This window comes from Luteitalea sp., from assembly GCA_009377605.1.
Classification (GTDB): Bacteria; Acidobacteriota; Vicinamibacteria; order Vicinamibacterales; family Vicinamibacteraceae; genus WHTT01.
In genome coordinates, this window is record WHTT01000040.1 from 1 (window position 1) to 57,671 (window position 57,671).

At 65.0% G+C, this 57,671-nt stretch carries 45 protein-coding genes and 2 pseudogenes (1 of these 47 running past the window's edge); 19 read left to right on the forward strand and 28 right to left on the reverse strand.

What is annotated here, in order from left to right; translation table 11 throughout:
- On the forward strand, positions 1 to 2,117 hold a 2,117-nt coding region (locus GEV06_14620), incomplete at its 5' end, for an FtsX-like permease family protein (GenBank protein ID MPZ19129.1).
- 95 nt (positions 2,118 to 2,212) lie between these two features.
- On the opposite strand, the gene GEV06_14625 is transcribed toward GEV06_14620, so the two are convergent.
- From GEV06_14625 to GEV06_14635, 3 genes are all read right to left on the reverse strand, one after another.
- Positions 2,213 to 2,776, reverse strand: a complete 564-nt coding sequence (locus GEV06_14625; GenBank protein ID MPZ19130.1) for a hypothetical protein — start codon at positions 2,774 to 2,776, stop codon at positions 2,213 to 2,215.
- A 126-nt stretch (positions 2,777 to 2,902) separates the two neighbouring features.
- Entirely contained in the window at positions 2,903 to 3,931 is a 1,029-nt protein-coding gene (locus tag GEV06_14630) for a response regulator (GenBank protein ID MPZ19131.1), read from the reverse strand.
- Positions 3,900 to 4,988 carry a hypothetical protein gene (locus tag GEV06_14635; protein MPZ19132.1) on the reverse strand — a complete coding sequence of 363 codons (1,089 nt, stop codon included), beginning with the start codon at positions 4,986 to 4,988 and terminating at the stop codon, positions 3,900 to 3,902. Before GEV06_14635 ends, GEV06_14630 begins: the two co-directional genes overlap by 32 nt.
- A 602-nt stretch (positions 4,989 to 5,590) precedes the next feature.
- Between GEV06_14635 and GEV06_14640 the strand changes: the two genes are divergently transcribed.
- Positions 5,591 to 6,886 carry an amidohydrolase family protein gene (locus tag GEV06_14640; GenBank protein MPZ19133.1) on the forward strand — a complete coding sequence of 432 codons (1,296 nt, stop codon included), beginning with the start codon at positions 5,591 to 5,593 and terminating at the stop codon, positions 6,884 to 6,886.
- Positions 6,887 to 6,947: 61 nt separating this feature from the next.
- On the opposite strand, the gene GEV06_14645 is transcribed toward GEV06_14640, so the two are convergent.
- Both GEV06_14645 and GEV06_14650 read right to left on the reverse strand, forming a co-directional pair.
- The gene (locus GEV06_14645) at positions 6,948 to 8,177 is read right to left on the reverse strand and encodes an acetylxylan esterase (GenBank protein MPZ19134.1); all 1,230 of its coding nucleotides are present in this window, start codon (positions 8,175 to 8,177) and stop codon (positions 6,948 to 6,950) included.
- 6 nt (positions 8,178 to 8,183) lie between these two features.
- Positions 8,184 to 8,678: a hypothetical protein gene (locus tag GEV06_14650; protein MPZ19135.1), complete on the reverse strand. Its 495-nt coding sequence runs from the start codon at positions 8,676 to 8,678 to the stop codon at positions 8,184 to 8,186.
- Between the two features lie 98 nt (positions 8,679 to 8,776).
- Between GEV06_14650 and GEV06_14655 the strand changes: the two genes are divergently transcribed.
- Positions 8,777 to 10,249 carry an aminotransferase class I/II-fold pyridoxal phosphate-dependent enzyme gene (locus GEV06_14655; protein ID MPZ19136.1) on the forward strand — a complete coding sequence of 491 codons (1,473 nt, stop codon included), beginning with the start codon at positions 8,777 to 8,779 and terminating at the stop codon, positions 10,247 to 10,249.
- Between the two features lie 21 nt (positions 10,250 to 10,270).
- Here GEV06_14655 and GEV06_14660 read toward each other — a convergent pair whose 3' ends face one another.
- The 3 genes and pseudogenes from GEV06_14660 to GEV06_14670 all read right to left on the reverse strand — a co-directional run bounded on the left by GEV06_14660 (position 10,271) and on the right by GEV06_14670 (position 13,291).
- A complete protein-coding gene (locus GEV06_14660) occupies positions 10,271 to 11,956 on the reverse strand; it encodes a sulfatase-like hydrolase/transferase (protein MPZ19137.1) in 1,686 nt (561 codons plus the stop codon).
- A 138-nt stretch (positions 11,957 to 12,094) separates the two neighbouring features.
- Positions 12,095 to 12,727: a methyltransferase domain-containing protein gene (locus GEV06_14665; GenBank protein ID MPZ19138.1), complete on the reverse strand. Its 633-nt coding sequence runs from the start codon at positions 12,725 to 12,727 to the stop codon at positions 12,095 to 12,097.
- A 227-nt stretch (positions 12,728 to 12,954) separates the two neighbouring features.
- Positions 12,955 to 13,291, reverse strand: a pseudogene (locus GEV06_14670) (PadR family transcriptional regulator).
- 234 nt (positions 13,292 to 13,525) lie between these two features.
- Between GEV06_14670 and GEV06_14675 the strand changes: the two are divergent.
- From GEV06_14675 to GEV06_14690, 4 genes are all read left to right on the forward strand, one after another.
- The gene (locus GEV06_14675) at positions 13,526 to 14,053 is read left to right on the forward strand and encodes a hypothetical protein (protein MPZ19139.1); all 528 of its coding nucleotides are present in this window, start codon (positions 13,526 to 13,528) and stop codon (positions 14,051 to 14,053) included.
- A 145-nt stretch (positions 14,054 to 14,198) separates the two neighbouring features.
- Positions 14,199 to 15,704, forward strand: coding sequence for a hypothetical protein (locus tag GEV06_14680; protein MPZ19140.1), 1,506 nt, complete (start codon positions 14,199 to 14,201; stop codon positions 15,702 to 15,704).
- Positions 15,705 to 15,793: 89 nt separating this feature from the next.
- Positions 15,794 to 16,126, forward strand: a complete 333-nt coding sequence (locus GEV06_14685) for a PadR family transcriptional regulator (GenBank protein MPZ19141.1) — start codon at positions 15,794 to 15,796, stop codon at positions 16,124 to 16,126.
- A 10-nt stretch (positions 16,127 to 16,136) separates the two neighbouring features.
- Positions 16,137 to 18,812 (forward strand): FtsX-like permease family protein, encoded by a 2,676-nt coding sequence (locus tag GEV06_14690; protein MPZ19142.1) that lies wholly within the window; start codon positions 16,137 to 16,139, stop codon positions 18,810 to 18,812.
- Positions 18,813 to 18,853: 41 nt separating this feature from the next.
- On the opposite strand, the gene GEV06_14695 is transcribed toward GEV06_14690, so the two are convergent.
- Positions 18,854 to 21,457 carry an FtsX-like permease family protein gene (locus tag GEV06_14695; GenBank protein MPZ19143.1) on the reverse strand — a complete coding sequence of 868 codons (2,604 nt, stop codon included), beginning with the start codon at positions 21,455 to 21,457 and terminating at the stop codon, positions 18,854 to 18,856.
- Between the two features lie 469 nt (positions 21,458 to 21,926).
- Positions 21,927 to 23,126, reverse strand: coding sequence for a hypothetical protein (locus GEV06_14700; GenBank protein MPZ19144.1), 1,200 nt, complete (start codon positions 23,124 to 23,126; stop codon positions 21,927 to 21,929).
- Between the two features lie 185 nt (positions 23,127 to 23,311).
- Between GEV06_14700 and GEV06_14705 the strand changes: the two genes are divergently transcribed.
- Positions 23,312 to 25,438 carry a hypothetical protein gene (locus tag GEV06_14705; GenBank protein MPZ19145.1) on the forward strand — a complete coding sequence of 709 codons (2,127 nt, stop codon included), beginning with the start codon at positions 23,312 to 23,314 and terminating at the stop codon, positions 25,436 to 25,438.
- A gap of 32 nt (positions 25,439 to 25,470) precedes the next feature.
- On the opposite strand, the gene GEV06_14710 is transcribed toward GEV06_14705, so the two are convergent.
- Genes GEV06_14710 through GEV06_14720 form a run of 3 tightly spaced genes read right to left on the reverse strand, consistent with a single transcriptional unit; the run spans position 25,471 to position 31,267 of the window.
- Positions 25,471 to 28,143 carry an FtsX-like permease family protein gene (locus GEV06_14710; protein ID MPZ19146.1) on the reverse strand — a complete coding sequence of 891 codons (2,673 nt, stop codon included), beginning with the start codon at positions 28,141 to 28,143 and terminating at the stop codon, positions 25,471 to 25,473.
- A 38-nt stretch (positions 28,144 to 28,181) separates the two neighbouring features.
- Entirely contained in the window at positions 28,182 to 30,908 is a 2,727-nt protein-coding gene (locus tag GEV06_14715; GenBank protein MPZ19147.1) for an FtsX-like permease family protein, read from the reverse strand.
- Positions 30,905 to 31,267: a PadR family transcriptional regulator gene (locus GEV06_14720; protein ID MPZ19148.1), complete on the reverse strand. Its 363-nt coding sequence runs from the start codon at positions 31,265 to 31,267 to the stop codon at positions 30,905 to 30,907. The genes GEV06_14715 and GEV06_14720 overlap by 4 nt, the downstream gene beginning before the upstream one ends.
- Positions 31,268 to 31,314: 47 nt before the next feature.
- Here GEV06_14720 and GEV06_14725 point away from each other — a divergent pair, with 47 nt between their 5' ends.
- Genes GEV06_14725 through GEV06_14735 form a run of 3 tightly spaced genes read left to right on the forward strand, consistent with a single transcriptional unit; the run spans position 31,315 to position 33,077 of the window.
- Positions 31,315 to 31,908 (forward strand): PspC domain-containing protein, encoded by a 594-nt coding sequence (locus tag GEV06_14725; GenBank protein ID MPZ19149.1) that lies wholly within the window; start codon positions 31,315 to 31,317, stop codon positions 31,906 to 31,908.
- A complete protein-coding gene (locus GEV06_14730) occupies positions 31,892 to 32,278 on the forward strand; it encodes a hypothetical protein (protein MPZ19150.1) in 387 nt (128 codons plus the stop codon). Before GEV06_14725 ends, GEV06_14730 begins: the two co-directional genes overlap by 17 nt.
- A 19-nt stretch (positions 32,279 to 32,297) precedes the next feature.
- The gene (locus tag GEV06_14735) at positions 32,298 to 33,077 is read left to right on the forward strand and encodes a peptidoglycan DD-metalloendopeptidase family protein (GenBank protein ID MPZ19151.1); all 780 of its coding nucleotides are present in this window, start codon (positions 32,298 to 32,300) and stop codon (positions 33,075 to 33,077) included.
- Here GEV06_14735 and GEV06_14740 read toward each other — a convergent pair.
- The 3 genes from GEV06_14740 to GEV06_14750 form a co-directional block, all read right to left on the reverse strand.
- Positions 33,071 to 34,375 (reverse strand): hypothetical protein, encoded by a 1,305-nt coding sequence (locus GEV06_14740; protein MPZ19152.1) that lies wholly within the window; start codon positions 34,373 to 34,375, stop codon positions 33,071 to 33,073. The two genes, GEV06_14735 and GEV06_14740, sit on opposite strands and share 7 nt — an antisense overlap.
- A gap of 31 nt (positions 34,376 to 34,406) precedes the next feature.
- The gene (locus tag GEV06_14745) at positions 34,407 to 35,399 is read right to left on the reverse strand and encodes a D-2-hydroxyacid dehydrogenase (GenBank protein MPZ19153.1); all 993 of its coding nucleotides are present in this window, start codon (positions 35,397 to 35,399) and stop codon (positions 34,407 to 34,409) included.
- A gap of 188 nt (positions 35,400 to 35,587) precedes the next feature.
- Complete coding sequence (locus GEV06_14750) at positions 35,588 to 35,788, reverse strand: hypothetical protein (GenBank protein MPZ19154.1); 201 nt, start codon at positions 35,786 to 35,788, stop codon at positions 35,588 to 35,590.
- Positions 35,789 to 35,989: 201 nt separating this feature from the next.
- On the opposite strand from GEV06_14750, the pseudogene GEV06_14755 reads away from it, so the two are divergent.
- The 3 genes and pseudogenes from GEV06_14755 to GEV06_14765 all read left to right on the forward strand — a co-directional run bounded on the left by GEV06_14755 (position 35,990) and on the right by GEV06_14765 (position 38,791).
- Positions 35,990 to 36,454: pseudogene (locus tag GEV06_14755) on the forward strand (2Fe-2S iron-sulfur cluster binding domain-containing protein).
- The gene (locus GEV06_14760) at positions 36,451 to 38,226 is read left to right on the forward strand and encodes a molybdopterin-dependent oxidoreductase (protein ID MPZ19155.1); all 1,776 of its coding nucleotides are present in this window, start codon (positions 36,451 to 36,453) and stop codon (positions 38,224 to 38,226) included. Before GEV06_14755 ends, GEV06_14760 begins: the two are co-directional and overlap by 4 nt.
- Positions 38,009 to 38,791: a molybdopterin-dependent oxidoreductase gene (locus GEV06_14765; protein MPZ19156.1), complete on the forward strand. Its 783-nt coding sequence runs from the start codon at positions 38,009 to 38,011 to the stop codon at positions 38,789 to 38,791. Before GEV06_14760 ends, GEV06_14765 begins: the two co-directional genes overlap by 218 nt.
- Positions 38,792 to 38,847: 56 nt before the next feature.
- Here the strand turns inward: GEV06_14765 and GEV06_14770 are convergent, their stop codons facing one another.
- The gene (locus GEV06_14770) at positions 38,848 to 39,810 is read right to left on the reverse strand and encodes a VWA domain-containing protein (protein MPZ19157.1); all 963 of its coding nucleotides are present in this window, start codon (positions 39,808 to 39,810) and stop codon (positions 38,848 to 38,850) included.
- A 131-nt stretch (positions 39,811 to 39,941) separates the two neighbouring features.
- Positions 39,942 to 40,427: a VOC family protein gene (locus GEV06_14775; protein ID MPZ19158.1), complete on the reverse strand. Its 486-nt coding sequence runs from the start codon at positions 40,425 to 40,427 to the stop codon at positions 39,942 to 39,944.
- A 344-nt stretch (positions 40,428 to 40,771) separates the two neighbouring features.
- Between GEV06_14775 and GEV06_14780 the strand changes: the two genes are divergently transcribed.
- From GEV06_14780 to GEV06_14795, 4 genes are all read left to right on the forward strand, one after another.
- The gene (locus GEV06_14780) at positions 40,772 to 41,593 is read left to right on the forward strand and encodes a DUF222 domain-containing protein (protein ID MPZ19159.1); all 822 of its coding nucleotides are present in this window, start codon (positions 40,772 to 40,774) and stop codon (positions 41,591 to 41,593) included.
- 124 nt (positions 41,594 to 41,717) lie between these two features.
- Complete coding sequence (locus GEV06_14785; protein MPZ19160.1) at positions 41,718 to 41,951, forward strand: hypothetical protein; 234 nt, start codon at positions 41,718 to 41,720, stop codon at positions 41,949 to 41,951.
- Between the two features lie 181 nt (positions 41,952 to 42,132).
- A complete protein-coding gene (locus GEV06_14790) occupies positions 42,133 to 42,420 on the forward strand; it encodes a hypothetical protein (GenBank protein ID MPZ19161.1) in 288 nt (95 codons plus the stop codon).
- Positions 42,421 to 42,521: 101 nt separating this feature from the next.
- Positions 42,522 to 45,254, forward strand: coding sequence for an FtsX-like permease family protein (locus GEV06_14795; protein ID MPZ19162.1), 2,733 nt, complete (start codon positions 42,522 to 42,524; stop codon positions 45,252 to 45,254).
- A gap of 15 nt (positions 45,255 to 45,269) precedes the next feature.
- Here GEV06_14795 and GEV06_14800 read toward each other — a convergent pair whose 3' ends face one another.
- The 3 genes from GEV06_14800 to GEV06_14810 form a co-directional block, all read right to left on the reverse strand.
- Positions 45,270 to 45,683 (reverse strand): GNAT family N-acetyltransferase, encoded by a 414-nt coding sequence (locus GEV06_14800; GenBank protein MPZ19163.1) that lies wholly within the window; start codon positions 45,681 to 45,683, stop codon positions 45,270 to 45,272.
- Between the two features lie 25 nt (positions 45,684 to 45,708).
- Entirely contained in the window at positions 45,709 to 46,689 is a 981-nt protein-coding gene (locus GEV06_14805; GenBank protein ID MPZ19164.1) for an NADPH:quinone reductase, read from the reverse strand.
- Between the two features lie 147 nt (positions 46,690 to 46,836).
- The gene (locus tag GEV06_14810) at positions 46,837 to 48,093 is read right to left on the reverse strand and encodes a hypothetical protein (GenBank protein ID MPZ19165.1); all 1,257 of its coding nucleotides are present in this window, start codon (positions 48,091 to 48,093) and stop codon (positions 46,837 to 46,839) included.
- 2,201 nt (positions 48,094 to 50,294) lie between these two features.
- On the opposite strand from GEV06_14810, the gene GEV06_14815 reads away from it, so the two are divergent.
- On the forward strand, positions 50,295 to 51,704 hold the full coding sequence (locus GEV06_14815; GenBank protein ID MPZ19166.1) for a DNA primase: 1,410 nt from the start codon (positions 50,295 to 50,297) through the stop codon (positions 51,702 to 51,704).
- Here the strand turns inward: GEV06_14815 and GEV06_14820 are convergent.
- The 7 genes from GEV06_14820 to GEV06_14850 form a co-directional block, all read right to left on the reverse strand.
- Complete coding sequence (locus tag GEV06_14820; protein ID MPZ19167.1) at positions 51,649 to 52,797, reverse strand: ATP-dependent DNA ligase; 1,149 nt, start codon at positions 52,795 to 52,797, stop codon at positions 51,649 to 51,651. The two genes, GEV06_14815 and GEV06_14820, sit on opposite strands and share 56 nt — an antisense overlap.
- 82 nt (positions 52,798 to 52,879) lie before the next feature.
- Positions 52,880 to 53,473, reverse strand: coding sequence for a hypothetical protein (locus GEV06_14825; GenBank protein ID MPZ19168.1), 594 nt, complete (start codon positions 53,471 to 53,473; stop codon positions 52,880 to 52,882).
- 31 nt (positions 53,474 to 53,504) lie between these two features.
- Positions 53,505 to 54,146: a DUF4276 family protein gene (locus GEV06_14830; protein MPZ19169.1), complete on the reverse strand. Its 642-nt coding sequence runs from the start codon at positions 54,144 to 54,146 to the stop codon at positions 53,505 to 53,507.
- Positions 54,143 to 55,291, reverse strand: a complete 1,149-nt coding sequence (locus GEV06_14835; GenBank protein ID MPZ19170.1) for an AAA family ATPase — start codon at positions 55,289 to 55,291, stop codon at positions 54,143 to 54,145. Before GEV06_14835 ends, GEV06_14830 begins: the two co-directional genes overlap by 4 nt.
- 214 nt (positions 55,292 to 55,505) lie before the next feature.
- Positions 55,506 to 56,432, reverse strand: a complete 927-nt coding sequence (locus GEV06_14840; protein ID MPZ19171.1) for a TIGR03435 family protein — start codon at positions 56,430 to 56,432, stop codon at positions 55,506 to 55,508.
- Between the two features lie 20 nt (positions 56,433 to 56,452).
- Positions 56,453 to 57,370: a slipin family protein gene (locus GEV06_14845; GenBank protein ID MPZ19172.1), complete on the reverse strand. Its 918-nt coding sequence runs from the start codon at positions 57,368 to 57,370 to the stop codon at positions 56,453 to 56,455.
- Positions 57,371 to 57,386: 16 nt separating this feature from the next.
- Positions 57,387 to 57,671 carry the 3' portion of a GntR family transcriptional regulator gene (locus tag GEV06_14850; protein MPZ19173.1) on the reverse strand. Its footprint extends 171 nt past the window's final position, so only the last 285 of its 456 coding nucleotides appear in the window; the start codon falls outside the window, past its right edge; the stop codon is at positions 57,387 to 57,389.

Below are 57,671 nucleotides of genomic sequence, written 5' to 3' on the forward strand. Positions count from 1 at the left end.
AAGGCCGCCGGCGCGTAGGCGCGCACTTCGGCCGTGGTCTCTGGCTCGACACCGCCGCTTGCCGGGAGTGGGTTGCGCACCAGCCGGGTCTCGGCGCGGAGCGCCGCATCTTGGGTGAACAGATGCGCGATCGCTTCGGCGCCGATCCTGACATCATCGGGCGTGACATCCGCATGGATGGGACGCCGTACACGGTCATCGGCGTGCTGCGGCCTGGCGTCAACGATCGTCTGCCGGCCGATGTGTGGATCCCGCTCTCGTTGACGCCGGACCAGATCGCGAACCGCCGGTTCCGCCCATTGCTGATGGTGGGGCGGCTCGCGCCAGGCGTGACCATCGCACAGGCGCAACAGGAGATGAACGCCATTGCGGAGGACGTGGCGCAACGGTTCCCAGACTCCAACACGGGCCGGACGGTGAGCGTGGAGCCGCTCCAGAACAACTTCCTGAGCGCGGACGCCGTGACGAACTTGTGGCTGCTTTTGGCGGCGGTCAGCTTCGTGGTGTTGATTGGGTGCGTCAACGTCGCGAACCTGCTCCTCTCACGCGGCGCGGCACGCGAGCGCGAGACCGCCATCCGCGCCGCGCTCGGGGCGACGCGCGGACGTCTGGCCCGGCGCGTCTTGACCGAGAGCCTGGTGCTGGCCACGGCCGGCGGCACGTTGGGCGCGCTGTCGAGCATCTGGATTCTCCAGGGCATTCTCGCGATGCTGCCACCCGGCGCACTGCCCGCCGAAGCGGATCCTCGACTGAATCTGCCCGTGTTGCTGTTCACGCTCCTGGCAGCCATGCTGTGTGGCCTGCTGTGTGGTGCGGCGCAGGCCTGGCAGGCAAGCCGCATGGACTTCAACGACACGCTGAAACAGGCGGGGCGCAGCGCGACCGGGAGCGGTCGCCGGCGCCTGCGTCACACACTCGTCGTGGTCGAGTTCGCGCTGGCGGTCACCTTGCTCACGGGCGCGGGACTGACGATCCTGAGCTTCTGGCACCGCACGCAGGTCGACCTTGGCGTGCGCACCGATCACATCCTCACCTTTGGGTTGCCGGTGAACGAAGGGCGGCTTTCCTCGCCGGCTGAGATCGACGGCTTCTACCGGCACCTGATCGAGCAGCTCCAGGCGCTTCCTGGCGTCGTCCACGCCAGCGTCAGCGCTCCCGGGCTTCCGCTGCTCGGTACCGGGTTTTCTACGGAGCTCAGCATTGTCGGACGGCCCGATGACGTGCCGTCGTTACGGCCGAGCGCGGGCGTCCAGATGGTCACGCCAGAGTACTTCGAAACGTTTGGGATCGGTGTCGTGCGCGGGCGCGCGTTGACCGCGGGCGATGGTCCGAGCACGCAGCGCGTGGCCCTGGTCAACGAGCGCTTCGTCGAGCGCTTTCTGGAAGGCCGGGATCCCGTGGGCCAACGTGTGGCGATGGACGAGCTCGTCCCGGGAACCCCTGGATTCGTGCCTGGCGTCCCGGGTGCTCCCGTCGAGTGGCACATCGTGGGGGTGTTCCGGGATGTGAGCAATGTCGCGCGGTTCGGTGATCCCGAGGCGCCGCAGATCTACGTGCCGTTCGCGCAGAGCCCATGGCCGCAGGCGATGGCGGCGGTCCGTTCGGCGACCAACCCCGACGCGTTGCGCCAAAGCGTCGCGGCGGCGGTTGAGGCCGTCGACCCGGAGCTGCCGCTGACAGACGTCCCAACGATGGACGAGATCGTGAGTGCGAGCTTCGCGTCCGATCGATTGAACATGGCACTCTACGGTGGACTGGCAGCGCTGGCGCTGGTGCTGGCGGCGCTCGGCATCTATGGGGTCATGGCCTACACGGTCACGCAGCGGACGTCGGAGATCGGGCTCCGCATGGCGCTCGGTGCCGGACAACTTCACGTGCGGCTCCAGATCCTCCGCGAAGGCCTGACGCTCGCCGCAGGCGGTTTGGTGTTGGGGCTTCTGGGTGCGTATGGTCTCGGTCGTGCCATGCAAAGCACGCTCTACGGTACGAGCGCGCTCAGTGTGCCCGTGCTGCTGGCTGTTGGGACCGTCTTGCTCGCCGCCGCGGTGGTCGCCTGCTACGTGCCAGCTCGCCGGGCCAGCGCGGTGGATCCGATGATTGCTCTGCGCCAGGAATAGCGTCTAGGAAGGGCCGCCTCGCCGAGGCGGCCGTCATCTCGCCAAGGGTCCTGCCGGGTCGCGGGTAGGGACGCCTCGCCGAGGCGTCCGTTACATCATTGGCTCCCCGCAGACGAGGGCGGCACGAGCTCGTTCATCCGCAGATAGGTCACCAGGTTGCCGTAGTGCTGACTGCCGTGCGCGACGGTCATCAGGAGTGCGTTGATCCTGGCCGCGTCGCGGCCGAACAATTTGATCTGCTCGCCAACCGACGCGTCGGTGGCCTTGGTGAACGCTTCATCACAGTACGCGATGGACGCTTTTACGGCTTCGACGAGCGCAGCCTTCTCTGTGGTCTTCTCGAAGTCCTCCTTGTTCGGGTTCTCGTCACCACGAGCCGCGGAGCAAAACATGTAGTTGCTGTTGGCGACATGGCCAATGATTCCGCCGAAGCTTCGAACGTCCGGAGTGGGCTTGAACGCGTATTTATCCTCCGGCATGAGCTCGGCACTGCCGGCGACCATCGCCTTGACGTTGTCCCAGCTCTGGCGAAGCGCGTCGGCCGCCGGCTGTTTCTGGTCGCCGCCAGCCTGGGCGAACGCAGTCCCGGCCGTAGCCAGGCAAACCATTACGACGGATGAATAGAGTTTCATCACTCGTCCTCCTATTCGACAGGACATGCCTCGATTGCTCGCGACACGTCGTTTGCAAACACCGTAACGGCAGTCGGCGTATAGCAGGCCTGTAATGTGATGAGCGCCGGTGGCGGCTGATGAGCGGTGGCGGGAGCGGATGAACCGTGAGTATCAGAGCCCCTGGCCCAGTCGATGTTGCAGTCTGGCCCGATAGCGTCGACCGAGGCGGATCTCCGTGCGATCCTTCAGCACCACGATGTAGTCACCGTGGGCGTCGGGCTGCAGCTCGTCGATCAGATCGATGTTGACGATGGCCGATCGATGAACGCGTATGAACCGTTGTTTGTCGAGCACCGCGTCCAACTGGCCCAGGAGACTGCGATGCAAGTGCGCAGCGCCGTCGCGCGTGTGAAGCTTCACGTACATGCCGGCGGCTTCAATCCAGGTGATCTGTTGAACCGGCAGCAGGCGAACGCGACCAACGCCTTTGAGCACGATGCGATCGAGCGGTGCGCTCCCATGCGCCGACGAGGGTGACACACCGTCGGGCTCCTGCGGCTGTCCAATGGTCTCGAGCAACGCCTGCATCTGCGACAGCAACGCCTCCGCATGGCCTGCGCGCACGTGGCGGAGGGCCCGGTCGAGCGATGCCTCGAAGCGCTCGTCGCTGAACGGCTTCAGAAGGTAGTCAACGGCGTGCGCGTCGAACGCTTGAAGGGCGTACTCATCGTAGGCCGTCACGAATACGACAGCCGGCACCTGCTGGTTCTCCAAGCGATGGACGAGCGTGGAGATGACGCCAAAGCCATCCAGCTCTGGCATCTGCACATCGAGGAATAACAGATGCACGGGCTCCCCGGCGCGCGCCGCTTCCTCGACTGCCCGGATGGCGTCAGCGCCGCTAACAGAGCAGCCAACGAACTGAACTCGCGCGTCCCTCTGCAGCAAACGCCGAAGACGATCCCGAGCAGGTTTCTCGTCGTCGACCACGAGCGCGCGAACAGTCGTCATGGGTTCATCATCCGGGCGCCTGCCTTCGAACCCGGTAGGGCGCAATCGCCGACTCGTCCGCCGTAGCGCGGAGCGCGAAGGCGTGAACGCGCCGGCCGGACGCCTCGGCGAGGCGCCGGGGTCCCCAGCGCGGCAGCCGCGCTGGGGTGGCCCGTCCCTACCTAGGCCAGGGCAGATCGAGCTGCACATCCACTCCACCGGATCCGCCTGGTGTCACAAGAAATCTGTGGCGCTGTGGATACAATTGTTCCAGCCTTGCCGCAATGTTCCGCAGCCCAACGCCCGCGTCCCGGCGCTGCAACCAGTCGGGCGAGAGCCCCAGGCCATCGTCGCGGACCCGCAGCCGCAAGAACGCCCCCGCCCGTCTCGCGGTTACGGCAATGTGCCCGCCGGCCAGGCGAGGTCCGACCCCATGCCGGATGGCGTTCTCCACGAGCGGCTGGAGGAGAAAGCTCGGCACACGCGCCTCGAGCACATCGTCATCGGCGTCGACCGATATGGTGATCCGGTCTTCGAACCGCACCGATTCAATCGCGAGATAATCGTCTAGAAAGGTCAGCTCCTCGGCCAGAGTCACCAACGGCTGCGACGCGTGGCGGAGTGAGCTGCGCAGGAGCTGGCCCAGTTGGTCCATCAGTCGACGCGCCGTCTTTGGATCGCTCTCGGTCAGCGCGCTGATCGTATTCAAGGCATTGAACAGAAAGTGCGGGTGCAACTGGGATCGCAGGCTCTGCAGACGCGCCTCGGTGAGGTGACGCTGCAGCTCGACAGCCTCGATTTGCAATTGATGGCTGCGCCGCTCCTCGTCTCTCGCCTTCGTGGCGTAGTCACGCGCGACGGCGACGCCGGCGATGACGCCGTAAATGAGAATGTCCCAGTAGAATCGCCCCAGCGCAAAGCCCAGCAAGGATTCGGGCCACGGCATCCCGTTCAGCGGGCGAATCAGGAGGCGAATGGTCAGTGCAAGGCACGTCCAGGCAACGCCAAGCGGCAGGTGCAGGGCAAGGCGTGCCGCCAGCGAACGGTCCGCGCCAAGCCATCGGTCGACAACGACGATGCCCGGGCTGAGCGCACCCCACACGTACCACCTTGGCATCGCCATCCGAAGCGCCAGAACCCAGGTGACCTCGTCGCCTCGGAGGATGATGATCTGGCTCGCGAAGAAGAGCCCCAAGATAGTCCACAACGCGAACCCCGAGAGCGCCCATGCGAGCCGGCGCGAAGCGGTTGCCGTCGAGGGGCGCACCGTGCCCGGCGCGACATCCGTCGATACCGGAGCACGGGCATATCGTCGAGGCAGCCGGAGTGTCGACCCGGTCGGCGGCGTTGCTAGTCCTCCTCACCTCGTCACTGGAAGGTGCGCGGGTCCATGGTACCACCAGCCGTGCGCTCCTCCAGAGCGTCCATCCTGGCGGATCGGAACCATCACTAACAGTATGAAGATTGGGAACGGGCGTGCCTCGCGAAGGTGACAAACAGCGTCTCAGAGTGATGAACGCCGTGGTGGACGAACGAAAGAGGAAGTACGGCGGATTGATAATCAATTTGAGGACCTTCATCGGCACGACCTGAAGAATGTGAACGGCACGTCGCGTGCTGTGGTCCTGTCAAAGCTCAGTCCTAGGCGTTTGTCGTCCCTCCAAGCACACTGCTCTTGGACGACACAGTTTCGCTGCCGTCGCCTACTTCGGCGCATACGATGGCACCGTCAGAGCCGGAAGCACGGACCGGCTCGTCGTAGTTGCTCAACTGTCGGACGCTGCGCCAAACACTGGCGAGGCATAGGTGTTGCCCGCGGGCTTCGGGCCCGCAAGAACTCGTTCCAGAACGAGCTCGTATAGATATGACATGCGACGCCAAGACGCGATCAGGAGGCCCATGCGAACCAGACTGGTTTTTAGCTCTGCTCTTATCGCGTCTCTCCTGCCCTTCCAGGGCGCCCTCGCCAATCAGGTCGATACGATGCCAGAACGAGGCCTCGCTCTCGTTGGCGGCACGATCTACGTCAGCCCGACGGAGGACCCGATACGCGACGGCGTCGTTCTGACCCAAGGGGGCAAGATCGCGGCGGTAGGCCCACGCGCATTGGTCCGGATCCCGAAGGGAACCGAGATCCTCGACTGCTCCGGCCTGACGGTCGTCGCGGGGCTCTGGAACAGCCACGTGCACTTCATCGAGCGGAAGTGGGCGGACGCATCGGAGATCCCGGCGCCGGAGCTCAGGGAGCAGCTTCAGGCAATGCTCGTACGGTATGGCTTTACGAGCGTGTTCGACACCGGGTCGATGTGGGCGAACACGCGACGCCTTCGTGACCGCATCGAGTCCGGCGACATACCGGGGCCGCGCATTCGCTCGACTGGTGAAATTCTGTTTCCGAAGGGCGGGGCCCCACCAGAGCTGATCCTGGACGTCTCAGGGTCGATGAGGGTCACCATGCCCGAGGTCGCCGACGCCGCGGAAGCGCTTGCGGCCGCGCGGAAGCATCTCGACGCAGGCACGGACGGGATCAAACTGTACGCCGCCACGTGGGCACCGCCCATTGTCAGCCTTCCCGAGAGCGCGATTCGAGCTGCCGCCGATGAAGCCCACCGCCGAAAGAAGCCGGTGTTCGCTCATCCCTCCAACCGCGAGGGCCTGCTTGCCGCCGTGCGCGGTGGAGCCGATATCTTGGTGCACACCGCTCCCCAATCCGGCCCGTGGGACGAGGCGACCCTGGCTGCAATGAAGAAGGCGGGAGTTGCTGTGATCCCCACGCTGAAGCTGTGGCGGTACGAGCTACGCCACGACCGCATCTCGGATCTCGAGCGGTTTGCCGGAATGGGCGTCGACCAGCTTCGAGCGTGGCTTGGTACAGGCGGGGAGGTGTTGTTCGGCACCGATGTGGGCTACATGGATGACTACGATCCGAGCGATGAGTACGCGCTCATGGCCGAGGCTGGCATGAGCGCGTCCCAGATCCTTTCCTCTCTCACCGTCGTGCCAGCCAAGCGATTTGGAGATTCGGCGCGACTCGGACGCATTGCCACCGGTCTCGCCGCCGATCTCGCCGTTCTCAGCGAGGATCCCTCCAAGAACGTTCGAGCCTTTGCTGCAGTCCGATACACGATTCGCAACGGTACAGTGATCTACCAAGCAAGCCAATGACCACAGCGCAGGCGGCGACGGCGCATCGATCGACTCAGGGAGCACGCGTGGGGAACGCGCCTCAGACGTTCAGGTGACGCGCCAAGAACGGGATGCCGCGCTTGCCCCAGAAGAGATGCTCGTCTGGAAAGACCTCCTGCTCGACCTGATCCTGTGCTCCAAAGACGCTGTAGATCTTTTGCACCTCATTGAAGCTCTCGATGCTCGCGCGAATCGGGAAGATGTTATCTCTCTCCCCGGACTCCACGAATAGCGGTCGCGGCGCTATCAGACCCCCGACGTCGTGCATCTCGGCCCAGTTGAGAATCCCAGGAACGTAATTGTCGATGCAGTGAGCGAGGCTCCCGATGCTGTCCCGAAACGTGTTCAGGTACCCGCTCACGAGAGCAACGCGGATGCGCTGATCGAGCGCCGTCGAGAAGAGCGTGACGGTGCCGCCTCCGGAGATCCCCATGCAACCAACGCGGCTTTGATCCAACTCGGAGCGCGTTGCGATGTAATCGAGCGTCCGCATGACGTCCCACACACGCCAGCCGATCATCGTCTGGCCAACCAACAGGGCGCCGCCTGCCACAGGCTCGCACGCCTTTCGGTCGAGGCCTTTGCGAGCGTTGATGGGGTCCCGACGGCAGCCGAAGCCCATCGGCTCGATCGCGAGGGCCGCCATGCCGGCTTCGGCGACCTGGATGGCGAAGTCGTGCGCATAGCCTGGCTTGTCGGTCCGATCGCTCCCCTGCTCGTCGATGCCGACGATGTCGTCGACACCGCGGCCGTGGCCGGGCACGCAGATCATGACCGCTGCTGGCGGACGTGCCTTCACCGGAAGTAGCAGATACGCAAGCACGCTGACGCCGGGCCGGCTGTCGAACACGACCTTCTCCCGCGTGTAACCGGGGAAGGTGCGCGTCTCGAGCGTGATGGGGCGAAGCGGCGGGCGCTCCGTCGGCAAGTCTCCGACCAGCTCGGTCAGCTTCGTGCGGAGGGTCTTCTGCCACTCCTCGGCTTCACCGCGCGTGCGCGCGCGAAATCGGAGCCGCCGCGGTGCGGCCGCGTACAGATCGCGCGTGTATACGACCGGATCGAATTGGCGGTCTTCGATGCCCTTCGTCACCCCGGTCAGCGGACCGATATAGTCAGAAGGCGCGGATGTCTGTGCGTCGAGCCCGACGACGTGCGCGGCCGCCAGCCCGCCAGCCCACTGCACGAGCTCGCGACGAGAAAGAGTTGACACTGGCTCAGACCTCCAAGTGCCCGCAGTATAGTGCCGCGAGCCGGAGATCTCCACGCCAATCGACGCTCAGGGCCGGCAGATCTCTCCGCTGACCCGGGTCTGAACGTGACCCTCGCGACTGAAGCCGTTTACGAAGAAATAGCCCGTCGTTCCCGCCCAATCGCCGGTGGCATCGACGATCTTCTGAAACGCCGTGACTGCGCCGCTGTCGAGATTGCCTTGGGTCTGGTTCACGATTCCTGTTTCGCGCATGATCAGCGTCCCGCGCTTCGTGGAGTACTCGAACTGGCCGCTGTAGGGGACGAAGTCTGGCGAGGTGTCCGGGCTCGTCCCGCTGCCGTCGGCTCGAAAGTATGTGGTTCCGCGCAGGCCGTGGTTGCCGGCCACCTCGCCAATGAAACAGGAATCGTCGTCCGGTTTGCAGGCGGTCGTCAGATCCTCGGCCATAGCGGCGTGGATCGCCTTGCACCTCGACCGGTGAGCGGCCTCCTGGGCGGTTGCAGAGCCGGCCATCGTGCCCACGATGAGCAGTGTCATTCCGAATCCCGTTGAGATGTTCATTGAAGATCCTCCATCTGCTAGCGGGCCGATTCTAGAAGACGGCAGCTGCGATTGCGGGATCCACTTCCGACCGGTTTTCTGGTACCAGTTAGGAGCACATGCTCGTACGACTCGACGGAAATGGGCGGCTCAACCAGCGCCTCTATCGGGGTCTTCGCGCGGCGATTCGCGAGGGACGATTCGCGCCAGGCTCACGACTGCCGTCGACGCGCTCGCTCGCACGCGACCTCGGACTGTCGCGAAACGTTGTTCTCACGGCGTTCGCGCAGCTCGTCGACGAGGGATACGCCGAAGGCAGAGGCGGCTCGGGCACGTTCGTCTCCTCGACGCTCCCCGATCCGCTCCTCGCACCGTCTCCATACGGTGCGCGGACCAAGGCGCCAGAGGCACATCCGCGGTTGTCGGCGCACGCCGATCGGGTGTTGGCGCTCGCACCGCTGCCGGCCGTCGGCCGTCCGCCGCGGGCGGGCCTCCGATATGACTTTCGATACGGGGTGCCCGCCGTGGCGGAGTTTCCACAGCAGATCTGGAGCCGGCTCGTTGCACGGCGCGCTCGGAGGATGTCCATCAACACGCTGCGGTACGGACGTGCGCTTGGATTCTCTCCGCTGTGCGAGGCAATCGCGGACTACGTGAGACGCGCGCGCGGCGTCGCAGCCACTGCCGAGCAGGTCATCATCGTCAACGGCTCGCAGCAGGCCTTGGATCTCGTCGCGCGCCTCTTGATCGATCGCGGCGCTCGCGTCGCCATCGAAGAGCCGGCCTACTTGTCGGCACGACAGGTGTTTGCCGCAGCCGGCGCGAGCCTGCTTCCGGTTCCGGTCGACGAGCACGGCATCGATGTCTCCCAACTGCCGCACGGCAAGGATGTCCGTCTCGCATACGTCACTCCCTCGCACCAGTTCCCGCTCGGTGGTGTGCTGCCGCTCGGGCGGCGGCTCGAGCTACTGCGATGGGCAGACGAAGCGGGTGGGTGGGTCGTGGAGGACGACTATGACAGCGAGTTCTGGTACGACGGCCGGCCGGTGGAGGCCATTCAAGGCCTCGATTCAACCGGTCGGGTCATCTACATCGGCACGCTGTCGAAGGTGCTCTTTCCGTCGTTGCGCCTGGGCTACCTAATCGCGCCGGAGCCGATCGTGCCGGCGCTGGCGGCGCTCAAGTTCCTGATGGATCGCCACGCGCCAACGTTCGAGCAAGAGGTGTTGGCGGACTTCATCACCGAGGGACACTTCGAGCGCCACGTGCGCCGGGCGAGAGCGCGGAATGCCTCGCGGCGCGCTGCCATGCTCGACAGCTTTCGCGAGCTGCTGGGGGATCGCGTCGAGATCGTCGGCGAGAACGCCGGCATACACATGGTCGTCTGGCTGCGCGGCACGCCCGCTGCGTGCATGCATGATCTCATAGCGCGTGCAGCGGACCGCGGACTGGGGATCTATTCGGTCGCGCCGCATTACCTCGAGCCGCCAGCCACCACCGGGCTGCTCCTGGGCTACGCGTGCCTGACCGAGCGGGAGATTCGTGACGGCGTGCGCCTGCTCGCCGAGGTGATCGAGACGCTGGGCAAATAGGCTCGACCACGGTGGTGCTGCCTACTTTTGCACTTCGACGAACCACACCCCCTCGATCTTGTCTCCACGCCTCAGCCGTGCCTCGAGCGTCCCTGGTCCGGCGGCGAGCTCGACGTCCTCGAAAACGACCTCCTGATCTCCTTGTCGGAATGCGATTCTCCGTTTGGCATCGCCCAACGCGAGCTCGGCGCGGCCTGGGGTTTCCTGGGCGTCGAAATGGAAGTGGATATCGTACCGGCCGGGCGTCCTCACATCGACCTCCCAGTAGCCGAGGCTGCCGTCGCCCCAACCGTCTTCGCCGACAACACGCCAGTCTTGCCGCGTGAGCCACACGGGGTTTTCGTGAGCTGTCCCGATATGGATCTTCGGCGGTGCATAGCCGCGGGAAGGAGACACATCCTCGAACCATTCATCGTAGCCTTGCTTCATTTTCTGAATCAGCTCGGGGTGGGCGCTGGCAAGGTTGTGCTCCTCCGCTGGATCGGCGGCGAGGTCGTAGAGCTCCAGTGGTGCGTTCGCCGGCGGCGGCTCGCTGAAGCTCAAAGGCTGCGTCAGCTTCCAGCGCTGTGACACCGCCGCGAACGCACGATTCCGCTGCGGCTCATCGCCGCGATGGCTCTGGATGTACAGCGTGCGCTCGGGCCAGTCGTTCGTGCGCCCGTCGACGAGCGGCATCAAGCTGCGGCCGTCGAGCTGCACGCGCGCAGGCTTCGCCGCGCCCGCGGCGTCCAGCAGCGTCGGCGTAACGTCGATGTGAGCGGCCATCACATCCATCTTGCGGGGCTCGAGCCGTGCGGGCCAGCGTAGAAAGAACGGCACGCGGATGCCGCCCTCGTAGACGCTGCTCTTCTGCGCCCGCAGACCGGCGGCGTACCTGCGCGTCGTCGGTCCATTGTCGGTCATGAAGATGAGCACGGTGTCCTCGGCGTCACCAAGCCGCTCGAGGGCCGCCACGAGACGCCCCACGTTATCGTCGATGTTGGTGATCATCCCGTAGATGCGGGCATCCTTGTCGTCGAGGCCCAGCGCCGCGTAGCGCTTACGGTACTCATCTGGCACCTGGTACGGCGCGTGCGGCGCGTTGGTGGCGAGATAGAGGAAATAGGGCCGATCGCGGGTCTGCTCGATGAACCGGAGCGCGGCATCGAAGAACACGTCGGTGCAATAGCCTTCGTGCTGCTCTTGCACACCGTTGTGCTGGAGGATCGGATCGAAGTAGCTGGAGCCCGGTGGATCGGAAGGCTGCCCGATGCCGCCGCCGCGGTGGACCAGCGCTTCGTCGAATCCCTGATCGATCGGTCGCATCGGGTAGTTGTCGCCAAGGTGCCACTTGCCGAAGATGCCCGTGTGGTATCCAGCCGCACTTAGCATTTCAGCCAGTGTGACCTCGTCAGGGTGCATCATCGCCCGGCCCAGCCAGGTGTCGACGACGCCCGTGCGGTAGTTGTATCGGCCGGTCATCAAGCTGGCGCGTGTCGGCGCGCAGACGGGCGAGACATAGAAGCGAGTGAGCTCGACGCTCTCACTGGCCAGGCGATCCAGGTTCGGCGTCTTCAAGACATCGTCGCCATGCACGCCCAACTGAGCCCAGCCTTGATCGTCCGTCATGATCAGGACGATGTTGGGCGGCCTGGCCTCCGCCCGTGGCGGGGCCTGGCCTCCGCATGCGGCAAGAAGGACGAGAAGAGTGGCCGCAAGGGTGCGCATTGGGAGTGGTTCTCCTCTTTCTACTCTGTACTCACAGGCCTATCACGGATCTCTGTGGCTGTCACTGAGATGAGGCGCTCGGTCCTTCTCGAACCGTAGCTGGATGCCCTGTCCGGGCGCGTCCGATTGTCCATCAAGTCAGCGCTTGGCGCCCCAGAATTGAAATGCCTTCGCCCGGTTCCCGTTCATGGTCGTGACGTCGATCTCGACGAAATCAAGCGGCATGAATCCGCTCATCAGCTCGTCCACCCAGGCACGCGGCAGGTGCCGAAACGTGACGCCCGGCTCGAGCTCGAACACGCCGTACCGACCGAACGACCGAAGCCCCTCGTCGTACCGCTCTCGATTACGGTCGTCCTCCTGCAACAGGAGGTCGCTGACGTAGAGGATTCCGCCCCGCCGCAGCACTCGCTCGATCTCCTGCACGAGCAAGCGCTGCTCTCGGTCGTCGATGATGCACGTCAGCACGCTGAAGAGGAGCACCGCGTCGAATGACACAGCACTGAATGGCAGGGTGTCGCTGTCCAGGTTCTGGAACGTGATTCCAGGGTTCTCGGCCCGTGCGCGGTCGATCATCGCGCTCGACGGATCGACGCCGATGATGTTGGAGTAGCCGGCGGATCGCAGCTCGCGACACAGGCGTCCGTACCCGCACCCGTAATCCAGCACGCCGGCTTCACGAGAGACCAGCGATGAGAAACGAGACAGGTCGAGCGGATGGGAGAAGGTCTTCGTCGCAGCAACCGTGTTCCAAAACGTCCGTTGGTTCATTCGCGTCGCCGAGCAGAGTCCTCGTCCAGAAGGTCATTCTACTCGGCATGCCAGCTCGGAGGTTCTTCTCTGTCTCCATTTCGGTGTGGAAGACGATTTCCTCTTCCATCCGCTTCTCGGCTGATGCCCTGTCGACGAGTGCTCGCAATCTCGCGTGCAGGCCAGTGATCCAGCTCATCGTCGATACTCCAATCAACGGCGGGGGCAAGGGAGGATCGAAGGGTGTTTCAGGTCGTGTGCAGAATCGTCTCCATCGTCGCCGCGAAGCGCCGCCAGCTCTCCGTCTCCTTGCCCAAGGCGCGTCGGCCCGAGGCAGTGATCTGATAGAAGCGGGCCCGGCGATTGTTCTCGGTCGTCTGCCAGGCACTCGTGATCAGGCCTCGTTGTTCGAGACGCTGGAGCGCCGGATAGAGCGAGCCTTGGTTGACTTCCAGCTTCCCCGGCCGAGATCTGCTGGATTCGCTGCCCGATGCCCCAGCCGTGCATGGGAGCCAGAGAAAGGGTCTTCAGCACGAGCAGGTCTATCGAGCCGCGCAGGGCATCGGACTGAGGCGGTGGCGACATGGGATACTCCGTTCTCTCTCGAAATAAAGAGAAGGATATGAACCACTCCTCTAGAAGTCAAGAGACACATCTAACTAACGACCATAGGCTCGTGTCGCTCGTCAGGACTCCTGGAGCACCGATTGCCGGGGGGAGCTGTCAAGAGTACGGCGTGACTTTAGAAACGCTCCTCCTCTGCGGGCCGAACATCCGCGGCTATCCGAACAGTGCAGAACGGGATAGGATTGCCTCAACGTGACGCCTGTCAGTGCCGGCGCACCGGAATGGGCCTTCCCACGCGATCTCTTGCCCCGCCTCGTGCGCGCTGGGCTCGTGACGGGCGTGGTCGACGGCCTCTTCTCGAGCGTCCTGAACGTGTTCGCGTACGGTTCTACGGTGACGCGCCTCTTTCAAGGCGTCGCTGCTACCTTGCTCGGCAGAGAGGCACTCGAGGGAGGCACGCCGACCGCCGTCGTCGGGCTTCTGATGCACTTTGGAGTGGCCTTCGGCTGGTCAGCCGTCTTTCTATTCCTCGTTATGCGTTCCTCCTGGGTCAGCGGCCTCCTCACGTCACGCTACGGGGCGATCAAGGTCGCGTCGATCTACGGCCCCTTCATATGGATGGTGATGTCGCTGGCCGTCATTCCGTTTCTGGCAAACCGGCCGCCCGCGATCAATGTCCGTTGGTGGATCCAGTTCTTCGGACACATTCCGTTTGTCGCAGTGCCGATCGTGATGTCGATCGGCGCCGTCGCGCCTCGCTCGCAACTGGTGGAGAGGTAATTCGTTCTCGACAACGCGCGCCGGCGGGAACTGGCTTGCCGCGGCCCGCGGCCCGCTCGAGACGACTCGCGCCGGCTGGCTCCGCTCGGCGACGAAACGCTTCGATCGTTCCATGCCCGGTGTAAGATGAACACATCGCACAGTTATGCAACGACGTCGCTTCCTCGAGCTCGCTGCGGCCACCGGCACGTTCGCCAGCTTGGGCGACCTCGGCTTTCTGTCCCGCCTCCCATTGGTTTCAGCCGCGGAAAGCAGGGTCGATTCCAAACTGGTTCGCTTCCATCCCGATATCGAGCCATTGGTCCGTTTGCTGGAAGAAACGTCTCGCGAGCGTGTCCTCGAGGAAGTCGCCGCGAGAATCCGCGGCGGCCTGACCTATCGCAATCTGATCGCCGCCTTGTTGCTGGCCGGCGTGCGCAACATCCAACCCCATCCAGTCGGCTTCAAATTCCACGCGGTTCTGGTCGTGAACTCTGCCCATCTCGCCAGCGTTGCTTCGCCCGATTCCGACCGCTGGCTTCCGATCTTCTGGGCTATCGACCAATTCAAGAGCTCCCAGGCTGCGGACGTCCGCGCGGGCGATTGGTCTCTCGGCCCCGTCGATGAATCCCTCGTCCCGCCCAGCCACAACGCTCGCCAGGCCTTCATCGACGCGATGGACAACTGGGACGAAGCCGCAGCCGACGCGGCAATCGCCGGCCTCGCACGCACCACCGGAGCGCAGGAGATCTTTCCGATCCTCGCACGCTACGGCGCGCGTGATTTTCGCGAGATCGGACACAAGGAAATCTACGTCGCCAACAGCTTCAGAACGCTTCAAGTCATCGGCTGGCAGTATGCCGAACCGGTCCTGCGCTCGGTCGCCTACGGGCTGCTCGATCGCGAAGGAGCCCGCGAGAATCCCGCACACGCCGATCTGCCCGCGGACCGCCCGTACCGAGACAACCTTCAAGCCGTCTCGAGGATTCGTGCGAATTGGCTCGACGCCCAACCGAGCTCGGACGCCACCACCGAGATGTTGCAGACCCTCCGCGACGAATCACCTCGGGCCGCCAGCGACAAAGCGATCGCGCTCCTCAATCGCGGCGTCGCCGCCGAGTCCCTCTTCGACGCGTTCTTCGAGGGTTCGGCGGAGCTCATGATGCGTGCTCCTGGGATCCTCTCCCTGCACGCCACCACATTCACCAATGCACTTCACTACGCGTACCGTCATTGCCGCGATGAAGAAGCTCGCAAGTTGTTGCTCCTTCAGAACGCTGCGTTCCTTCCCCTGTTTCGCGGCAATCCCAAACAAGGTGTGAAGATCGACACGTTCGAGCCGGCCCCGCTCGAGAGCGCTGGCCCGACCGCGATCGAAGAGATCTTCGGCGACATCAATCGCGACCGTCTGACCGCCGCGCGCAAAGTGCTCGCGTTCCTGAAGGACAATCCCGACCCGAGGCCCCTCGCAGACGCCGCCCGCAGGCTAATCTTTCTCAAAGGGACGGACTCGCACGACTACAAATACAGTTCCGCAGTCCTTGAAGATTACGCCATCATGGCACCACCTCGTCGTGATCGCTATCTCGCCGCCGCTACCTTCTATCTCAAAGGCTCGGCCGCGGCCGACAATCAACTGGTGCAGCGAGCTCGCGCCGCCCTTAGCGGGTGAGGACTGTAAACGGATCCTTGCGCGATGTAGTGGACTTCGTCTATCCTTCTACCCGGAAATGTTCCGGTGAACAATGTCGAGGAGTAGCAATGGCCGACAACGACCTCCAACTGCTGCAGGGGACGCTCGACGTGCTCGTGCTCAAAACACTCTCCTGGGGACCACGGCACGGCTACGAGATCGCGCGCTGGATCAAGGACACTACCGACGCCGAGCTGCAGGTGGAGGATCGCGCGCTCTATGTGTCGCTGCATCGTATGGAAGAGCGCGGTTGGCTGGAGAGCGAGTGGGGTCTCACAGAGAACAACCGGAAGGCCAAGTACTACCAGTTGACACGCGAAGGACGCAGGCAACTGGCGGCCAAGGGAGACAGATGGGCGCGCTACGCCGCCGCTGTCTTCAAAGTTCTTCAGACCGCGTGAGGGGGGATCCATGAAGCGCATCCGAGGGATCCGGTCCCTGTTTCGGTTCCCCACGTCGGAACGCGATGTCCCGAACGAGGTGGAGGACGAGATTGCGTTCCACCTGGAGGAGCGCACGCGAGAGCTGAGAGGCCAGGGCATGGAGCCTGGCGTGGCGCGCGCAAAGGCGTTGCGGGAGTTCGGCGACGTCACGGAGGCGAGAACGGAGTTGGCGGAAATCGGCCGCCGACGCGTGCGTCAAACCAGGCGTTCGAACTGGTGGAGTGACCTGCGGCAGGACATCCGCTACGCCTGGCGCGCGCTGCTCCGATCTCCGCGCTTCACGGTGGTCGCGGTGCTGACGCTGGCGCTGGGGATCGGCGCCACGACGGCTATCTACACGGTGGTGGACGCGGTCCTGTTGCGGCCGCTCACCGTCAGCGATCCGGAGCGGTTGGTTGTGCTGCAAGAGCAGAAGAGGAACAACCCGCCGAACGCATCGGCCTCGCCGGCCAACTTCTTCGACTGGCAGAAGCAGGCAAGGTCGTTCTCCTCGATGGCCTATTTTACCCAGGCCCCTCTGAACCTGACGGGCCAGGGCGAGCCACAGGAAGCGCAGGTGCAGCCGGCCAGCGCCAACCTGTTCTCCACGCTCGGTGTGCAGCCGCTTCTGGGTCGCACGTTCCGCCCGGAGGAGGACGCCCCACAGGACGAGGAGGTGGGCAGCGTCGCGGTGCTCGGCTATGCCCTCTGGCAGAGTCGTTACGGCGGTGATCCTGCCATCCTGGGAAGGACCATCTGGATCGACGACTTGCCAGCAGAGGTGGTGGGCGTGATGGGGCCCGATTTCCAGATGCTGGACTCCAAACCCGATCTGTGGATCCCGCTCGGAATCGTGCAGGGCAACCGTACGTCCATGGGCCGCTTCGTCCGGGTCGTCGCTCGGCTAAGGCCGGGTGTCACCTTGGAGCAAGCGCAGGGCGAGATGCGGGTGATCGCCCGCCGCTTGGAAGCAGCGTACCCCGAGTTCAACACGCGCTGGGGTGTCGCCGTGTTGCCAGCACGCGAGCGAGTCGTGGGCGATGTGCGGCCGGCGCTCCTCGTGCTCATGGGTGCGGTTGCAATGCTTCTGCTGATCGCTTGCACGAACGTGGCGAGCCTGCTGCTGGGACAGGCCAGCACGAGACGGCAAGAGATCGCGATGCGCTTGTCGCTGGGGGCAACGCGCGGACGCGTCGTTCGCCAGGTGCTCACAGAGAGCCTCGTGCTGTCCGTTCTTGGCGGCGTCATCGGGTTGGCGGCTGCAACGATTGGGACTCGCGCGCTCGTGCGCTCGCTGCCAGAAAGCGTTCAATTCCCTCGGCTGGACGGCGTGACCGTCGACTGGCGGGTCCTCACGTTCGCGCTGGTGGTCATCGTCCTGACCGGGCTGCTCTTCGGGCTCGCTCCAGCCCTCTTCTCCAGCCGAACAGATCTGCAGGGCTCGCTTCGTGACGCCAGCCATAGTCACACGGCCGGGCGCGGCACGATGCTGTTGCGCAATTCGCTCGTCGTGACGGAGGTGGCACTGGCGTTGATGCTCCTGGTCGGCGCGGGACTGCTACTGCGGTCGTTTCAGAAACTCCAGGCGGTAGATACAGGGATGCGCCCGGAGGGCGTGCTCACGCTCAGGATGTCGCTTGGTTCTGAGGCCTACGACGAGGATGACGCGAGCCGCGCTTTCCTGGCGCGGCTGCTTACATCGGTGCAGCGGCTGCCAAATGTCCAAGCGGTCGGCATGGTATCGCATCTTCCCCTCAGCGACGAGGGATCGATGGGGCACACTGCGTACCGAGCGGATCGTCCGGCACCAGCCCCTGGCGAAAAACCAGGCGTCGACACGCGGATCGCGGGCGGTGACTACTTCGCAGCGCAGGGAATTCGACTACTGCGCGGCCGCACCTTCGATGAGCGCGACCATGCCGGGTCGGCGAATGTCCTCGTGATCAACGAGGCGCTCGGCCGGCAGCAATTTCCGGGAGAGGACCCCCTTGGGAAACGTCTGACCGGCGGAGGAGAGAGATCCGAGGGTGAGATTATTGGCGTGGTGGAGGACGTGCGTGCAAGGAACATTACCGATGAGCCGAAGTCGGCCCTTTACCGCCCCTTCGTGCAAGTACCGGACGGCACGCCGCTACACCTCGTCATTCGGACAGCAGGCGACCCGATCGCGCTCGCGGGTGCAGTGCGGGAAGAGGTGCACCGACTGGATCCGAGTCTCCCGGTAGCGAACGTGCGCACCATGGAGGCCGTGGTTGCCGATGCCACGGCGCGCTCGCGCCTGAGCAGCTATCTGTTGGCGGCGTTCGCCGCACTTGCGCTCTTCCTTGCTGCCATCGGACTCTACGGCATCCTCTCGCACGTGGTCGTGCAGCGGCGCAGCGAGATCGGCGTGAGGGTAGCACTTGGAGCAGATCGCCGTACGATCCTGCAGCTCTTCGTTGGTCAGGGAATGAGGCTCACGGCTGCCGGCGTGGCGCTGGGCTTGGTGGGCGCGCTCGCACTCACACATCTGCTGCGCTCGCTCCTCTTCGGCGTGACCACGACCGACGCACCTACCTTCGTGGTGGTCCCACTGCTACTGGTGGCTGTGGCCGCCTTGGCCTGCTACCTACCGGCGAGCCGCGCGGCCCGGCTGGACCCCGCAACCACGCTGCGGGCGCAGTAAGCGCGACCTTGAGGTCGGGCGTTGCAGCGCGCGCTTGCCTTCTATTCCGTACGCAGAGCCGCCATGGGCGAAACGCGCGAGGCGCGAAACGCTGGGATGAAGCCGGCAGCCACGGCGACGAGCAGCAGGATCGCTGCCGTGCCCGCGTACGTCCATGGATCGCTCGGGGTAACCGCGAAGAGGATCGAGGAGAGGAGCGAAGACAGCGTGATGGCACCGACGAGCCCAATGGCGGCGCCGAGCAGCGTCAGCCGCAGGGTATCCGCGACAACGCTGGCGCGGATGTTTCGCCTCGACGCTCCCAATGCCATGCGGATGCCGATCTCGGGTGTGCGCCGCGCGACGGAATAGGAGATGACTCCGTAGATACCGATGGCGGCAAGCAGCAGCGCGGTTGCCGCAAAGGCGGTCAGCACGTTGACGAAGAAGCGTCGCGGAGAGAGCGCGCGGTCGACGATTCCCTCGAGGGACCGGAAGCCGGCAGTCGGAAGGTCTGGGCCAACCTGCGCGAGGGCGGCCCGCAAAGCCGGGACCACGTCGGCGAAGGAACGCCCCGTCCTCACGACGAGACTCGGTGACATCGTCCCGCGCTGAAGTATCGGAAGGTAGAATTCAGGTCCCGCTGATTCCTCGACGGTCAGGTGGCGCACATCGGCGACGACTCCTACAACCTGCCGCTCGTCGTTGCCGACCTGTAGGGCTTCCCGCAACGGATCCCCGTTGGGCCAGAGCTGCTTGGCGAGCGTCTCGTTGACGATTGCGACAGGTTGGTGACTCGTATCGTCACTGTCCCTGAACTCCCGCCCGGCAACGAGCGGGGTTTGCATCGTTTCGAACAGGCCGGGGCCGATGATCTTGACCAGCGCTCCCACGGTTTCCTCGGGCGGCTGGCCTTGTGCCCGAACACCCCAAGTCCGATTGCTATCGAGCGGAACGGCATCGGTGATCGATGCGGCCGCAATGCCGGGAACATCTCGGGCCGCCGAGACAAGCCCTCTCATGTAGGCGAGAAACTTCTCTTCCGTGTCGATGTTCTCGCCGGCGTCGACGCGCAGCGCGTAGGTGCGTTCCGGTGCAAAGCCCAGGTCGACGTCGAGCACATGGAGGAAGCTGCGTAGGAACAGTCCGGCACCAACAAGCAGTACGCACGCAAGCGCAACCTCCGACACGACGAGCAGGGAACGTACGAACCGATGATCACGTCCTTCGCTCGAACCGCGGCCGCCCTCCTTGAGCGCTGCGCCGACATCGCCACGGGCAGCCGCAAGCGCGGGCACCAGGCCGAACAACAATGCGGTGAGCACCGTGACGCCAACGGCGACGCCGAGCGCCACACCGTTGATCTCCACGCCCCGGAGCAGCGGGATACTCAGACCCTCGAGCTGGCGGACGTAGCCCACGGCAACGTAGGAAAAGACAACGCCGAGCCCACCTCCCAGGATCGACAAAACGACGCTTTCGGTGAGCAGTTGGCGCACCAGACGCCCGTGTCCCGCGCCAAGCGCGCCGCGCAAGGCCATTTCTTTGTGGCGGCTGGCGGCGCGCGCGAGCAGGAGGTTGGCGAGGTTGACGCACACGATCAACAGCACGAGGCCAACGGCGGCCCACAGCGTTAACATCGGCTGGCGCATGCGCCCAGTGACCGACTCGCGGAGAGGCTCCAGAATCGCGTTCGCCTCACCGATCTCGGGGTGCTCACGCCTGTGACGCTCGATCACGGCGGCGGCCTCCGCCTGCGCGGCCGCGAGCGGGACGCCCGGCTCGAGTCGTCCCAGGATCGCCATGGTATTGCCCCAGTCGCGGACGACATCGAAGACCACGGGCATGTAGATCTCGACCTGGATGCCGGGCGCGAACACCGCTCCAAAATCAAATGCTCGCGGCATGACGCCGACGATCGTCGCGGCGCGATCGTTGACGACAACCGTCCGGCCGATGACCCGAGGATCGGACGAATAGCGCCGCTCCCACAGCGCATGGCTGAGGATGACGGCGCCCGGACCATTCAATTGGGACTCTGCTTCGGTGAACGTCCGCCCGAGCATGGGCGCCACGCCGAGAAAGGGAAAGAAGTTCGCGGGAATCATCACGCCGACAACGCGGTCGGGGTTCGCGTCGCCGGCGAGCTTGTAGCTCGAACGGGCGAAGAACGCCTCGTAGGTGGACATCTCCTCGAAGCTTCGCATCCCGGTTAGCGCTTCGTAGGTCGAGACGGTCGAGGTACGGCCCGAGAGGCCTGGCGTATCCTGATTGATGATCCAGACCAGCCGGTCCGGAGCACGGAACGGCAGCGGCTCGAACAGGAGCTTGTCGATGACACTGAAAACGGCGACATTTGCACCGATGCCGAGTCCGAGGATCAGGACGGCGACTAGGGTGAACGACGGCTGCCGGCGAAGCTGCCGCAGCGCATAACGGATGTCGAGCAGGATGCTTTCGAGCGTTGGCCATTGCCACACTTCGCGGCCGCGCTCTTCCAACGATGTGATGTTTCCGAACTCCCGCCGCGCCATCATCGTGGCCTCTTCACGAGACATGCCCTGCTCAACGAGACCGTCGACCTTCTCCTCGAGGTGTTGTCGCATCTCTTCAGAGAGCTCGTTATAGAGCCGCCGGCGCCCGAGGATTCTCCTGATCCAGTTCATGGCCTCATCGTCCAGGGAAGGTCTCGATAATGTCGCTGCTTCACTCAGCAACCTGACGCAAGTCCATACCTAGACTAAACAAGGTTAAGGGTTGTGTCAACAACGTCCGCGTCTGTCGACCTGGTGGTCGGCCACTGCTCGCCGCACCACCGGCACCGCGTTGGGACACCGGCGGTGGCGACGTCTGGGACCCGCTCGCGCCCAGCACTACGCGGCTCGCGGCGGCCGGCATTCGCATCGGCCCAGACACGGCGACCCCTGATTGGTTCGGCGAACGACTCGACCCTGCGCTATGCCCTCGACGTGCTGCGAGATGGTCCAGCGACTGGAGCCATAGGCGGGAAGATTTCCGCGGGAATGTGAGTGGAGACAAGGCAGAGCCGTGCACAGTCGACTGTCCATCCCGACAAACGTGAGACTCGTGGAGATGTGCAGGAATGAACGGTCGCAGTCCGGGCCAAAGCCCTCGTCAAGCGCGGAGGTCGAACCGGATCTTTGCCTCTTCGGCGAACTTCTTCTCGTCGATGACCAGCCCCACGCCGGGTGCATCCGGAACATGTGCCAGTCCCTCTTTGATGGAGTACCCATCCGCAACGAGGATTTCACTGGACAACGGATCGTGCTCCGCCCGGTAGAAGTTGGGAATCGCACGTCCCACGTGGAGCTGCATGTAGTACCCGACCAGCGAGCCCCAGTTGTGCGGTGCGACACGCAGTCCCTTGGGCTCGCACCATGATGCCTCAAGCAGGATCCCCTCGTAGCCGAAGCGATTCATGTCAGCTTGGTAGATATCGACGGCGATGGCTTCGATGAGCGGTTTGAAGACGTCGAGAGTGTCCTGCGTCTCGCCGTCAGCAACGAGTGTCTTGAGGCCCTGGCTGCGGAGGAATTCCTTGAATTCGAGACACTCCTCGGTTTGCTCCTCGAACATCTCTTCGGCGAACTCGACGTTCAGCTCGCCGATCCTCTCGAAGAGGCGCTTCGCTCCCGCCAGGTCGTAGCCGTTGTTGGCATCGACGCCAATCAGGACGTCGGGGCCGGCGTGGTCGCGAATGACGTCGAGCACAGCGACATCGCGGGCGTCCCCTTCTTCGCGCGGCATCCACTTCGCGCCGCGACCGATCTTTACCTTGAACGCGCGATGGCCGAGTGTTAGGCCCATGTCGATCTCTTCGCGGAACCGGTCCTCCCAGCGATTGGCGTACTGCGGCAGCAGGTCCGCAAAATAGATCGACCCGTCGTAACAGGGGACGCGCTCCGAGCCGCGCGTGCCTAGCAACTCATGCACCGGCTTGTTTCGCACCTTCCCGAGCAGGTCCCACAGGGGCATCGTGCCCGCTCCGAGCGGACTCTCCATGCGGGTCTCCGCCTCACGATAGAAATCGAACGGGTTTCGCCCGAGAAGCTGCGCGGCCTCCTGTTTATTCGCGCGGCAGTTGCCGACGCCGACCAACTTCATGTTCGTCTCGATGCGCAACATGCGGTCGGTCGCCGTGTCGCCATGAACGTCGAGCCGAGAGTTCTTGCCCGCAATCTTGGATCGGCGGGTGGGGAGATCGAACCCGGTGAGACGCGTGACCTTGAGGTCGGAGGGAAGCTCATCGGTACGGACCGCACGCGAGAGCAGCGTGCCGGCAACGAGAGAGACCATGAAATCTCGGCGCCGCATGAGTCGCTAGTATACGCGCTGCGCACAGCTTGACGCCGCAGCTCCTGGCGGCTAGCGTATCTCTTGCGCACCAGGGCGCATCTGTCCGCCAAGGACTGAGTCCACCTGGCGTCGGGCACCATCCAGTTACGACCTTCTTTCGGCCTGTGTGCGGACATCAGGCGCGCTTCGAAGGGAGGTCCGCCATGTCCGCTCAGCGGCTGCCTGAACGGCCCGATCTCGATCAACTCAAGCGTCAAGCGAAGGAGCTTCTCAAGGCGTGGAGGGCAACACCCCCTGCGGGATTGCCGCAGCCTCGGCTGCGAGACGCGCAACGTGCGATTGCCGAGCGATACGGCTTCTCGTCCTGGGACGCGCTCCGGGCACACGTGGAAACGGTCACCGGTGCTTCCAACGCCCTCGACCGGCGCCGTCGACGTGGGATGGACTACGACGATCCGGTGCCGGACGTCATCCTGCTGAAATCCCTCCTCACGCGAGATGTTGCCCGCAGCCTTGCCGAACAGGGTGTATGCGGGGTGAAGCTGGATGCGACCATTTCACCCGATGCCTTCGTCCATCTAACCCATGTGCCAACGCTTCGTCGGCTCGATCTCTCGAATCGCGACGATCTCGTCGACCGGGATCTGGCGTTCCTCGAGCGCATGCCGTGGCTGACCGCCGTCTCGTTGGCGCGATGCCCTCGTATTGGAGATGGAGCCGTCGCGTACCTCCGGCGTCATGAAGCCCTCGAACAGATCAACTTGCAATGGACCGGTACAGGAGACGAGGCGGCGGCGCTCGAAGGCAAGCCCGCACTGTCACGCGTCGTCCTTGGCAGCCGACTCACCGATGCGGGCGCGGCACGGTTGCGCAGCTTCCCTGCGCTCGCCGCGCCCGGCGCTCCGGACACCTTGCTTGCGGTGAGCAGTGCGCGAGCGCTCACCGATCAGGCGCTCGCGTACATCGGAGAGCTGACCGGCGTCGCTGCGCTGGACCTTCACACGTCGGTCTTCGGAAGCCCGCACTACACGGCGCGCGGCGTCGCGCACTTGCGTCACATGACGTCGCTCGAGGAGCTAAACTTCCACGGCCCGTTGGCGACAGATGCGGTGCTGCGCGAGATCGCCGAGATACCACGGCTGCGCCACCTGCACTGTCAGGACATCGCGTCGGGCGACGAGGGGTTCGTCGCGCTCGCGCGGCGAACGACGTTGGAGGTGCTGACCGGGAGGGTCTGCCCCCGCGTGACCGATCGCGGCTTTGCCGTCGTCGCGCGACTGCCGCGACTGCGAAGCCTGGGGCTCGGCGGCCACAGACTGAGCGACGCGGCCGTGGCGCCGCTGGTGGATGCGCCGGCGCTCGAAGACCTTGGACCGACCCTCTTTGGCGATGACGCGTTCTTCTACATTGCTCGCATCTCGCGTTTGCGGAGGCTCACCAACATGTACAATCGGGCGACGACCGACGCCGCAACGCGCCACTTGCGCAATCATCCGCGGCTCGCTCAGTATTCCGCCTTCGGGACGCAGATCACCGACGAGAGCCTGCGCATCCTTGCTGGGTTACCGACCCTGGAAACGCTCGATTTCGAAAGCTGCGCCGGGATCACCGACACCGGCCTGCGTGAGCTGACACGGCTGCCGCGCGTCCGGCGCATTTCTGTCTGGGATTGCGTCAGCGTCAAGGGCACGTGGACGGACTCCGTCGGGCCGAGCATCGAAGCCAAATCCGAGGCTGGACCACCGGCGCATGCGGCGGGGTACCGCGCGGAGACGCTGATGGACTATCCCGACTTGCCGGTGCCTGATGATGCGCAGACTCCGCTGGGAAAGAGTCCTTCGGGCCTCATGTCCAGTCTCGTGTGCTTCGGCGTCCGATCGGCGTTCGGTGGGGAGGGCCTCCGGCTCTCGGTGGATCCTGGTGTGGATACGCGCTGGATCGGCCTCATCACCCGCGACGCCTTCGCCGTACCCGTGCGGATCGAGCTCGTCGTCCGGCCCATCACCGAGCTCCGCCTGCTGTTCGGCGGCCACAATCGCATGCTGGTGTTCGACGAGCAGGGCTACCCGGAAGACGCCGCGCCGTGGTTCCTCAAGCTCGAGACACACAGGGGCCGATTCCACCGCACCCCTCACGCGCGCAGTATTCCGACGGACGAATGGACCCGCGTCACCGTACAGATCGACGACCGTGAGCGCCGCATCTTTACGAGCGGTGTCCTGCGGCACAGTTGGCAAGACGACTTCGCCGGCCTCCGCAGCCGCGTCGGCATCGGGGTGCGGCGGTCGGCACTTACCGTGCGGGACTTGAAGATCGAATCGTTGACGTAATCACCGGCGCCCTGCCCGAGCGGCAATTGGGTCTACTCTTCTCGAAGCGATTGCGCGGGATCGATCCCCAGCACGCGCCGCGCGGGCACATAGCAGGCCACCATCGTGACGAGCGTGAGGCCAAGCGCCACCGCGAGCAGCGTGAGTGGATCGGTGGGTGAGACGCCGACCAGAATGCCTCGAATCAGCCCGCCGGCCGCGTAAATGCCCGGCACGCCGATCAGCAGACCGATGCCGACCAGCAGCGCGCCCTCGCCGAGCACGAGTCGAAGGACGCGCCGGTGATCGGCGCCAAGCGCCAGCCGTACGGCGAGCTCGTGACGACGACGAGTCACGGATCCAGAGACTACGCCGAAGAGCCCCATCGCGGCGAGGAGCAGCGCGCCCAGCGCGAATGCGGCAATCAACACCGCGCTGGTTCGGTGCTGACGCAGGGCGTCACCGACGATCTGGTCCATCGTCCGCACTTCGCCCATCGGTACCCTGGGGTCGACCTGTTGGAGCGCCGATCGGACCCCTGGGATGAGGGCCTCCGGCTGGCGCTCGGTCCGCATCACGAACGACAGGTTCCGGGCCTTGAATGCAGCCGAGTCCTCCGCTCGGACGAACACCTGCGGGCGGCCGTCCTGATGCACGTCATGGAGTCGTGCCTGCTCGACGACGCCGACGATCGTGCGGTCGCCCAGCGAAATCTTCGCGCCGAGCGGGCTTCCGGTCGGAAAGAAATGTCTCGCGAGGTGGCGATCGATCAACGCCTCTCGCACGTCATCGCGGCGCTCGGGCTCGAACGTGCGGCCGGCAAGCAGGCGCATTCCCATGACCTCGACATAGCCCGCGCGAGCGGCCACCTCATCGACCCACAGTAGGTCCCGATCGGCATCGCCTGTGTTCCCGGGCGCACCGGGAATGGTCATCGCCACCTGATTGGGCGGGGACGTGAGCGGCAGTGAGGACGTGGCGCTCACACTGGTGACGCCAGGTATGGCTGCCAACGCGCGCTCGACCCGATCTTGAAACAGGATCGCGTCGGCACGCTCAGGGAAAAACTCCCGGGGACTGCGGACGCGGAAGGTCAAGAGGCCTTCTGGCCTGAAACCCAGGTCGGCGCTGAGCAGCCGCTCGAAGCTGCGCACGACGAGCCCGCCGCTGCTGAGCAGCACGAGGGAGATGGCCACCTGCGCCACGACCATGCTGCGGCGCATGCGACCGTGACCGCCGCCACCGCGCACCGCGCTGCTCGCCAAGAGCGACGAGAGCGACGCGCGCGCCGCCCACATCGCGGGCACCGTTGCGGCGAGGAGACCGAGCAGCACGCCAAGACCAACAATCGCCGCGCCAATGCCGCCGTCCACGCCAATCGCCTCGCGACGCGGCAGATCCAACGGCGCTAGCGCGACGAGCGCCCGAGTCCCCCAGATCGCGGTCAGCGCCCCCAACACACCGCCAATGAAACCTAGCAGCCCGCCCTCGACGAGCATCGCGCGCATGACGGCAATGCCATTGGCGCCCAGGGCGCGGGAGACGGCGAACTCGTGCTCGCGCCGCGCGGCACGGGCGAGCAAGACCGACGTGAGATTCACCATCAGCATCAGCCACAGCAGCGCGCCGGCGGCCCCGAGCACGAGGAGCGCGGGACGAGCTGTCGAGACCAGGTCCGACTCGAGTCCCACGGCATACAGCTTCAGGCCGCGGCCGTTGAAGTCGCGTGCGTCGATGGTACGACCGACGTCGTCCACGGCAGCCGCCACGGCCTGTGGCGCCGCACCGCGCCGCGCACGAATTAGCGCCGAGCAGCAGATGCCCTTCGGACTCTGGGTTGCGAGATCGACGGCGAACGTGATGTAGGCATCGGCGCGCTGCGGTGGGCCGAAGGCGTCGTTCCGTACGAACGCGAAATTCGGCGGCAGGACGCCAATGACCGTGTACGACTGCCCGTTCAGACGCACCGTAGTACCCACCATCGCGGGATCGGCCCCGAACCGATTCCATAGCTCATGGGTCAACACGATGAGATTCGGGCGCCCAGGGCCCATTTCGTTCCAAGCAAAGCCGCGGCCGAGCGCGGGCTCTACGCCGAGCAGCTCGAAGAGGTTCGGCGAGGTGACCGTCACCGCGATCTCCGTCGGGTCAGCGTCCTCCTGCAACGAGAAAATCCCTCCGAGAAACGGCTGGAGACCCGCGGCGTCCTCGATGACGGCGCCGGCCTTCTGTAGCTCCGCGATATCGCTCCCGGCGAGCGCGCCCCGCTGCACATCCAACATCGCGAAGTCGCGCCAGACGTAGTACAGGTTGTGCGGGTCCCGGTATGGCATGGGCTCGATCAAGACCTTCTGGACCACCGTGTACACGACCGCGACCATGCCGAGCCCGACGGTCAGCGTTCCTGCTGTGGCTACGAGAAACGCTGGTGCGCGCACCAGCCGACGGATCGCGAGCTCCGCACCGCGGCCCCAGTTACCGCCGCGCCGCCATGACACCGCAGGTCGCAGGCGTTCGCCCAGACCATTGCGTAGTGCGTCCACTAGCGCGCGCAGACACACACCGATGAGTCGGATTGCGCCGCCGCGGCTCAGCGCTTGACGCGCACGATCACGGTACGCCTCAACGAGTGCGTCCCCCATCTCGTCACGGAAGTCGACCGGGTAGAGACGCAGCAACAGCCTGAACCAGCGCTCCGATGCGTGCATTCGTCGATCGCGCCTCATGTCACCTCCTTCGGCTCGCTGACCCGAGTTGTCAGGGTTCACTCCTCGCGAAGCGATTGCGCCGGATCGATCCCCAACACCCGCCGTGCGGGCACATAGCAGGCCGCCATCGCGACGAGCGTGAGACCGAGCGCCACCGCCAGCAGTGTGAGTGGATCCCCCGGTGAAACGCCGACCAACACTCCGCGAATCAGGGCGCCGGCAGCGTAGATGCCCGGCACACCGATCAGCAGACCGATGCCGACGAGTAGTGCGCCTTCGCGGAGCACGAGTCGCAGCACGCGAGCATGATCGGCGCCGAGCGCGAGCCGCACGGCTAGCTCGTGACGACGGCGGGTTACCGAGCCTGAGACCACGCCGAAGAGCCCCATCGCGGCGAGGAGCAGCGCGCCGAGCGCAAAGCCGGCAATCAACACTGCGCTCATGCGCTGCTGGCGCAGCGCGTCGCCCACGATCTCGTCCATCGTCCGCACATCGCCGAGCACGAGCCGCGGGTCGAGGCGCTGGACCGCCGTTCGCACCTCCGGGATCAGCCTGTGGGGTTCCCGACCAGTGCGCACCACGAACGACAGACCTCGGACGCCCAAGTCCTCGGCCCGGAAGAAGAACTGCGGGCGGCCGTCCTGGTCGACGTCGTAGAGTCGCGCCTGCTCGACGACGCCGACAATTGTCAGCGCCTCATCATCCTCCTCGCCGAACGGAATCTTCGCCCCGAGCGGGCTGCCGGTCGGAAAGAAGTGTCTCGCAAGATGGCCATCGATCAAGGCTTCGCGCACGCCATCGCGGCGCACGTTGTCGAACGTGCGGCCCGCGAGCACCCGCATCCCCATGACCTCGACGTAGCCCGCGCGGGCGCCGATGCGATCGACCAGCGGCGCATCCCGCTCGGCATCGCCGGTGTTCCCGGGGGCGCCCGGGATCCGGGTCGGGCTCTGACCCGCGGAGGCCGTGAGCGGCAGCGAGGTCGCAGCGCTCACGCCGGTGACGCCGGGCAGGGCTTCAAGCGCGTCCTCGACCCGGTCCTGGAGCGCGAGAAGCGCGGCGGTGTCCTCCTGCTCGTCGCCAGCGCCGGATTCGTCGACGTCGGGCGCAGTTTCCGGAAAGAGGTCGGGCGGTATCCGCAGACGCATGGTGAGGAGGCCCTCCGGCCTGAAGCCCGGGTCTGCAGCGAGCAACCGCTCAAAGCTGCGCACGACGAGCCCGCCGGCGCTCAGCAGCACGAGGGACAAGGCGACCTGCGCCACCACCATGCCGCGTCGCATGCGACCGTGACCGCCGCCACCGCGCACCGCGCTAGCCGAGAGCAGGGAGGACAGCGACGCACGCCCCGCCCATGTGGCGGGCACAGTCGCCGCCAGCAGGCCGAGCAGCACCCCTATGCCAATGACAACCGCGCCGATGCCCCAGTCGACGGCCACCGCGTCACGGCGCGGCAGATCCAGTGGCGCAAGCGCGACGAGGGTGCGCGTGCCCCCGATCGCCGCGAGCGCACCCGCCACACCGCCAACGAGACCCAGCAGACCGCCTTCAAAGAGCATGGCCCGAGCCACAGCGACGCCGTTCGCCCCGAGCGCGCGCGACACGGCAAACTCGTGCTCACGCTGCGCCGCACGGGCGAGCAAGACCGACGCGAGATTCACCGCCAGCACGAGCAGCAGGAACATGCCCGCGAACCCGAGCAGGAGAAGGGCAGGGCGAACACGGGACACCAGGTCGGGCTTGAGGCCGACCGAATACAGCTTCAGGCCGCGGCTCTCGAAGTCCCGCGCGTCGACGGCTCGACCGATGGCACCGATGGCAGCCGCGACCCGCTGCGGTGTGGTACCTCGACGCGCGCGAATCAAGCCCGCGTAGGAACCGTTCCCTGGATTCGTTTCCGCGAGATTCATGTCGAACGTGATATACGCGTCGGCACTCTGCGGCGGCCCGAGACTCTCGTTGCGCGCAAACGCGAAGCGCGGTGGCATCACGCCAATGACCGTGTACGGCTCCCCATTCAGCCGCACGTCCGTACCCACAATCGCGGGATCGGCGCCGACCCGGTGCCACAGCTCGTCGGTCAACACAATCAGCGGTGGGCGGCCGGGGCCCACTTCGCTCCGCGCAAAACCGCGACCCAGCGCCGGACGCACACCAAGCAGCTCGAAGAGGTTTGGCGACGTGACCATCACCGCGATCTCGGTCGGGTCAGTGCCTTCCCGCATGGAGAACGTCCGGAGCCCCCGCCCTAGACCCGCCGCGTCCTCGATGACGCCACCGGCCTTCTGCAGTTCCGCGACATCGGTCCCGCCCAGCCAGCCCCGCTTCAAGTCGAAAATGGGTCCGTAGTCGCGCCAGACGAAATACAGGTCGTCCGGATCGCTGTATGGCATCGGTTCGATGAGGATCTTCTGGACCACCGTGTAGACCACGGCAAAGGCCCCCAGTCCCACCGTGAGCGTCCCCACCATGGCGGCGACGAAGAGTGGCGCGCGTATCAGCCGGCGGGTCGCCAACTCCAGGTCTCGGCCCCAGTTGCCGCTGCGCCGCCACGACGCCGCAGGTCGCGCCCGCTCGCCCAAGCCACTGCGCAGCGACTCCGCGAGCGCGGCCATCCACACGGCTGCGAGCCGGATGATGCCACCGCGGCTCAGCGCCTGACGGGCACGGTCTCGGTACGCCTCCACGACCGCGTCGCCCATCTCGTCTCGGAAGTCGACTGGGTAGAGACGCAGGAGGGCCCTGAACCAGCGCGTCGACGCGTGCATCAGGCGATCGCCGCTCATTTCGCCCCCCTTGCCAGCAAGCCGCCGATCCGCGCCGCGCGCGTCAACGCTTCCAACCGCCGCGCCTCCACCCTTGCCACGCGCAGGCCGGTAGCCGTGATGCGGTAATAGTTGCGCCGCTCATCGCCCGCGTCCGGCGCCGGCCGACGGGCCGCCGCCTCAATCAGCCGGCTCTCCACCATGCGGGCCAGTGCGCGGTACATCGTCCCGACATCCGGCACCGTGGTCTCCCCGCGCGCCTGAATGTCCTGGATGATCCCGTAGCCATGTCGCTCACCTGCGGCGAGGCTGAGCAGGATATGAAACTCCACAGGCCGCAGCGGCAGCTGCGCATCGACTCCACGCCGGTCTCGATCCATTCCCATGACGTCCTCGTCCCATCCCTTTGTGAGTGCGTGGAACATATATGCACGACGCATGCATTGTGTGTCAAGTCCCTTGGATGGGAGCCGCCCTCGTCTGTCGAGCTGCCAACGACATGGCGGGCGCGCCGGATCGAACCGCCAACCCTCCCAAATCGTCGAATCTGTCAGGGAGCGTACCCATGCCTACTCGTCGGCTCACCCGCTCGCAAACTGATCGAACAATCGCAGGAGTCTGCTCAGGACTCGCCAACTACCTCGATGTGGATGTGGTGCTCGTCCGTGCCGCCTGGCTCGTCTTTTCCGTCGTGCCCGGCGCAATCGTTGGTGGCGTGCTCGCCTACCTGGCGGCGTGGCTGCTGATTCCGGAATCGACGGAACCGGCGCCGGCACCAGACGAGCGGCGTCTCACGCGATCAGCGACCGACAAGAAGGTCGCGGGCGTGTGCGGTGGTCTCGCGGAGTACTTCGGCGTCGACGCAACGCTCATCCGCCTGACCTGGGTTATTGTGTCGATCCTGGGCGGCGCCGTGGTCGGAGGTGCCATTGCCTATCTCTTTGCATGGCTCATCATCCCGCGGGCGCCCGACTTCGTCTCGCCGACGACAGCGGTAGTCGCAGATGACATGGCCGAGTGAGAATCGACGCGGCTTGGTGCTCATCACCTTGCTGTTGGCCGGCGCAGTGAGTGCCTCGGGCGGCGCAGCACGGAACCTGCAACAGTCGTTCGACATGCAAGTGCCGGTGCCTCCGAGCTCCGTACCGGTGAACGGACGCCCGCAGCTCGTATACGAGCTGCACTTGACCAGCTTCGCTCCGCAACCGCTGCACCTGCAGGGTCTGACTGTCCTTGATCCGCAAACCAATAAGACAATCGCGGAGCTGCACGGCGACGCCCTGACACAGCAAGTGGCGCAGCCGGGCGCGGCATCCGCAGACGTGGACCAGCTCGCCATCGCAGCGGGCGCGCGAGCCGTGGTCTACCTCGAGCTCGAACCTTGCGAGTGACGAAGCACCTCCGTCGGCGCTGGCGCATCGAGTCGAATACACGAACGCCGGCGCGGCGGGCACGGTCCAGGGCGCCCACATCCAGGTGCGGGACGAATCACCACCGGTACTGGGTCCGCCGCTCCGTGGCGGACCGTGGGCTGCAATCCACCACCCCTCGTGGGCACGCGGACACCGCCGCTTCCTCTATGCCGTCGACGGTCGCGCACGCATCCCAGGCCGCTTCGCGATCGACTGGGTGCGGCTCGATGCGAAAGGCCGCAAGGCGCGTGGAGACCAGGACGTGATAGCCAACTGGCTCGGCTACGGCGCCGACGTGCTGGCGGTCGCGAACGCCACCGTCGCGGCTACGCGAGACAACGTCGCGGAAAGTGCGCGGATCTCGACACACCCAACGCATCCCCTGCAGGACGCGACTGGAAACTACGTCGCACTTGATCTCGGCAACGGCCGCTATGCATTCTATGAGCACCTCGAGTCGGGCAGTGTGCGCGTGGCGCGGGGCCAGCGCGTTCATCGCGGTCAGGTGATTGCGGGGCTTGGCTTCACCGGCCATTCCACGGGCCCACACTTGCACTTCCACGTCGCCGACGCCAATTCGCCTCTCGGTGCGGAAGGCATGCCGTTCGTCCTGGAGCGCTTCGAAGTCTTGGGTTCCTACGAGGACATCGACTTGCTGGGCAAGGCGCCTTGGACACCGCTTGGCAATGCAGCCAAGTCCATGCGCACCGCAGAAAGGCCAGCACCGAACGTCGTCGTCTCGTTCGACATCGACGAGAGCTCCGGGCGCAATCAGTAGCCCTCGAGGAACTCGACCAGCGCCACGACCGAGCTCGCGGCCGCGTACAGCGCGAGGACAAAGAGCAGCGCCATGACGATGTTCTCCCACGGGCGCGTGCGGAAGCGCGGGCCAATGAAATGTGAGCTGGCGGTGATGCGCCACAGCCCTCCCGCAAGCAGCGGCACAATCACCACCTGCGCGCCGTTGGCCATCAGCGTCAGCATCACGAAATCCGGCATGCCCGGAAGCGCCCAGATGAGCGGCGGTACGAGGAACCAGACAACGAGGACCCGATAGACTGCATGCTGCTGGAGCGTCGTCGTCTCCGGCGCAGAGCCGACACGCCAGCGGAGCCACGCGTGCGTGCCCAGCGTCGCGAGACCAGTGGCGTGACCCAGAATCGACGTGAAGATCGCTGCGAAGATGCCGACGTAGAACAACGATCGTCCCCACTCGCCGATCACGTCGCTGACGAGCGTGGGGAGGTCATCCAATGAATGGATCTGCCGATCTGGGTAGAGCAGCTCGGCGGCGAGGGCCCACACCGCCAGGTTGAGCACGAGCATGGCCGTCGTCGCCAACAGGAAGTCATAGAGCTGCACGCGGCGATACTGCGGTCCGCGCCAGCCTTTCGCGTCCAGGAAGTACGGGTATACGAGGTTCATGATCGAGCCGCCGATCGCGCCGATCATCGCCACGCCAATGAGCAGCGGATTGAACCGGCCTTGCGCATCTGGCATCTCGAAGCGGTAGAGCCCCTGCAGCACGCCCAGCGGGCTCAGGCCGACAAAGATGGCCGAACCTACGAACGAAATCGAGAGCAGTGCCAGACAGACCTTGAAGACACGCTCGAGAGGGCCGTAGGCGGGCCGGAACACCAGTGCGAACGCGATGGCATTGCATCCCAACGCCCAGAGCCACGGCTCGCCCACAGCAAACAGGTTCGCACAGACTTCGCCGAGGCCGACGGTCATGTACGCTCCGTAGACGTGCGCCATCACGACCGCCGCAATCGCGAGGACAGGCGCGCAGGCCGGGTGCAGGCGGCAGAGCCCGTCGATCACGCTCTCGCCGTGCTGATTGCACAGGTGATAGCGCGCTATGAGCGACACGAGCACGAACCGCATGAACACGGCCAGCACGAGCACCCACATCAGTGAGTACCCGTAGTTGGCGCCGGCCACGCCCATATCGACGACATCCCCGGCGCCCAGCCAGGTCAGCACGATCACGATGCCTGGACCGAAGGATCGGAGGTACTCGAGAGCCGTGCGCGGCACCGGGGCCAGCGAGGGTTCGACTCGATTTGGGCTCATGAGGCACCTTGCCCGAGGGTCCTCACAAAGGTCACCAGATGCGGTCGATCAGCGTGCGCCCGCTGGTGAACCGTTCGAGGTTGCCCAGGAAGTGTCGAACCTGGTGTCCCCGCTCATCGGCCTGGCCGCCGGCCAAGTGGGGCGTGATGTAGCAGCCGGCCGTGCGCCATAGAGGATGGTCAGGAGGCAGCGGTTCGGGATCTGTGACGTCCAGCCACGCGGCATCAAGGTGTCCACTGTCCAGCGCAGCGATGAGCGCATCCTGGTCCACCGTGGAACCGCGGCCCACGTTGTAGAACCGCGCGCCCGAGGGAAGCTGCGCGAGACGTGGGGCATTGACGAACCGTGCCGTGTCGGCGCCGCCCGGCAGCAGGTTGACGAGGTGATCGGTGCGGGCAAGCTCGGCGTCGAGGGCATCAACGGTGATGATGCGCACCGGCTCGTCACCCACGACTCGCCGTCGAACGGCGGTGAGATGGAGGTCGAACGGCGCCAAGAGCTCGGCAAGGCGGCGCGCGATATGACCCCAGCCGAGGATCAGCACGCGTTGTTGCGACAGCTGCCGCATGCGGGGCCGCAGCTCCGCGAATGTCCAGCGGCGATCGCGCTGGGCGTCCATCGCGGCCGGCAATGCGCGGTTGGCCGCGAGCATCATTGCCAGCGTGTGCTGCGCGCACGCGTCGGCATAGACGCCGCCGACGTTGGTCATGGGCACGGCCCTGCTCGTCAGGGCCGCCCGCAGGTCGGCGCGGTCGTAGGCTTCATAGCCGGCGCTCGCGATCTCGACCCAGCGAATCCGATGACTCGCGAGCAGCGCGTCGACCGGCGGCTGTCCGAACACGATGGACGCCTGGTCGAGCCACGATCGCGAGAGCTCCGACGATGTCGCACCGTCGACCAGATGCAGGGTATGACCGGCGACGGCGTCAACCAGCAGCTGACGACGAGACGACGCAGCAGGGCCGAACGGGACGTTGCACCAGATGATGAGTGGCTGATCCATCGAGTGTGTCGCGGCGCTCACGGTGGAAGGGGCTGTCTCTGCTCGAGCTACGGGCGCCCGCACATTATAGCGATCGAGACTCAGCCCTGGAGGATCAACGGCAGAGCGCGCTCGGCTAGCAGAGATCGTATACGGTGTGACAAAGACTCGTTCTGGAACGACCTCGGCACAGCTCTTGTGCCATAACCGGCATCCAGCCACGGATAGAGTCAGGCGCCACTGTTCGCGGCGGGCCCATCTTCATCGTCCACGCTCTGCGACGAGTCGGACAACATCGGACGCTCGCATATCTCGCGAATGTCTTGAACATGACCATTCCTGAAGCGAATGCGAAACTGCGTCCACCGGTAGTCGGGATCGCCGTGCTCTCCGTCGTGTCCATCGATATCTACCGTGTCGAATATGCCCATCTCATGACCTCCTTCCTTGATGCGCCGCCCTTTCAGCGGCCGCCCGACGCCCAGCCTACCCGTCCAGGATCGTTGCGACGACGACGATAACATCGTCTGCCCGCAGGAGGTCAAGCGGGCACCGGGATAGGCAGCAGGACATACTTTGAAGCGACGCGGCGTTTGTGTCAGACTGCCTGTACCCTGCCGAGGAGTACGCCGATGAGCTCAGTTGCTCTGATGGTCAACGGCCGTCGCCAGACCGTCGAGGCCGATCCCGCGACGCCATAGTTATACGTTCTCACCGATGATCTCCAGCTTCGCGGACCGAAGTTCGGCTGCGGTCTGGGCCAGTGCGGAGCATGCACGGTCATCGCCGGTGGACGCGCCATTCGCTCATGCATGACACCCATCAGTAAGGTGAGCGCGGTGCCGATCACCACGCTGGAAGGGCTGGGAACCGTCGAGAAGCCGCACCCGATTCAGCAGGCGTTCATCGACGAGCAGGCGGCGCAGTGCGGTTTCTGCCTGAGCGGCGTGATTCTCACGGCCAAGGCGTTCCTCGATCAGCACCCGAAAGCCAGCGAGGCGGAGCTCCGGCAAGCGCTGTCGAATGTGCTGTGCCGCTGTTTCGCGCACACCCGGATGTTTCGGGCCATCAAGCGATATCAGGCGGAGGCGGTATGACGATGACGGCGGATGCGCTCGAGGCGCTGAAGCGTGCGGGGTTGTCGCGCCGCCGTTTCTTGAAGGGGGCGGGCGCGCTCGTGGTGAGCTTCACTGCCGCGCCGCTCGTCGAGCGAGTCGTTGTTGCTCAGGGACCGTCAGACACTCCCGGCCAGGAGATCGACCCCGAGCAGCTCGATTCCTGGATCGCTGTCGCGGCCGACGGCACCGTCACGGCGTACACGGGCAAGTGCGAGCTGGGCCAAGGCATCTACACGGTGCAGACGCAGCTCATCGCCGAGGAGCTCGACGTGCCGCTCAGTCGTGTGCGGCTGATCCAATGCGACACGTCGCTCTCGCCCGACCAGGGTGGCACCTCTGGAAGTCGATCCACGCCAACCAACTTCAACGACCGCAACCTCGCGCTCGCTGGAGCGACGGCTCGAGAAACGCTTCTACGACTGGCGGCGAAACAGCTTGCGGTGCCGGTGGACCAACTCGCGGTGGCCGACGGCCTCGTCAGCGCGAAAGCCGACTCTTCGAAGCGGGTGAGCTACGGAGAGCTCGTCGCGGGACGAAAGTTCGAGATTCCACTCAGCAACACCGCGAAGCGCAAGCCGCCAGGCGAGTGGAAGATCCTCGGCACGTCGGTGCCGCGTGTGGACATGCCGGCGATGGTGACCGGGCAGCTCGAGTACGTCCACAACGTGCGCGTGCCTGGCATGCTGCACGGCCGCGTGGTCAGGCCGCCGGCTGTCGGCGCCACGCTGGTCGAGGTCGACGAGAGCTCCGTCCGCGACCTGCCGGGGCTCGTCACGGTTGTCGTCAACAAGAGCTTCGTTGGTGTCGTTGCGGAGAGGGAATGGCAGGCGATTCAGGCAGCGAAAGCGTTGAAGGTCACGTGGACACCTGGGAGCGGCCTGCCGAGCCAGCGTGATTATCTCGAGCGTCTACGCAACGCAACGCCATCGCGAGACGGATTCGTCGTGAGCTCCAAGGATGTCGACGAGACGCTCGCACGGGCGACGACGGTCCTCGACGCAACGTATCTGCATCCGTTCCAGATGCACGGCTCCATCGGCGCGTCCTGCGCCGTCGCCGACGTGCAGGATCCCATGGTGACGATCTGGTCCACGACGCAGTCGGTGTATGCCCTGCGGAGCAGCACGGCGATGTTGTTGAGTCGACCGGTTGAGAACATTCGCGTGGTCTTCACACGCGGCGCCGGTTGTTACGGTCTCAACGGCGCGGACGCTGTGTCGTATGATGCGGCGCTCCTCTCGCAAGCGGCGGGTAAGCCGGTCCGTGTGCTGCTCTCACGGATGGACGAGATGGCGTGGGAGAACTTCGGGTCTGCCTATGTGATCGACCAGCGGGTCGGTGTCGATGCGGATGGTGCGATCGTCGCCTGGGATCACGAGTCGTGGTCTCCGCGCCTTGGCGGCCGGCCTGGCGGAGAGCGCCCCGGCAACGTTGTCACCGGCGCACTGGTTGGATTCGAGCCCAATGTGGTGACAGCACAGCGCGCGACCGATCCGGAGCGCTTCCGCAACGGCAGCAACGCGGTGCCCTCCTATGCAGCTGGCTGCGTCGGAGGCACGTGCGGAGGCACCGGTCGTGTCAAGAGCGAGCGGGTCCTCACGCATAGCGTCGGGTCACCGCTCTTCACCGGGCCACTGCGATCGCCGTCGCGTCTGCAGAATACGTTCGCGCACGAGAGCTTCATGGACGAAGTGGCGGCGCGCGGTCAAGGCGGACCCGGTGGCATATCGGCTGCGGCATCTCCAGGATGAACGCCTCAGCAACGTCGTGAACGCCGCGGCGAAGGCAGCGGGCTGGGATGCGCGTCCATCCCCGAGACCGGACGTTGGCCGAATGGGCGTCGCTCGTGGCCGGGGCATCGCATGTGTCCTGTACGAGGGCGACAACGGCTACTGCGCGATGGTGGCTGAAATCGAGGTCGATCAGACGACCGGAAGCGTGGCGGCGAAGCGTCTTGTCGTCGCGCTCGACTGCGGGCCGGTGTCGAACCCGGACGGGGTGCGGAACCAGATCGAAGGCGGCGCACTTCAGGGCTTGAGCCGTGCGCTCGGTGAAGAGGTCACGTGGGATGAGAAGAAGGTCACGTCGATCGACTGGCGGACGTACCACAGCCTGCCGCTCGGGTTCGACGTGCCAACCGTGGAGAGCATCCTCATCGACCGTCCCGACGCCGAGGCATGGAGCGCGGGCGAAACGTCGATCACCGTTGTCGCTGCTGCGGTTGGCAACGCGATCTTCGACGCCACCGGCGCGCGGATCCGGCAGGTGCCGTTCACACCCGAGCGCGTCAAGCAGGCACTGGAAGCCCGAACGTGAAAAACGGGGACAGCCCCCGTTTTACGCATTTCGTAAAACGGGGGCTGTCCCCGTTTCTAGCCCTTGCTCGGCGCCACGTAGCTCTTTCTCGCCCGCGGCTCCATCCCTCGCTTCGAGATGCGCACATCGATGTCGTGAACCTTGCCGTCGCGCTTCGGCGGCGCGAAGCCGAGCAGGTACTGGCTGTGTAGCTCGTCCGCGACGCGCGCGAACGCGGCGCCCAGGTCCTCACCCAGCCGGATCTCCGTATAGCCGCCGCCGGTCTCGAGCGCGGCGCGCGATAGACCCGGATCCGGCAGATCGGCCGTCAACATCCCCGCCAGACCACCACGCCCCAGCCCGGGCGTCATCGCCGGCCTGCCACCACGGCTGCGCAGTCCGATGGCGTAGATCATCACATCGTCTTCCCGCGAGCGATCGATGACCTCGACCTGCGTGACATACCGCTGCCCAAACGACGCCGGTCCCGTGTCCTTGCCGTCGCTCAAGACCAGGATGACACGACGCTCGTCGGCATCCTCATCGAAGGCGTCCATCGCCTGTTCCAGCGCCTGCCAGAGCGGCGTCGGGGCGTCCGGCTCGATAGAGGTCGGCAACGATGCGCGTAGAGCTGCGGCGTCCTGCGTGAACTTCGGGCTGATTGCTATCTCGCGCCCGAATGTGCCGATGGCCGCAACGTCCTGGGGCCGTAGGCGCACGATGAGCTCCTCGGAGGCTTCCCGCAGGAGGCGCAGATTGCCCGCCATGCTGCCTGAGACGTCCAACATGACGATCAGCCGGATCGGTTGCGGGCTGTTATCGAACAGGGAGATCGGCTGCGGGTCTCCCTCGTCGCGCACTTCGAAGTCCTCGCGCGCAAGGGTGGTGACGAGCCGGCCGTCCCGGTCGGTCACTGTGACGAAGACACGGACGACATCGCCCGTGGTGCGAAAGACTGGGGCCTGTTGTTGCTGCGCCGCGACGAGGCCGGCCATCGCGCACACGGCTATTGCGCCGCTGAGGAGACGGGTCACGCACATCGCTCTCGGTCTGGCAGGCTTGGCATGTCACTTCCAGTCATACCACGAATGCTGAGCAATATTCTGGACCATCTGATGCGCGAGGAAAACGGGGACAGCCCGGGCTGTCCCCGTTTCTTTACTATCTTCGCCTAGGACGGCTGGGACGGCTGGGCGAACTGCTTCATGAACTCCGCCTGCCGCTGCTGTAACTCTTCCGGCGTCAGGTCCTCTTTGTGTGTCGCGAACGTCCACGTATAGCCGTGAGGGTCTTTCACGGATCCGCAGCGATCACCCCAGAAGTGGTCGGTCACCGGGTATAGCACCTCGGCGCCAGCGCCCACGGCCCGGTTGAACAGGGCGTCGCAATCCTCGACGTAGACCCAGAGGCTCGCGGGTGACCCACCAATGGTCTTTGGCCCTTTACCGCCCATCATGGGGTCCTGCACCATGACGCGCGAGTTGCCGATCTCGATCTCGGCGTGCATGATCTCGCCGGAAGCGCCTGTGGCACGCGAGACTTCGGCGGCGCCGAGGCCTTCCTTGTACCAATCGATAGCCTGCGCGGCGTTCTCCAAGGTGAGTGAAGGTGTGACGGTGTGATAGCCGTCTGGAACAGCTTTCTTGGCTACGGCCATGATGTCCTCCCCCTGCGCGTGAACAGAGGATTGATGCTGGTGTTCTGTAGGTGTTTCATCCGCCGTCGGAGCACCGGCATGCGCGCCTGCTCAGGCGGCGAACGCTGCTCGGAAGCGCTCTGCCGCGATCACCTAGCGAGTCTAGCGCATCACTGTTACAAATCAAGCTCCGGGAAACTGGCAAAAGGAACCGGGTACCGGTTCCTTTTGCCAGTCCCAGCCCTTCTGGGTACATCGGGACGTCATTCATATCTCAAGGCGGCCATTGGCTCGAGACGAGATGACCGCGCGACGATGGCACGGCGGAGGTCAGCCCGGCCCAACGCCGCGCGGACGCGCTTGGCCTGCTGGCCGAGAGTGCGCTCGCGAGCGATCTGGATCGCGGGACGGCGGGCGATCGGTACCAGGTGGTGCTCCACGTCGACGAGGTCACGCTGAAAGCGGCCGACGGGGAGGCGGTTGCGTCCGACGCGGGCCAGGCAGTGCTGGAGGATGTGGACGGGGCGCACGTTTCAGCGGAAACGTCGCGACGGATTGCCTGCGATGCGGCGACGGTGGTGATGCGGCATACGCCAGACGGCACCGTGCTCGATGTCGGACGGAAGCAGCGGACGATCCCGCCAGCGATTCGCCGGGCGCTCGCGGCTCGGCATCGTCACTGCCAGTTTCCCGGCTGCACGGCGCGGCACTGTGACGCACACCATGTGCAGCACTGGGCTGACGGAGGGGCTACGCGGCTGACCAATCTCTGCTTGCTCTGCAAACGACATCATCGAGCGGTGCACGAGGAAGGCTTCACGCTCACGCGGGCTCCGGATGGGACGGTCGCCGTGTGCAGACCCGATGGCCGGCCGCTGCCGGCCGCACCGCCCGCACCCAGATGGAACACCCAGGGCGGCGAGGTTGAAGACCCACTCGCGCCCAGCACCGCGCGGTTAACGGCCGCGGGCATCGGCATTGGCGCCCACACGGCCACCCCCGACTGGTTCGGCGAACGGCTCGACTTGGACTACGCGCTCGACGTGCTCCGAGATCGCCCCGTGGCCGTCCCACGGGCCGTTTCCGCGAAGGGGCGGTCGCGATGTCGCTCGCGGAAGACGACGTCCACACGGAGACCGGCAACAGTGGGATTTCTTGGTGTGTCCGGAATGAATTATCGGATCTGACAAAGCAGTGCTAACGCGCAACGCTCACGAACCCAGACGTCTCGCAGAGCGGATTCTTGGCCTCGGACGACCTGACCTGCTACAACGACACCTGATGCGGAGCTCCAGGTCGGGAGCTATGACAATGCTTGGAACCGTAACACGTTGGGAGAACGGCGATGTCGAGCCAGGTGCCGGTCTCAGCGCGGTGGTCCGCGCGGTGGAGCGCGTGCGCGATCCGGAGGACATTGTGGGATGGCTCGAAACGCCGGACGCTCGATTCCACAACGAGCCACCTGTGGATCTTCTTGGCTCGGCGCACGTAACAGCGGAACTGCTCGAGTCGATTGAGCATTGGGGAAAGGGCGACCTCTCCTAGGGCCAGACGGGGCGACATGAGTGACCCCAATCTGAAGCTACTATCCACTCTCCTGCCGAACGCGGTAACGAGGGCTAGAGGGATACCCGTCACTGGCACGTCGAGGTTTCCCTCCGGTTACCATTTCGACGTCGCCCTCCCCAAGCAGATCTAGAATCAGGACCAGAACGGAGCGGGCACAATGGTCGAACGCCTATGGCAGGACGTCCGGTATGCTGCGCGGTCGCTGCGCCGTGCGCCGGCGTTCACAGCAGCCGCCGTCGTGACTGAGATCGCCCTTCGCGCGGCCATCGGAGCATCGCGGGCGCAACTCGTGCGTCACACCATGGTCGAAGAGGTATCCGGCACCGATACCGCGACGCTCACGCTCGTGCCAGGTCTGCTAGTTGGCGTGGCGTTCCTCGCCTGTTACGTACCCGCGCGACGAGCCGCGCGCACAGATCCCATGCTCTCTCTCCGCGCGCAGTGAACGGCGGGGGATCCACTCCGCCATCTTCCTGCTCGGATCTTGCGCTTCGACGCCAGATGGGACATAGTAGTGTCGGTAACTGAGGGGACAGGAGTCCGCAGATGCCGTACCCGCTCACGAGGCTAGGTCTTCGCCTGCGCTCGTTGTTCCTCAAGGCGCGCGTCGAGCAGGAGCTCGATGAGGAGCTGCGATACCACCTGGAGCGCGAGGTCGAGGAGCGCCTTGCCGCGGGGCTGACGCCGGAAAAGGCACGTCTCTCCGCCCGGCGCAGCCTGGGTCCGATCGCGAAGAGCATGGAGGAGTGTCGCGACATGCGTCGGGTGAGCTTCATCGAGCATCGGGTTCACGACCTCCGATTCGCCGTTCGTCAGCTCTCGAAGCATCGCGGGTTCGCATATACGGCCATCCTCGTACTGGCGCTCGGCATTGCGGCAAACGTGGCCATTTTTGGCTTCGTCGATGCTGCCCTGATCAAGCCGCTGCCGTATCAGGAACCGTCCCGACTGGTCACCGCCTTCAGCACGCGCCCGGAAACCGCGCAAGGCCAGGCTCGAGGCTCTGTCTCCTACCTGAACTTCCTCGATTGGCGAGAACGCAACCACGCGTTCAGCGCGATTGCTGCCTACGACGTCCGTGCGGGCTTTACCTTGGCCACGCCCGCCGGACCCCAGCGCGTGCCCGGCCTCAGAGTAACCGCCGGATTCTTTCGCACGCTGGGCGTGACGCCTGTCCTCGGACGCGAATTCCACCGAGACGAGGAGGGGCCCGCCGCGCCCGCGACGGTGGTGCTCTCCTACAGCACGTGGCAGACGCGTTTCGGCGGGAGGCGGGACGTGCTTGGGCAGACCGTGACGCTGCAGTCGGACTGGCTCTCTGACGGCGAGCAGCACGTCGTGATCGGCGTGCTGCCGCGAGACTTTCATTTCCCGATGGCCTCGCATGCGGACTTCTGGGCGACGATCCGAGGGCGCCAAGCGTGCTGGGACGTGCCGAGCTGCCAAAGCTTGGAGACCGTTGCGCGGCTAGCCGATGGCGTCTCGCCGCAAACGGCGTCAGCAAGCCTCACGGCCATCGTCGAGCAGCTACGACGTCAGTATCCCGACCAGCATGCGGATCCTGAGATTGCAAAGCTCGTGCCTCTACGCGAGGTGATGATTGGCGACGTTCGACCCATCCTGCTGACGTTCCTGGCCGGCGCAGGGTTGGTGCTCCTAATCTCTTGTATCAACATCGTGAGCTTGCTGCTGGTCCGCTCCGATAGCCGCACGCGCGAGATCGCAGTCCGCAACGCGCTTGGTGCCTCGTCTGCGCGGTTGGTTCTGCAATTCGCGGCGGAAGCGCTGGTACTCGTCGTTGCTGGTAGCGCGTGCGGGCTGCTCCTGGCTGCGTGGGGTATGCGATTCTTGAGAAGCCTCCTCAGCACCGACATGATCAGCAACATGCCGTACCTCCAGGAGGTCGGCTTGAACCTTCGTGTAGTCGCGTTTGCCTGCGCGGTCTCCCTAGTCGCCGCTGTCGTGTTCGCCGTCACGCCCGTCGTGCGCATCTCGATGTCCGAGAGACTCGTGGGACTGAAGGAAGGCGGTCGTGGCGCTGCAGGGACGACGTGGCGGCGCCTGGGATCGCATCTTGTCGTCGCCGAGCTCGCGGTCGCCCTGATCTTGCTCGTGACTGCTGGACTCCTAGGCAAGAGCCTCGATCGGCTGCTTCACGTCGATACGGGGTTCAATACACGGCACCTCGCCTCGCTTGGGGTCAGTGTCGCGTCCGTCCGCTCTGGGTCAAGTACGGCGAAGTCAACGAGCGCAAAGGCGGAGCAGCCCGGCCTGCTAGCGCGACAGGTTGCGGATCGCGTGTCGGCCCTGCCGGGCGTCGCGGCGGTCGGCTACGCCGATATGTTGCCGCTGAGTGTTCTGGCACCATCGTCCACCTTCTGGATCCCAGGTCGCCCCGAGCAGGATCAGCTCAAGGAGTCCTGGCCAGTGCGGCGTGTCAGCGCGGGCTATTTCACGGCGCTGCAGGCCAGACTACTGCGGGGCCGCCACTTCACCTACGCGGAAGTCGCCGACGCCCCAACAGACAACGATGCTGGCTCGACGCGTCTTCCAATCATCATCAACGAGACCGCGGTGCGACGGTATTTTCGAGGCGAGGATCCCATCGGAAGGTCGATTGCCATTGGCGGTCGTACGTCGGCGCCAAGAGAGATTATCGGAATCGTGGCGGACATCAAGGAGGGGCCGCCGCAGACGCCAGCGCACCCAGCCGGGTACGTTCCGTTCAACTACGTGGATTTTGGCCTCGTCGTTCGCACGTCACAGACCGGGCGGAGCGTATTCCCGTCGCTTCTTGCCGCGATACACGAGGTGCGGCCCGATCTTCTCGTGGGCAGACCAACGACGATGGTGGAAGGAATAAGGACGTCGCCGGCGGCATCCCTGCACCGCTCTTCGGCGTGGCTGATTGGCGGCTTTGCGGGAGTAGCGTTTCTGCTGAGCGTCGTCGGGCTCTACGGCGTCGTGGCGTACTCGGTTGGCCTGAGAACCCGCGAGATCGGTGTCCGCATGGCGCTCGGTGCGCAGCGTCGGTCAGTGTATCAGCTCGTGTTAGGAGACGCTGCTAGGCTGGTGGCCGTCGGGACTGGCGTGGGACTGATCTGTGCAGTGGGCACGGCCACGCTGATGCGTAACCTGTTCTTTGGCGTTCAGTCCTGGGACCTGCCGACGTTGACCACCGCCGCCGCAGTGCTGATCCTCTCGGCCCTGCTCGCCAGTTACATCCCTGCTCGCCGCGCTGCGTCAGTGAGCCCAGTCGAAGTCCTGCGCGCCGAGTAGGGCGCTCTCCCCTACTCACTCGTCTGTTTGCTGACGGGGAATGACCCAGCAGGAGTCGTGCTGCTGCATGCCGATGTGCGGGTAATAAGTGCGTACCTTCGGTGCGGCGAGGAGGATGAGTTGCGTGTGCAGGCCGCTGGCCTCATGCGTCCGCCGAATCAGCTCACGACCGATGCCGTGTCCCTGGTGTGTCTGATCCACCGCGAGATCCGACAGATACGTGCAATAGCTGAAATCACTGATGGCGCGTGATACACCGACCAAGTGACCGCTCACCCGCGCAGTGACGATGATGTCGGCGTGCTTCAGCATTGCGCGGATCACATCAGGTCGATCGACGGGCCGCCGCTCGGCAAGCGTCGAACGCACGAGGACAGCTATGAACTCGTCCGGATCGAGGTTCGGCTCGCGCTGATAGTCGACCGTCACCAAGCGCTCTCGAGTTTGCGGGCGGTCATACAGACGGTAACAAGATGGTCGACCCGGTCGTCTTGCGCGCTTCCAGGTCGCGGTGCGCCTGCGCCGCCTCGGCCAACGGATAGGTCTGGTTGATCGCGACCTTGACAGCGCCCGACAGTACGACCTCGAAGAGTGCCTGGGCACTGGCTGTCAGGTCTTCACGCTTGGCCGTGTACGTCATGATCGTCGGCCGGGTCACGTAGAGCGAGCCTTTCGCTCCCAGAATACCCAAATTGACCGGCGGTACAGCTCCGGACGAATTGCCGTAGCTGACCATCAGGCCGAATGGCCGCAGACAGTCAAGGGAACCGTCCCAGGTGTCCTTGCCCACAGAGTCGTAGACAACTGGAACCCCGTCGCCGCCCGTGATCTCCTTCACGCGCTGGGTGAAGCTCTCCTCCCGATAGTTGATGACATGATCGCAGCCGTGCTCCTTGGCCAGCTTCGCCTTCTCGGCCGAGCCCACGGTGCCGATCACCGTCGCGCCAAGATGCTTCAACCACTGGCAGGCAATCAACCCCACACCTCCGGCAGCCGCATGGAACAGGACGGGTTCCCCTGCCGTGACCTTGTAGGTCCGGCGGATCAGGTATTCCGCTGTCATGCCCTGCAGCATCATCGCAGCAGCCGTGCGGTCGTCGATGCCATCCGGCAGCTTGACGACCCTGCCCGCCGGCATCAGCCGCATCTCGGAGTACGCGCCCAGAGGCTGTGTGGCATACGCCACACGGTCGCCCTCCTTTACATCCGTGACATCGCCGCCCACGGCTTCGACAACCCCGGCGGCCTCCATGCCAAGCGTCGCCGGCAGCGCCAGCGGATACAGGCCAGCCCGATGATAGACGTCGATGAAATTGAGCCCGACCGCGGTATGGCGAACGCGAATTTCCCCGGGGCCAGGTGCGCCCACGGCCACATCTTCGTAACGGAGCACGTCGGGCCCGCCGTGCTCGTGAATGCGTATCGCCTTGCTCATGATGTGAGCGCCTCCTGATACCCGCTCAAAGGGCTGAATCGCCAACAGGTTGCCCATTGTAACGTGCGGGACGGCGCACAACGCGGCACGTGAAAACGGGGACAGCCCCCGTTTTCCGACATGCGGAAAACGGGGGCTGTCCCCGTTTTACGTCCTTGGAAAGCCAGGGGCGTTCTTGATCTCCACGATCTGCTGGTTGTGCCTGAGATTGTGCAGCGGAATGTAGAGGAGCCACTGATACGCGTTCAAGATTCCGAAGAAGGGATTGGGGAACGTGTGCGTGTGCAGCGGCGCATCGATGTCGCGCGCAAACGCGAGGGTTCGCGCGCGAGCCTGTTCGTAGCCCGTCAGCACTTCGGCGAGTGGCGGGACCTCCTGCGGCAAGAGAAACTCTGGCGAGCGAGCTCTGTGAGATCGATCCGCCAGCGCGCTTTCCACGACCTCCGCCCGACCTGCAGTGCGGGCCGCCCACTCGGGATCGGGCGGGCTCGCGAGCATCTGCTGAATCGCATCCAAGAGCACGGTCTCCGTCTGCAACAGATGCGCGGCCACTTCACCGAGAGACCAACAGTCCGGCGCCGCATGGCAGTTCCACTGTGGCGGTGTGACACCCTCGACGAGCTCGAAGAATTGCTGTTGTGATCGTTCGAGCAGCGAGACGACCTTCTCGCGCTCCGACGGAGTCATGTCCAAGGCTCCTCCTACTAGCTGCTCCTCACCGTGACGAGCCAGCTGTGTCAAGCGAGACGCCGCGTCGCCCGTGCGCTGAGCGCGTAGCCGCCGACCAAGAGCAGTGTACCGAGCACCCAAGGCAGACGACCAGCATCGAGGTTCACACCGGCGTACGTCTGCAGTGCAAACAACATCGTCTCGGTGGCTGGCGCAACGTTGAGCGGTCGATCCAGGAAGCGCAAGACGTCCACCCAGTTGGGCAGCAACACCGCGAGCGTGAGAAGCCCTGCGCCAGCCGCCGCCAACGATCCGCCAACGCGGCCACGCCACGCATCCGCTGTACGTGCGGCTAGCATGGCATACCCCGTCCATAGCAGCATCGCGAGCACGATTGTCAGGACGCTCACCCTGAAGACAGGCACCATCCAGAACCAGTACCAGAACGCCAGCGGGCCGCGGTATGCGATGAGCCCCAGCAAGACGATCACGCCTGGAATCAGCGGTCCCACTGCGGCGACCAGCAAGCGGCCGCGTCCCTCGCGGCCCGCGATGCCTATCGCCGTGGTCTCGAATGTGAGCCCGACAACGCCGATCAAGAGGAGCGACCGAGCGCCAATCGACACCGAAGCAAAGCCAGTCAGCGCCCCGACGAGGAACCCAACGAGCACGAGACCGAGTGTGGCCACGGCAACCGACGAGCGCAGATCCCGCGGCTCGCGTGCCAGACGCCATGGCGTCGCCGCCGCCGTCCACGCCACTCGTCCGACGCGCGCGAGCCAGCCGCCACCGCTCGTCACGCGGCGCGTCCGCCCGAGCGGGCTGCCGATGCCAAGCAGGATGACCATGGCAATCAGCAGTCCAGCGGCAGCGCGCTGCACCCAGACGGCGCGCCCTCCGAAGGTCACCGCTTGGGCCGAGGATGTGAGGTCGAAGGCCGGGAAGTCTCGATCGTCACCGAAGCGTGCGATGTGCGTTGCGGCCGCGATCTCGAACCGTTCGCGGCCAGCAACCCAGTCGGTCCAGGCGGCGCTGTCGCCCGTTTCGATCCAGTGATAGTAACTGAGAAACGCCTGCCGCCACGCCGCCAGGACATCGAACAGCGTTTCTTGATACTCGAGCGAGCGAAGCGCCTCCTCGCAGACCGCGGTGCACGAATCCGCGCCATGGACCGTGAGCGCTTCCTGCAGCTGCTGCCGCGCCCGCCGCACCTCGAGTGCGGCGGCGTTACCCTCCCCGATGGCGGCTTCGATACGTCCGCGGGTGCCGCGATACACGATGCTCAGGAGGCTGTGCCAGCCGCCGACCATGTCCCATTCGAAAATCCACATCAGCGGCGGCAGCTCGAGCCCTGGAACGTGCACTTCGCGCTCGGCAAAGGGACGAATGTAAAAGCCTTCGAGCACCGCCTTTCGCGTCCGAATCAACAGGCGCGTGACGGCGCTGACAACCGTTGGATCGTCGCCAAACGTCGCCGCCGCCCATTGCCGCAGGGGCTGGCCCACGTCGGTCTCCGGGGCGACCGCCAAGCGCGAGGCCACGAAAACATTGGCGTCGGTCCACTGCCAGAATCCGTGCAGCGGGTAGAGCGATCGTGGCCCGGCGCGCAGCGGTCCACCGAACTGCGGCCACAGATACGTGCCGACGATTCGCGGATTCGCCGCCATGAGGGTCCGCAGCGCCCGCGCGTACTCCTCGCCGAGGAAATTTGGAAACGCACCAAAGCCTTCGAACTCCGGTCTCGCCTGCAGCTCGACGAGACGCCGATGGCGCCCGCCAGCGAGCGTCGGATTGAGCGGAAGGTAGCTGAAGAAATCACCGGCCGTGTACTTGGTCGACACGATCAAGGCCGGCGAATCGATCTCCCCGAGCACCGTCTCGTAGACCTTTGGATCGACATGCAGGCGGCCCAGCTCGCCGACGCCGACCGACCAGGTGCGAAGCACGAGCGTCTTGCCGCGCGCCTCGAAGACCGGCAGCAGCCCCCGCAGCATCGCTTGCAGACTGGCGGCGTCTCGCACGGCCGGCTCGCTTCGATACGGCCAATCCTCGGTGTGATAGAGGCTGCCGCCCTCGCCGATGCGTATCACGAGGCCTGCAATGGAAGGCAACTGGTCGAAGAGCTCTTCGAGCCCCGCCCGATACACCTCCCATACTGCGGGATCCGATGTATCGATCCCCACTGCGCTCGTATCGGGCGCGAGATCGCGCAGATGACGAAGCAGGGGTGGTGTCAAGGTCAACATGTCGGTACCGAGGAACGGCTGCATACCCTGCTGATTCGTCCACTCGAGGAGTGGGGCGAAATGATGGCGCACCGCCGCGTGCCGCGCTCGGAACCGGCTGTCCTCGTCGTAAATGGCGTGGCCGCCATTCGCCTCGTACACGTGATCGAAGTCAGTCAGCTCCAGCAGGAGGGGAATGACGATGGCGTTGTTGCCGTACGCGCGCATGCGCTCGACGTAGGCGCGCCATTGGCGATCGACACGCCGGTAGGCCGCCCGGTCCACGTATGGTGATTCTTCGAGAATGACCTCGCGGAAGACGCGAAGGTCGTGCGAGTAGTCCTCGCCCCAGTCGCCTGTCAGTGGGATGCCAACGCCGCCGCTGTCGACGAGCCGCAGCGAGAGGGCTTGCCGATGATCCGGCTCGGTTCTGGCGTTAGCGGCGGCCGCCTGCGACGGGAGTGGGTCCGGTGGCCGCGGCCGAACCTCGATCTTGTAGACGGACTCGAAGGCCAGCGCGGCCGAGAGCGCCAGGACGATCTGGATGAGGCCGAACGCAAGCGGTTTCCAGCGGGACATGGCTATGTAACGGGGGGCGATGTAACGATCCCGTGACGGCGGCTGAAGACGAAACATCTATCGTAACCGGAAAAAGGGACAGGCCCCTTTTTCCGGTTCCTTTTTCCGATATCCTCAGAGGCGATCGATCCCATGCCGAGCAGCACCGAACGGGAGCTTCTGGTCGTCGCCGGCCGCGAGGTGACTATCTCCAACCCGCGTAAGGTGCTGTTCCCCGAAGCGGGCTATACGAAGCTGGACCTCGTCCACTACTACCTCGCCGTCGCCGACGGCGCGCTGAGAGCCGTGGGCGGCCGGCCCAACGTGCTCGTCCGCTATCCGAACGGTATCGATGGAGAGTTCTTCTATCAGAAGCGAGCGCCGCCGTCGCGGCCTGATTGGGTCGACGTCGTCGCGCTGAAGTTTCCCTCTGGGCGCGACGCCGAAGAGGTCGTGCCGCACGACGCCGCCTCGCTCGTCTGGATGGCGAACCTCGCCTGCCTCGAGCTGCACCCGCATCCCGTCCGCGCGGACGATCTGGATCATCCAGACGAGCTGCGCGTCGATCTCGATCCCGTGCCCGGCGTCCCGTGGACGCAGATCCGCGAGGTTGCGCGGATCGTCCAGGCCACGCTGGAGGACTTCGACCTCACCGGCTGGCCCAAGACATCCGGCTCGCGCGGAATGCACGTTTATGTACGTATCGAGCGGCAGTGGAGGTTCGACGAGGTACGCCGCGCCGCGCTCGCGCTGGCGCGCGAGGTCGAGCGCCGCGCACCGAGCCTCGCAACCAGCAAGTGGTGGAAAGAAGAGCGGCACGGCGTCTTCATCGACTACAACCAGAACGCGAAGGACCGCACCATCGCCGGCGCGTACTCCGTGCGGCCGACCGCTGACGCGCGCGCCTCCGCGCCGCTCGTCTGGGACGAGGTCGACGCCTGCGAGCCGCAGGACTTCACGCTTCGTACGATGCCCGCGCGCTTCGCCGAGCTGGGCGATCGCCACAGAGAGATGGAACGCCGCCCGTGCTCGCTGCTGCGCCTGCTGGATCTCGCCGCGCGTCACGAGAAGGAGGGGCTCGGCGACGCGCCCTGGCCGCCGCACTATCGCAAGCAGCGCGGCGAGCCGCCGCGCGTGCAGCCATCCCGGCGACGCCGCACCGAGGCGCATCCGTTGATTGAGATCGGCCGCGCACAGCGCAAGGAGGAGGCGCTTGCCGGCCTCGATCGCTGGCGCGCCCGGCATCCCGAGGCAGCCGCCCACCTCGCGCCTGCGGACGTGCTCGTCGACGCCATGCGGGGCCGCTATCGCACGTGGACACGGATCCGCGTGAACCTGCAGCACGTCCCGGTGGAGCTGCGCCCGCCACAGGAAGCGCTCGATCCAGACTCCGGCGAGACCGGCTGGCCCGAGTGGACCGACGAACAACGCGCCGAGTGGAAGAAGTGGCGGCAAGCGCGCAAGCAGACGGCGCCTGCCGGCGCGGACACCGCCGGTACCGATCCGATCACGACGAAGGGCGCGCCGCGCCGAAGACCTTCTCGAGCTCGTAAGGAGTCGTGATCTCCAGCTGATCGTAGCGGCAGTCCTTCGGCGATTTGTCGGGCCGCCATCGCAGGAACACCGCCGCATGCCGGAAGCGGCTGCCCTGTAGGTGGTCGTACTTCACCTCGCAGACGCGCTCCACGCGCAGCGGCTCCCACGACAGATCCTTTCCCGCACTCCAGCGGCTCTGACCACCCGGCATCCGCGAGGTCATGCTGCTCTGAGCGTCCGCCCACTCCCGCCACGGATGCCCCTCCAGCGCGCGCTCCCTGAGCGGCGCCAGCTCCGCCGCCAGCGTCTTCCTCATCGTCATCGTGAACGACGACGTGACGCCGACGTGCTGCAGGCGGCCGTGGTCGTCGTACAGCCCGAGCAGCAGCGAGCCGACGCGTTCGTCTTTGCCGGCTTTGTGCCAGCGAAAGCCGGCGACGACGCAGTCGGCCGTGCGAGCGTGCTTGATCTTGAGCATTGCCCGTTTGCCTGGCTCGTACGTCCCTTGCTCAGGCTTGGCGATCACGCCATCGAGGCCCGCTCCCTCGAAGCGCGACAGCCATTCCGACGCCGTTGCCGGATCCCGCGTCATGGGCGTCAGATAGATTGGCGGCCTCGTGTCGGCAAATGCCCGTTCGAGCAGGAGACGCCGCTCACCTTGTGGCACGGTGCGCAGGTCGCGGCCCTCGATTGCGATCAGGTCGAACGCCACGAAGGCTGCTGGCGTTTCTTTTGCCAGCTTGGCAACACGTGACTCGGCGGGATGGAGCCGAAGTTGGAGCGCATCGAAGTCCAGCCCGGCGGGCGTGACGATCACGATCTCGCCATCGACCACACAGGCATCCGGCAGACCCGCAAGCAGGGCGTCGTGAAGCTCTGGAAAGTACCGGTCGAGCGGCCGGAGGTCTCGGCTCTGGATGAAGAGGTCGGAGCCGCTGCGAAAGACGATTGCCCGAAACCCGTCCCACTTGGGCTCGTACAGAAATGGTTCCCCGGTGGGAAGAGCGTCCGCCAGCTTTGCCAGCATCGGTTCGATTGGCGGCGCGATCGGGAAGACTGACGGCGGCCGGTGGTCTGGGTTTGAATCTTCTACGTCGGATCGAGTCTTGCGCGTTCTCATAAGCTGTACCGTCGAGTATCACATGGGCAAGGCAGGGCTTCCACCGTGAGTCTCGACATGGAATTGTGCTCGATCGCTCGATTCACGTCTCTTGCTTGCGAAGGATCTGCCAGCCAAGGTACAGCGAAGGAAGCAACAGAAGCGCGTCCGACAGGTGCGCCACCCATTCGATTCTGGCGATCCGGCTCACGGGAAACGCGATGCCGCTGAGGCAGAGCAGCACGGCAGCCCACGCTGGCGCGGCCCGTTTCCAGAGCAGGCAGAGGCCGAGCAGCGTGAGGCTCAGCGGGAACAGCGGACCTGGCCAGAAGAGGGTCAGGTTGAACGCAAGCGGGTACTCGCTGTACGCGGCGCGCTCCATCTCGTTACCAATGGCAAACGCTGCCGAGTAAATGCCCTGGAATCCAAAGAGACTGCCGCTCACGCAGCCGTACCAGGCCGGCAGCAGCGCCCACGTCGCGTAGCGCGGCATTCGGCTCCGCAGGAGACCGAAGAGGGCAATGAATGCCGGGATCCAGAAGACCATGGCCACCGCCAACACGGCGCCGCCATAGATGCCGTATTCGCCATCGGACCAGAGGAAGGTCGAGGAGGCGAAGAGCAACGGCGCGATGATCAGGCAGGCCCCGGTGAAACGTGCGGGCGGATAGAGATCGACCGTCGATGGCTCACGCATGACAGGGTACACGGATAAACGGCCAGACAGTTTACTCGGAGTCCGCCGGCCCCTCAAACGACGTTGCGGTCGTCTCGATAAGGCCCCGTAAACAGGCGAGCGCCCCTTGCAGGCTCGCTGCATGCTGCGCCGCGACCTCCGGGCGCCAATCGCTCTCAACGTACTCGACGAGCCTCGACGTGTATGCGGGTCCCACTGTCCGCCCACTCCCCTGGCGCGGCACCATGTCGGCGCGAATGTCCCGGCGTCGTGAGTCACGCGCCAGGTTTACCATGGCTTCCTTTGGATTCTCCAGCTGTTCGGGTGCGGTCGGTATGCACTTAATCGCCACACGCAAGAACCCGGCCAGTGTTTCCGGATCCGCCATCAACCAGGCTTCGACTTCACGCACGGCAATTCGGAAGCATAAGTACCGCGCCGTCTGAGGCAGCCAGGCTTCGCGCAGGGGCGGTGCACACTCCGCATCACGGTCCAGGTCAACCAGCACAATCCATGGCGATCGTCGCGCGGCGTTGTTGTAACCATTGATCCGTTGCTTCAAGAGATTCTTGCCATCCTTGCCGTACACAGGACCGGTCCTGGCGCCGGCATGGGCAACAAGCTTTCGCACGACTGCCTCGTCTACAATGCCCTCCACGGCTGCCGAAACCATTACTGGTCGTTGGATACTCATGCGTCCGCGAACAAGGCTAGTTGCTCAGGGTGCTCAGGCCGGGTCCGCGGGATCACGGCATCGGCAAGCGACAGCCCACCCTCCAGTAAGTCTCGGATCTCTTGGTGCGAATCAGCTGGCGTGACGTCCGTGCCCTCCGTACCCGGAGCGAGGAGCAACACTTCGTCGAGCCCAATTCCCTCATCACGCAGTAAATCTGGCGAGTGCGTGCTCAGGAAGATCTGTCTCCCAGTCCGGCGCTGGACCCGCGCCAGCATCTGGGGCAGGACGCGCACGAGCTCGGGATGAAGCGAAAGCTCCGGCTCTTCGAGGAGCATGGGTCCTTCTCCCATCGACGCCCAGAGGAGCCCCATCAGTCGGAGCGTCCCGTCTGAGAATTGCTCCTCAGTCTGCCAGGCACCCTGCGGACGCCAATGCTGATATTTCCCCCGCAAATGCGGCGTGCCGCGTGTATCACGCCACAGCGCGACCTCTTGAAGCTGTGGAACCGCGACGCGAAGCGCCTCTTGGATGCGTCGTAACCGCGCGTTCCGGGTCCTCTCCTGCGTTTTGGCTACCTGCTCCAAGAAGTCGCCGCCGAACGGATCATTTGGGCGACCGACGGAGCGATCCGGTTCTCGAACCAACTGCGGAACGATATGCAAATATTGGATAGAGTTAAAGAACGTTGCTAGGTCGCGGAACTCACGATTGACGTTCACTTGCTCGAGGTAGGTCTGTGACAAGCGTGCGGGATCCGCATGATCGTCTTCGTTCGGTCGAGCAAGGAGCTCTGTACCATCTCGCTGGACGCGCTCTCGGCGCAGTAGTGGGCGACGTTGGTTGTCCTGATTGAAGGCCAGCTCGTATTCCCAACGACGTGTCCCCTCGGTTTCTTCAAGGCCGACGTGAATCTCGACATCTGGGTACCGTCTGGCAGCGAGACAACGAATCGCGCTGACACCATTTCGTCGACTGATCGCTTCGTAAAAGCCTCCACCCGAGGACGCAAGATCTCTCAGAAAGCGAAAGGCATCGAGCAAGTTCGACTTCCCCGAGGCATTCGGTCCCACCAGAAACACCCGGTTCTGGATGGCCACATCAACGCTAGAAAAATTCTTCCAGTTCTGCAGACGCAAGCTGCGGAACGTCAGCCCTTGGGGCATGCCAGCTCCTCAAATCATTCGCTGCTCTAGGACGTCTTCGACTCCACGTTCAGGACTTCGGCGACGACCCTCACCTCTCTAATGGCACAAACATTGTGCCGAACGCGGTCCGGGCACGAGTCCATGCAAATAGGACATGGGAAGTGATGAAATAATTCCCTCACGTTCTTTCTTAGACGAGACGCAGGCGCGATGCGGTGGTTGGAAGGGCTTCTCATTCCACCCTCCAAGACTTCACCGCAGAATCGACGACAATGATCATAGCCGACCCCATCATCGGTACGAGTCTGAGGCCAAGCTGTTGTGGCAGTGCGGCAAAGATTGACTGAGTCGTCTTGGACGGCCGCGAGCTCGGTCCCTGAACGGCCGATGCTCGGATCTCGACGGCTTCCAACTCTAGATCGAAGTGGCCGTCGAGCCCCGTCTGATCAACCACCATTCGGTCCACCAACTCGGATAAGAGACTCGCCACGACGGGCATGGTCACGCCGCCCGCCCCAAGACGGCACGGGTAGCGTGTCTGCACATAGCAGTGGTGACCCTTGCCGAGCCACTGGCCTTCAATCTCTGCCTTCATTGATGCGACGCAATCGGTGTCAGACTTTCTCAGCCCCGGGCCGAGCTTGCCATCGCTCGTCGCCATCCTGAGCGCGTAGATCGGGACCTCCTTGGTCTCCTTGTGCACTCGGAGCTTGAACCGGTCTGCCAGAAGCATTCTCAACATCCGCCAGGTCTGGCGAGGGAAGCCATCAGGGTCGAGGACGTGCTCGCTCGGCGCCTTGGCCACGACATCGAACCGGTCGGCGTCGATCCAGACCGGACCGCCCGCGATCTCCACACGGTCGAAGCCGTGTCGCTGATACGCCGTCTCGATCAGCGTTCGCAGCGTGACGTTGGTTGCCGTGAAGCGGCCGCCAGCTTGAAGGCGAGTAGCTCCCTTCCCTGTGTCGCCGGATTTGCTCGGCTCAACGGAGGCCACGGCGAATTCTGGCGCGCGACCCGCGGTGGGTCCAAGCGCCTGGGCTACCGGCCGCTGGCTCCAGAGACAGACGACGACCGACATCGTGACCGCAACGACCACGACTCTGGTGACGAGGACCCCGTGCGGGACACGTGGCGCACGTACAGTGCGTTTGGTCATGCTGCCTCGATTCGCCTGACCTAACCGCCTCCGCCAGTGATCTTCTCCTGTCTGAGCGCGCTCGCCCCGAGCACGCCACCCAGTCCCATGGAATCGACGACAGCACTCGGAACCACCATCAGCGCGCCCTTCTCCTTCAACCCTTCGTACAAGATGTTCATCGCGCGCAGTTGCAGCGCCGTCGGGTCGTCCTGGTACAGCTTTGCCGCCTCGCGAAAGGAGCGCGCGATCTCCATCTCCGCTTGGCCGAGGATGATGCGGGCCTGCTTCTCACGTGCGGCCTGCGCTTCCCGCGACATCGCATCCTGCAATGCGCCGGGGATGACGACATCGCGCATCTCGACCGACGAGACGGTGACGCCCCACGGATTCGAGCGCTGGTCGATCAGCTCTTGCAGCTCGGCCTCGATGCGCTCGCGACCGCGAAGCAGCTCGCTGAGCGTCGTGCGGCCGATGATGTCTCGGAGCGCCGTCTGCGCCGCCCAGCTCACGGCCTGCGCATAGTCCTGCACCTCGAGCGCCGCCTTCTCCGCATCGTGCACCATCCAGAAGAGCACGGCATCGACGTTCACCGGCACCGTGTCGGACGTGAGCGTCTGCTCTGCCGCAAAGCTGGTCGTGATCGTGCGCTGGTCAATCCATGTGGACACACGGTCGATGAAGGGTGCGATCCAGAACAAGCCGGGCCCACGTAACCCGACGAAGCGTCCGAACCGCAAGACGACGGCCCGCTCCCACTGCTGTGCAATGCGAGGTGACGGCATGAGGAGGATGCCGATGACGATCATCGCGATGAGCGGCAGCACACCGGCTGTCGCAATCCATCCGGCTGCGCCCACCGCGATGGCGCAGAACAGGATTGCCACGCCTACGACGTTGATGCGTGACGCGGGAACGCGAGCGTCTTCCGACCGACGACCGAGAGCAATGGAGACCATGTCGTCCTCCTTCTTTTCAGCCTCTGACCCGCTCGCGGCGTCCTGCCGCGGCCGGCCCACGACCGGACTCGATGCCTGCTGAGCTTGTGGACGAATGACGACTCGACGGATGATGCGCGCGCAGGGCTGAAACCACATCACCAATGGTGAACCCCGCCGCCTCCGCGTCGGCAAGCACCCGGGTAACGAACGCGCGCAGCCGACGGTCGCGCTCGCGCGGCGAGTGCGCCTGCGAGGACGTAGCGCGGATGAACGACCCGACGCCGCGCCGGGTCTCGATGACGCCGGCGCGCTCGAGCTC

What these genes read in the sequence shown, in the direction of transcription:
- GEV06_14625 (MPZ19130.1), bottom strand. Translation starts at nt 2,776, where the DNA reads ATGTCCTGTCGAATAGGAGGACGAGTGATGAAACTCTATTCATCCGTC.
- GEV06_14630 (MPZ19131.1), bottom strand. Translation starts at nt 3,931, where the DNA reads ATGTGCAGCTCGATCTGCCCTGGCCTAGGTAGGGACGGGCCACCCCAG.
- GEV06_14640 (MPZ19133.1), top strand. Translation starts at nt 5,591, where the DNA reads ATGCGACGCCAAGACGCGATCAGGAGGCCCATGCGAACCAGACTGGTT.
- GEV06_14650 (MPZ19135.1), bottom strand. Translation starts at nt 8,678, where the DNA reads ATGAACATCTCAACGGGATTCGGAATGACACTGCTCATCGTGGGCACG.
- GEV06_14655 (MPZ19136.1), top strand. Translation starts at nt 8,777, where the DNA reads ATGCTCGTACGACTCGACGGAAATGGGCGGCTCAACCAGCGCCTCTAT.
- GEV06_14660 (MPZ19137.1), bottom strand. Translation starts at nt 11,956, where the DNA reads ATGCGCACCCTTGCGGCCACTCTTCTCGTCCTTCTTGCCGCATGCGGA.
- GEV06_14665 (MPZ19138.1), bottom strand. Translation starts at nt 12,727, where the DNA reads ATGAACCAACGGACGTTTTGGAACACGGTTGCTGCGACGAAGACCTTC.
- GEV06_14680 (MPZ19140.1), top strand. Translation starts at nt 14,199, where the DNA reads ATGCAACGACGTCGCTTCCTCGAGCTCGCTGCGGCCACCGGCACGTTC.
- GEV06_14685 (MPZ19141.1), top strand. Translation starts at nt 15,794, where the DNA reads ATGGCCGACAACGACCTCCAACTGCTGCAGGGGACGCTCGACGTGCTC.
- GEV06_14690 (MPZ19142.1), top strand. Translation starts at nt 16,137, where the DNA reads ATGAAGCGCATCCGAGGGATCCGGTCCCTGTTTCGGTTCCCCACGTCG.
- GEV06_14695 (MPZ19143.1), bottom strand. Translation starts at nt 21,457, where the DNA reads ATGAACTGGATCAGGAGAATCCTCGGGCGCCGGCGGCTCTATAACGAG.
- GEV06_14700 (MPZ19144.1), bottom strand. Translation starts at nt 23,126, where the DNA reads ATGCGGCGCCGAGATTTCATGGTCTCTCTCGTTGCCGGCACGCTGCTC.
- GEV06_14705 (MPZ19145.1), top strand. Translation starts at nt 23,312, where the DNA reads ATGTCCGCTCAGCGGCTGCCTGAACGGCCCGATCTCGATCAACTCAAG.
- GEV06_14710 (MPZ19146.1), bottom strand. Translation starts at nt 28,143, where the DNA reads ATGAGGCGCGATCGACGAATGCACGCATCGGAGCGCTGGTTCAGGCTG.
- GEV06_14715 (MPZ19147.1), bottom strand. Translation starts at nt 30,908, where the DNA reads ATGAGCGGCGATCGCCTGATGCACGCGTCGACGCGCTGGTTCAGGGCC.
- GEV06_14720 (MPZ19148.1), bottom strand. Translation starts at nt 31,267, where the DNA reads ATGGATCGAGACCGGCGTGGAGTCGATGCGCAGCTGCCGCTGCGGCCT.
- GEV06_14725 (MPZ19149.1), top strand. Translation starts at nt 31,315, where the DNA reads ATGCACGACGCATGCATTGTGTGTCAAGTCCCTTGGATGGGAGCCGCC.
- GEV06_14730 (MPZ19150.1), top strand. Translation starts at nt 31,892, where the DNA reads ATGACATGGCCGAGTGAGAATCGACGCGGCTTGGTGCTCATCACCTTG.
- GEV06_14740 (MPZ19152.1), bottom strand. Translation starts at nt 34,375, where the DNA reads ATGAGCCCAAATCGAGTCGAACCCTCGCTGGCCCCGGTGCCGCGCACG.
- GEV06_14750 (MPZ19154.1), bottom strand. Translation starts at nt 35,788, where the DNA reads ATGGGCATATTCGACACGGTAGATATCGATGGACACGACGGAGAGCAC.
- GEV06_14760 (MPZ19155.1), top strand. Translation starts at nt 36,451, where the DNA reads ATGACGATGACGGCGGATGCGCTCGAGGCGCTGAAGCGTGCGGGGTTG.
- GEV06_14765 (MPZ19156.1), top strand. Translation starts at nt 38,009, where the DNA reads ATGCAGCTGGCTGCGTCGGAGGCACGTGCGGAGGCACCGGTCGTGTCA.
- GEV06_14770 (MPZ19157.1), bottom strand. Translation starts at nt 39,810, where the DNA reads ATGTGCGTGACCCGTCTCCTCAGCGGCGCAATAGCCGTGTGCGCGATG.
- GEV06_14775 (MPZ19158.1), bottom strand. Translation starts at nt 40,427, where the DNA reads ATGGCCGTAGCCAAGAAAGCTGTTCCAGACGGCTATCACACCGTCACA.
- GEV06_14785 (MPZ19160.1), top strand. Translation starts at nt 41,718, where the DNA reads ATGCTTGGAACCGTAACACGTTGGGAGAACGGCGATGTCGAGCCAGGT.
- GEV06_14790 (MPZ19161.1), top strand. Translation starts at nt 42,133, where the DNA reads ATGGTCGAACGCCTATGGCAGGACGTCCGGTATGCTGCGCGGTCGCTG.
- GEV06_14795 (MPZ19162.1), top strand. Translation starts at nt 42,522, where the DNA reads ATGCCGTACCCGCTCACGAGGCTAGGTCTTCGCCTGCGCTCGTTGTTC.
- GEV06_14805 (MPZ19164.1), bottom strand. Translation starts at nt 46,689, where the DNA reads ATGAGCAAGGCGATACGCATTCACGAGCACGGCGGGCCCGACGTGCTC.
- GEV06_14810 (MPZ19165.1), bottom strand. Translation starts at nt 48,093, where the DNA reads ATGGCGTCTGGCACGCGAGCCGCGGGATCTGCGCTCGTCGGTTGCCGT.
- GEV06_14815 (MPZ19166.1), top strand. Translation starts at nt 50,295, where the DNA reads ATGCCGAGCAGCACCGAACGGGAGCTTCTGGTCGTCGCCGGCCGCGAG.
- GEV06_14820 (MPZ19167.1), bottom strand. Translation starts at nt 52,797, where the DNA reads ATGAGAACGCGCAAGACTCGATCCGACGTAGAAGATTCAAACCCAGAC.
- GEV06_14825 (MPZ19168.1), bottom strand. Translation starts at nt 53,473, where the DNA reads ATGCGTGAGCCATCGACGGTCGATCTCTATCCGCCCGCACGTTTCACC.
- GEV06_14830 (MPZ19169.1), bottom strand. Translation starts at nt 54,146, where the DNA reads ATGAGTATCCAACGACCAGTAATGGTTTCGGCAGCCGTGGAGGGCATT.
- GEV06_14835 (MPZ19170.1), bottom strand. Translation starts at nt 55,291, where the DNA reads ATGCCCCAAGGGCTGACGTTCCGCAGCTTGCGTCTGCAGAACTGGAAG.
- GEV06_14840 (MPZ19171.1), bottom strand. Translation starts at nt 56,432, where the DNA reads ATGACCAAACGCACTGTACGTGCGCCACGTGTCCCGCACGGGGTCCTC.
- GEV06_14845 (MPZ19172.1), bottom strand. Translation starts at nt 57,370, where the DNA reads ATGGTCTCCATTGCTCTCGGTCGTCGGTCGGAAGACGCTCGCGTTCCC.